Below are 57,671 nucleotides of genomic sequence, written 5' to 3' on the forward strand. Positions count from 1 at the left end.
CTGCATCCATGTTGCCATCTTGGGAGATCAGATCACGCTAACGGCAAAAGGTTCATTCGATTTAGGAAACAAGGCCGGTTACGATCCTAAAAAGCTATTTCCCAAATGTGACAATGGGTCATTAGACTGGTTACGAAAAGTGATCTACAAAAAAGAGAACTCTATTATTAGAAACGCTTATCTTTTATACGCTAAGACAGGGATGGGCCATTCACATGTAGCAACTATGGAACTACTTTTCAATATGTTAACTACAAAATCCAAAGATTGGAGTTACGAAAAGGAGTGGCGTTTCTTAGCTCCAGAAAAAGGGAATAGTCTTTTTAACCTAGAAATCGAAGCTGTATCAAGCATTACTTTCGGTCTAAGAACGCCTGTAGAAGCTAAAAATGCAATAGTTCATATATTGAAATATCACAAAAAGAAAACAAATTTCTTTCAGGCAGTACGTTGCAAAAACACTATTGGCTTAACTCGTGAGTATCTAGACTCAAGCTCTATTTATTGGGGGCTGCCGTACGAATAATAGTGATAACAAGCTGTTAAATAAGGACAAAACACAGTTTGATTTTGCTCCTTCGTCGCTTATTGTAGCCAATAACATTTAGCCTGTAACAGGGTGTTAAATCTCTTGAGGAGGTCAAGGTGTTCCCTATTAAAGAATATTTACAATATGTGAACTTGGCAGAGTTACATAAAAAAATCACTGATTTTAGAGATCTTGATATTAAAAATCTTAAATATACAGAAATACAAGAATCAATATTAAAAGTAATATCATTTACTACTCCAATTGGAGATTGTTGTTTGTTGAAACCACATATGGCCTCATACTCCAAAGGTACAAGGTTTTATAGAATTCGACCAATACCAGAGGGAATAGATGATTTCCCCTTAAAGTCCATGTCGACAATTAGTGATTGCTGGGAGCCTCCAGCTCATGTTGTTGGTATCGGCAGATTGAACAAGGTGAATGAGTCGTTACTGTATGTTTCCCCTACACCAGATACAGCTTGTGAAGAGCTTAGGGTATTAAATAACGAGTATTTCTCTTTAATTGTCTATGAAACTTTAGAAGAAATTAAAGTTACATGCATAGGCTTTTCTCCTAATGTAAATGGTTTATCGGAAGAAGAAGCGTTAAAGTTGCTAATGATTCAAGATTTTCTAAAGCATGAGTTCATTCGTGATGTAGGTAAAGGTACTGAGTTTCTTTATAAGATTTCTGAATCTATAACCAAAGATTATTTTGATTTACCTCCAGAATTACAAGATGCTTGGTGTTATCCATCAATAGCGAATAAAGGTGGTTATAATGTTTGCTTTAAACCTCAAGATCGTAATAAATTGAAATTACATGGAGTACAAATTGCTAAGGCATTTAAGTTCGATGAAGGTTATGCATTTAAGGTAAAATTGGTTGGCAAGCTTAGTTCAAATAAAAATGATTTGTCTTTTTATACAATTGGAACCAATCAACAGAAAGAATTATTTCCTGAAATATCGACTCAGATTCCAACGGGTGTTGTAGAAGAAATTTAACAGATTAGGATAGGCCGAGCGCAGCCGCGTCCTTATCCAAGTGTTGAACGAACCCGAGTTCGGCTTAAGAATACTTTTCGTAATTCGAAACGTAGAGTTTAGAGTTAAATCCTAACTATTTCCTGTCCAAAAGTGAGTTATAGCTCCTTTTATTTTTGCCATAACTTCAAAGCTAAATAATCCCAGCTGGCTTACAGAAAACACCAATTCCCCATCGAAGTTGCCGAAGTACGTTGGAATAAATCGCGTGATGCCGACAGGGATGTCGGCGTAGCTTTCGCGGGGCAGGATGCCCCATCGGAAGCGTTAGCTATTTATCCATAAGTATGAGGCCCGTATCTAATGCATGTAACTTCGTCGGGGCGGCTCGGGTGATGCAAGAGGGGGAAGCTGTTGTCCCCCTTTTGCCCGTGTGTGAGCTGGAAGCTCACGACCTTTATCAAACGAAGTTTGATTGATTTGGCTTTAGATTTACCTCAGCGGCAAGCGCCGACAAACTTTTGTCCAATAACGAGTTATGGTTTTAGTGTAATGGCATAGCTAATTAACCCTGTTAATTCTAAGCATAAAAAAACCTGCAAAGTGCAGGTTTTTTCTGGTGGTAAAACCGAGGCTCAATTACTTAAGCGGCTGGTTTTTCTCTGCAAACTGATTAAAAATTGCGTTAAATGACAATGATGCACCATGGGCAATCTTATCTGACAGCGTCTTCTTAAGCTGATAACGCACCTTAATAACGGTGCGCTCTTTTGCCAGATTCATGATCACATCATCACTGGTTGAGATCTCATCAACTAAGCCTAGTTCAATCGCTTGTTGACCATACCAGTGCTCACCTGTAGCAACCTTTGCAATATCTAGGTCTGGACGATATTTCGCAATGAACTCTTTAAAGAGTACATGGGTCTCTTCTAGCTCTTTTTGGAACTTTTCACGGCCTTCATCGGTATTTTCGCCAAAGATGGTTAAGGTGCGCTTAAAGTCGCCAGCAGTATGCTGCTCATAATCAATATCGTGCTTTTTCAATAAACGATTAAAGTTAGGCACCTGAGCAACCACACCAATTGAGCCAACAATAGCAAACGGCGCAGAGTAAATCTTATTCGCTACACAAGCCATCATATAACCACCACTAGCAGCGACTTTATCAACACAAATACTTAATGGGATCTCAGCTTGTCGTAAACGGTCAAGCTGGCTTGAGGCTAAACCATAGCCATGAACCATACCACCGCCGCTTTCGACATTAACAATCACTTCATCGCCTTTATCTGCAATAGCGAGAATGGCACTGATCTCTTCTCGCAATGACGCAACTTCACCCGCGTCGATGCTGCCTTTAAAATCAACAACGAAAACCTTAGGTTCAGTTTCTTCGACGTTATCTTTTTGTTCTTTTTCTTTGGCTTTCTCGTCAGCTTTTAACTGTTTTTCATAAGCTTTAAATGCTTTCTTAGATAGCAACTCTTCTTTCAAGTCATGCTTCAACAGCTTTAGGTTATCACTTAAATTCGTTAGCTTAAGTTCACCCTTATCAGCCTTGTGCTTAATCGTTGAGGCCAGCACTACAATCACGACAGCCAAAATAGCCACTACGATAGTGACAGCCTTAGCCAAAAACAAACCGTACTCGTACAGAAATTCCAAAATATTCTCCAGCTAAACCAATTCTATCTCTTCAATTGCGAGCTATTCTACCAGCCTATTTGGCAATAAAACATGCCAATAAAAAACCCAGCTTTCGCTGGGTCTTTTTTTGCACAAAATCGGCAATATGCGCTAGCTAATCTAGCCTACGGGCAGCTTTGGATCACACTGCTGTCTTGCACTAATATCGTTGCAGAGCCTTTACCTGCTGTTAGCGCAAATGCTGCCACTTCTTGCTGCATTTCAACTGTCGCTTGAGCCGCCATGCCATCTGTTACGCCATCAATCTCATCAGGGCTAACAATTGAGCTATGGTGGCCTTTACTAAAGCGCACCGCACCTGAGCCAGCTTCTGTTCTATCAATACACTTAAGACCAAGATTCGCAATCAAAGGCTCAGTACCTGATAGTGGGAAACCCTCAACCGTATTTGGCAATACCTGATCCGGTTTATTGCTACCATCGCCAACCACTTCGATTAAGTGAACAGGTAGCTGTGTGCCTGCAAGTGATGTTGCGTGGTTAATCGGATCCGCGCTATCAAATGCTGTTTGGACTGCGAACGCAAAGGTTGGAATAAACTCAGCGTAAACCGCTGCGACAATCGCATTGTATTCATCACTGCCCTCTTGTGCATCATTAACATTGGCTTCATCAACAAGAGCCTGGAATGACTCTGTAGCGACTATGGTGTCAAATAGTACAGGACCAAAGGTTGCTGAGCCTGCAAACGCACCAGCTAGGCCACCCGCAGGAGCCACTAAAGATGCTGCATTAACAACATAAGCATTTGGCAACTCAGTGCCACTTGCAGGATCTCTTAGACCAGTAGATGCATAGTTGGAGAACGTTGTACCAACGATGCCACCTAAACTTAAGCCCTGAGCACTGATTTTGCTGATATCAAAAACCTGAGGCTGCTGGGCTTGAGCAAGACCTAGATATAAACCTGTTAGTGCCGCACGCAATGCTAAATGGTCAACCGTTGCTTGGCGGAAATTATCACGCACAGTCAAGGTGCTCGCAATGTTAACAAAAGCCAGGGGATTACCGTTTTTAAAGGCATCGGGTGTACCGACAACAGCGCCATAGCTTGGATCCGTTGCTGATACTTCATAAATGCCATCACCATCGGCGTCAAATGAGCGCGCACCATGCAGTGGCATATCAATTGATATAGTCGCGATACCTGATGCAGCGTAAGTACCTGCATAAGCAAGAGCCATCTCTTTACCGCCGCCTAAACCATGCATAGCAATCGTTGTAGGCCAGCCGTTAGTCGGCGGCGTAAACGGTAAGCCTTGTTGCTGATAAAAACCGGCAAGCTTAGTCGCGTTAGGTAAGGTTATTTGTACAGCAACTTTCTCATATCCCTTAATCGCTGGGATTGGGTTGAACTTAGTAAGATGCTTAGCTGGATCTGCAGGAGTACCATCATCTAACAACCAGGTTTTACCTGCAAGCAACGCAGGATTGGTCAAAGCTGCAACCGCATCAACGCCTTGAGCTTCTGCTTGGGCAAAATAATTGGCTTGGCTTAGCGTTTGAGCTTCTAACGCCAATAGCACTGAAACAGGGCTATCGCCTTGCGCTTTCCAGTGGCCGTTTATTAAAGGGTTTAGATCTGCATCCAAACACGCAACCGAAGAGCAGTCGCCATAAATAGGCACTTGAATTTCAGCCTTATAAACATCCGCTAGATCTGAAACCACATAAGCAAGGCCATCTGCTGGTGTTAAACCTGCGGCTTGGGCAACTGTAATCACATTACCGCCCATAACAACCGGAGCAGGCATTGCAGTTAATTTGGGCGCGTATGGGTTGCCCTCTCTTGGGTCAACCATCAATAATTTGGTGGTCTCATAAACATCAGCCACTGACTGCGTCGTAAATAGTCCCGAGTAAGTCACCTCTTCAGAATTCGGACCACCTGCTGCAGCCATACCTTTTTCGTAACTGTTAACTAGAGTTTGTAAAAACAGCTGGTCAGGGGTTTCTAATGGCTTAGTTTCAATATCAAGTTTTAATAAACCGTAAGTGGCAGACGGCGCAATTGGACGCCCAGCGGAATCTTGAATAAGCGTTGTAGTTGCATAAATATATGACTGACCAGCTTTTAGTGGCTTAAGAGGGATAATCGCCACTTTATTGCCTGAGGCTTGGGAAACGTAATCAACGCCAAATTGTAATTCATCGCCCACTTTACAGGCCGAGACAGAAGGTGCACCGCTACATTCAGGATCCGATGACAGTGCGCCGCCAACGGTTGCTTCAAATACGCGAACAGCACCCGGCTGAGCAACGGATGCGGCATCAATCGTCAACACTGCGCCATCGTTATCTGTTGCTGGCATAACATCGATAGTAATTGGTGATGTCGTCGACCAACCATCGAGTGCACCTAATGCAATTTGGGGATCTGTATAATCACCATTCTCTTCACTTGGCGCATCTGGATCATCACTTTTGGGAATATTGATAGTGCCATCCATTGTGCCATTAAACAGTAAATCGTTTGGCAGTGGGAGTTGGCCATCAGCCGGATCAAAAACCATAACAGACTGAGGGACCAAAGGCTCAGTTTTGTCCACTAATTCATCATAAGTATCTTCGCTACACGCGGTGAGCCCCAATGCAGAGGTTATTGCTACGCCCAAAAAGAGTTTTTTCATCTTTTTTCCCCAAATCTTGTTGTAATAATTTTGTTTTCACTTCGAAATTGGTCACAATAGTAAATAATGTATGACCAAGAGGACTTATTGTTAGTCCTTAACTGAATTCAAGTTAACGTAAAATTATTGACTTAGCTACATTTTTGTCACAATCGAACACCAATTAAGCGGGCAAAAATTAATCGTATGTTTTAAACGGCTGTTTATCATATCAGCGACTCTAGAAGTGACGGGCGTTTGAGCTCTGAGGAAGTATTAACTCATGTTGGAATATCAAGCAGTAAAAGATTTACTAAAAGACAAAACCATCTTAGTGACTGGGGCAGGAGACGGTATTGGCAAGGCCGCGGCGATCGCTTTTGCAAAGCACGGCGCAACGGTGATTTTATTAGGCAAGACAGTTAAAAAACTAGAAGCCGTATATGATCACATTGAACAAGCGGGCTACCCTACACCCGCCATTGTTCCCCTCGATCTGAAAGGTGCTACAGAACAAAACTATAAAGATATGGCTGACACCATCGATGAGCAGTTCGGTAAGCTAGATGGGTTGCTACATAATGCCAGTGTACTGGGTGTTTTAGGTCCGTTTGAACACATAACAATGAGCACCGTAAATGAAGTGATGCAAGTGAACGTCATTGCAGAGATCATGCTGACTAAGGCCTTGCTGCCTGTTATGCGTAAATCAACCAGCGCATCACTCGTATTTACTTCTAGCAGTGTTGGTCGCCAAGGCCGTGCCTACTGGGGCGAATATGCTATCTCTAAATTCGCAACAGAGGGCATGATGCAGTCTTTAGCACATGAGTATGAAGGCACTAATGTGCGTGTTAACAGCATCAATCCTGGTGCAACTCGCACGGGTATGCGTGCAAATGCATTCCCTGCAGAGAACCCACAAACCCTAAAAGCACCAGATGACATCATGGCCACTTACCTGTATTTAATGGGTGATGACGCTAAAGAGATCAACGGCCAGCAACTTAACGCTCAGTAAGCGAAACATCGCCATACTGGCACGATAGAAACAAAACACTATCGGCACCACAAGATAGACACAAAAAGGCCGCTAAATTAGCGGCCTTTTTTATTCAGACAGTCTCCCGTCTTAAGATAAGAGTTAGCTACGCTGACGCGTAGGCTTGGGCTTACCTGAAGCCACTTTATGCTTGTGTACAGCACGCTTAATCTTAGCACTACGTACTTTGTTACGCGCAACACTGTGCTTGTCAGTACCTAGTAATGTACGGGTTTCTTCATCCATACCAGCCGTTTTGCGTAAGTAGTTCACTTCTTCAATTGGCAGTTCAATCCAACCACCACGTGGCAGGGCTTTAGGTAGTTCAATCATACCGTAACGAATACGGATCAAACGACTCACCTGAACTTCTTGTGACTCCCAAAGGCGTCGAACTTCGCGGTTACGGCCTTCAGCTAAGCTAACGTGCCACCACTTGTTCATGCCTTCGCCACCAGCAGCTTTAACTTTATCAAAGTTAGCTGGGCCATCTTCTAGCGTCACGCCCATACGTAAACGCTGAATACAGCCATCGGTCACTTCACCAAACGTACGCACAGCGTATTCACGCTCGACTTCATTTGATGGGTGCATCAGGCGGTTTGCCAATTCACCGTCAGAGGTAAACAACAATAGACCTGAAGTGTTAATATCCAATCGTCCTACTGCAACCCAGCGTGAATCGCGAGTTTTTGGTAAACGATCAAATACCGTTGGGCGACCTTCTGGGTCTTTACGACTACAGATCTCACCTTCAGGCTTATGGTAGGCGATGACTCGACAAACCACATCTGCTTCAGCACGAATAGAAACTGTACGGCCATCGATACGGATTTTAGCGTCAGTTTCAACGCGATCACCTAGGCTTGCAATTTCACCGTCAACACTAACTCGACCTGCAGCAATCCATGCCTCCATCTCACGACGGGAGCCATGGCCTGCACGGGCCAAGACTTTCTGCAATTTTTCACTCATTAGTAGACTCTTCTGTATTTTCGGCCACGATTTTTTCCGATGAAAAAAGTGCGGCCAATGATTCGGCATCTGACAAAGGTGGAAGTTCCACAATACTGTCTAAGCCGAAATAAGCTAGAAACTCGACCGTCGTTGCATAAAGCGCGGGTCTTCCCGGCACCTCTTTATGTCCTACAACTTTAATCCAATTTCTATCGTTTAAACTTTTTATAATGTGGCTGCTAACAGCAACCCCACGGACAAACTCAATGTCACCTCGGGTGACGGGTTGACGGTAAGCAATGACCGCCAACGTTTCTAATGTCGCACGCGAATATTTCGGCGCTTTTTCTTGCCATAGCGGTTGTAAAAATGGACTCAACTCAGCCAATGTCTGAAATCGATATCCTCCCGCTACTTTTACTAATTGTACACCTCGATTCTCATAATCGAGCTGTAACTCATCGATACATGCCTTAATTTTTACCCGTGACACATTAAATTGAGACAATACAGTCTCTTTCAATGCTTTAATTGTCATCGGCTTAGCCAACACAAATAGGCTGGCCTCAATTAACTGCTTAAGCTGGTCTGGATTTATCTGAGACAATCAGTACGCCCTAACATGTATCGTTGAAAATGGCTCAGCTTGCACAAGCTCAACCAGCAACTCTTTAACTAATTCCATTAACGCTAGGAAACTCACGACCACACCGCTGCGCCCCTCTTCAAAATCAAACAGCGCTTCGAACGGTAAATAGGTTTCAGCATTAAGTTTCGCTAAAATCTGTGCCATACGTTCGCGAGTCGATAACACTTCTCGCACGACATGGTGGCTTTCTGTCGCTTCAATACGCTTTAATACTGATGAAAATGCTCTGGCAATCTCAGTCAGTGAGACCTCTGGAGGCAGTAACTCAGGCTTGATGTTGGCGGCAGGAACCGCTTTTGCCTGAAATAAATCGCGCTCCATTCTAGGCAATTCATCCAGCTTTTCCTGCGCATCTTTGATCACTTCATAGGCTTTCAATTGACGGATCAACTGGGCCCGAGGATCTTCTTCATCTTCATGCTCAACTTCAGGCCTTGGTAGCAATAAGCGAGACTTAATCTCAGCTAAGGTTGCTGCCATGACAAGATAATCTGCCGCCAGCTCCACACGAGCTCCCTGCAGCAAATTAACGTACTCAAGGTACTGTTGCGTAATAGAGAAAACCGGTAAATCTACAACATCAAGTTTTTGTTTGCGGATTAAATAAAGCAGAAGATCTAATGGCCCTTCAAAAGACTCGAGAAAAACCTCTAACGCCTCTGGTGGAATAAAGAGGTCTTTTGGCATCACCTTGAACGGCTGGCCTCGAACAACGGCTAAAGGCAATTTTTGCTGAACGCCCTCCATCCGTAAACCCTCTATATTTTCGCAGACGCGCGATTATACCTGTATACCTAAGCTAGCTCAAGCTGCTCGTTTCAGACAATAGCGAGAAGTGACTTGGGGATCAATATATGTTGATTAAAGCTATAGGCCGTTATCAGTACAGCTATTAATGCTTTCTATTAATAACGGCAACAACGGCCGTCAAACTAAAGGAATGGCGTTACGTCGCCAGCACCTTCACGAACCACCTCTATTTCACCCTCTGACAAGTCGATGACCGTCGTCGGCTTTTCACCTAAGTAGCCACCGTGAATAATCAAGTCGACCTGATGTTCTAGGATGTCGCGAATATGCTCAGGATCAGACTCTGTAAACTCTTGTCCTGGCAAAATTAAGCTGGTTGACATTAATGGCTCACCTAACGCTTCAAGCAGCGCGAGTGCGATCACATTATTAGGAACGCGAATACCAATTGTCTTCTTCTTTGGGTTTTGAAGACGCTTAGGCACTTCTTTTGACGCCATAAAGATAAACGTATAAGGTCCTGGTGTATTTTGTTTAAGTAATCGATAGGCTTGATTATCAACGCGAGCATAAGTTGCCAGCTCTGATTGATCGCGGCACATTAGCGAAAAATTATGATCATTTTCAATCTGCCTGATACGCGCAATTTTGCTCATCGCGTTTTTATCGCCAATTAAGCAACCTAATGCATAGCCAGAATCGGTTGGGTACACAATCACACCACCGCTTTTTATCACATTCACTGCTTGGCTAATTAAGCGGGTTTGAGGGTTTTCCTCATGCATATAAAAAAACTGACTCATTGTACTACCTTCCATTTCTCTGATTGCCAAACCCAGTTCACGCCTTGGGGTTGGTACATATTTTTTCCGATTTCAATCCAACTACCTGGAAAATGAAAATCACTGCCTAACGAGCATGCCAGCCCATTTTGAATGCTGAGCGAAATGAGATTGTTGCGATCATCTATAGTCTGCTGTCCAAGCACCACTTCAATCGCATCACCACCGGCTTCTTTATATTCACGTACTAAACGCTTAAGCCATTTAGCCGACAACTTATAACCGCTCGGGTGTGCCAATACCGATACCCCACCCGCTTGATGAATTATCTCAATCGCGCTGGCCATATCACCCCAATTATTAGGTACATAGCCCGTTTTACCGCGCGCTAAATATTTTTTAAATACATTGGCAGTGTTAGTCGCATAACCTTTTTCAGCGAGCCAACGAGCATAATGGCCACGACTAATCGCCGCATCACCCGCATAAGCTTTTGCGCCTTCATAAGCGCCTTCAATACCCGCCTTGGCTAAACGCTCACCAATCTCTTGGGCCCGTGTTGATCGTAACTCACGTTGGTTAAATAAAAATGCGGCCAACTCGACATTATCGATATCTACATTGAGTGCAACGATATGAATATCAAAATTATTCCAACGGGTTGAGATCTCAACACCGTTAATCAGCTCTAATGGGGTTTCATGAGACTGATTAAAGTCATGGGCTTCTTTCAAGCCCTCTGTCGTATCGTGATCGGTAATGGCAAACATATGCACGCCTTTACTTATCGCGCGTGCTATTAATTCTGATGGGGTTAATTGACCATCGGATGCGGTCGTGTGGCTGTGCAAGTCAACCAATTTAATGTCTGTGGTATTTTCATCTTTCATGGGCATATGATACTTGAGTTTATCCAGTAAAGGTGACTTTAATCCGGTTTTTAGTCATTTACTCCAACTCAAGCGCCTAAACCGACTTAAAAACCCACACTTTTATATTAAACATTAACAGAGAAACATCGGTTATCCGCTTCATTTAGCCGCAACCATTTACACGCATATTAAATAGGCCTTTTACTCCTTATAAAATCAAAAAAACGATTCGACTAATTAAGTAAACCCATTTATACATTTTTTTGAACACACTCAACAAATACCAGCTATTTCAACCACTTTACATGTTCACATCGACAGTTCCAGCGCTATAAATCACTTATTATTGTTACGCCATTAATGGTTCTTACCAGGTTCAACGTCCTCATCAGTTAAGCGAGGTTGAGCCATCAAATCATTACCCTTGTTATAGAGTAAATATAAAAATGAAAAAGACATACCTAGCATTAGTGCTACTGAGTACTATGCCCTTGCTAGCTCATGCCGAAAAAGAGATGGAATTTGCACCTTCATATCTGAGTGTTGAAGGTGATAAAAAGCCGGAGTTAAAACAATGGCGCGACGCTAAAAGCTGCAAAGGCTGCCACCCTCGGCAGTGGAAAGGCTGGCAAGGCTCTATGCACTCCATTGCCTTTATCGACCCTGTGTTTCAAGCTGAATGGGCGATGGGGGAAAAAGAAACCAATGGGGCAGCCAAAAATCTATGCGGTGGTTGCCACACAGTGCTAGGTACCGTAACCCAAACCGTTGAGTTTAAATCTGAATCCGGTAAGTTTGGCGGTTTCACGACCCAAGCAATTGCTAATCAAGGCGTATCTTGTGAAGTCTGTCATAGCGTCGTTGATACCAACATGTCCCACACAGCCATGGGTGAGCACGGTAATGCGTCATTAGCTATCGCCAATGACAAAGTTAAACGCGGTCCATTTGACGACGCTAAGCCTCGTGGCCACAAAGCCGAGTATTCTGAGCTGCATACTAAATCAGAGTTTTGTGCCAATTGTCATAATGTGTTCAACCCTGTTCACGATAACTTTGCGCTAGAACATACTTATGATGAATGGAAAAAGTCAGCCTACGCTGCTGCCGACATCCAATGTCAGGATTGCCATATGGTGCCAGTGGAAACCGCCATGCGCGTGGCTGATGAAATGCTGCCTGCAAACAAGCTTGTGGATCACCGTTTAGGTGGTAAAGCCGCATCTGGTGGGCCGATTAGAAGCTTAGTGCACGACCATGGTTTTGTTGGTGGTAACGCTGTGCTGGCTCCATTACTGGGTGTTGAAAATGGCCAGGCTCACGCAAATGAAGCAATTAAGCGTTTAAAAACAGCCGCAGCTTTAGATGCTAAAGTCACAGGAACCGTGACTTCCCCAGTACTTGAAGTGACGGTGCACAATCGCCGTGCAGGCCATGACTTACCGACTAGTCTCACCTTTATTCGCCAGATCTGGCTAGAAGTGATTGTGCGTGATGTAAACGGTAAGGAGATCATGCGTTCTGGTTCATTAACGGCAGACAATGCATTACCGGAAGGTACAGTGGTTTTTCAAGACACCTCTGTAGATGTTCACGGTAAGCCTGAACATAAACCTTGGAGGGTCGCCAACTTCTCAGTACAAAATACGATTCCAGCCAAAGGCTCGAAAACAGTTAACTACCCGTTTACTCTGCCTACTGGCGTGGCGGAATATAGTGTTGAAACCAAGCTACATTATCGCTCGTTCGATCAAAGTGTTGCAGATCTACTACTAGAAGATAAAGTGATTGTGCCTTCGGTTGAAATGGTTAGCTTAAGTCAAACCTATCAAGGCTTAATGCGTAAATAATCGCTTAATTTGTTAATATGCCGTCACCCTAACCTTGAGTTAGGGTGACGTTTATTGCGGCATAGGGTAAGTTTAGCCACAATTCAATTTCACTTGACGCTGACACTGCGCTGCAGAGTCCTCAGCCGATTCAACCCCAAGACAATAATCGAATCTTAACACCCGCTTTTCAGCTATCGCCGTTTGCTGCGGTTCTATCTGTTGCCAACGCCAACGTTTAATCAGTTTTTTAGAATACTTACCCAAGTGCTTATTCGGAATTGAGCTTACTACTTCAACATTTTCAGTCGTTCCATTTTCAGTAATATCAAATGACAAAACGGTGCAACCTTGAACTCTAGCTCGAGCAAATTCTATTGGATAGTTCGGTGCATTAACTTCTTCTCGATGCCAGGTTTTCGGCGTATCCATGGAAATCTCAGTCTGCAAAACTTCCCCATAAATGCGATTCTCGTTGCCCATTTTGGCGTAACTCATTTGCGGAAATAACAGTAATAGCACCGTGCATCCAATTAATTTCATATACATTCCTTTGTGTAACTTTGAGCTTAAGGTGACAATCTAGGCTACATTACTCAAGAGCAAAAAGCATTCTTCCTAAAATAAAGTTCCGATACAGCTTTAACCTTAATCTAATAGATTGCCAATAGAATTATTCAAAATTTTCAGCGGTAACTTCAACTCGAAATAACCTTAGCATTATTGTAAATAGCTGTTGACAAGATTGTTCTTAATATTAACCACTTCACAGAGCTTATAACCCGGTTGCTCAAGCTTACTTAAGCTATCGGCTATCACTTTTTCCTCGCAAGCTTGCATGCTACACTCAGCCTCACTTTTATTAATTTTTAAACTGACACGCCCCTATGAAACAGTTGCTCGACTTCTTACCTCTTATTATCTTTTTTGCTGTTTATAAATTTTTCGACATCTACGTTGCCAGTGGCGCGTTAATCGCGGCAACTGCGCTACAACTTATCATCAGTTACATGCTATATAAGAAGCTTGAAAAAATGCATCTTATTACTTTTGTCATGGTAACGGTATTTGGCTCGCTAACACTTATTTTGCACGATGATTCATTTATCAAATGGAAAGTCACTATAGTCTATGCCTTGTTTGCCATCGCACTGGGTGTAAGCCAGGTAATGAATAAGCCAATTTTAAAGAGTATGCTCGGAAAAGAATTGGTTGTAGAAGATAAAATATGGGCGCATGTAACCTGGTATTGGGTTAGCTTTTTTGTCATTTGTGGCCTGGTTAACATCTATGTTGCTTTTAGTCTGTCACAAGAAACCTGGGTTAACTTCAAGGTATTCGGTTTGACTGCGCTAACACTTATCAATACTGTGTTAACCGTCCTCTATCTGTTTAAAAACATGTCTGAAGAAGATCGTAAGGAACTCAAATAATGTGGTACATGATTTCATCGCAAGATATTGAAAATAGTCTAGAAAAACGTTTATCTGTCCGTGCAGACCATTTAGCTCGCCTGCAGCTTCTTGCTGACGAAGGTCGTCTGTTGATTGCCGGTCCACACCCAGCCATTGACAGTGAGAATCCGGGTGAAGCAGGCTTCACAGGTTCGCTGGTTGTCGCTGACTTTGCTTCACTTGAAGATGCACAGTGCTGGGCCGATGCTGACCCATATATTGCTGCAGGTGTGTATGAAAGCGTTATCGTTAAGCCATACAAACTTGTATTGCCGTAAATAAAAAGGACTGACAAGTGAAGATTGTTTCATTTAATATCAATGGATTGCGAGCTAGATTACACCAACTTCAAGCACTCATCGACACTCATCAGCCCGACATTATCGGCCTGCAAGAGACAAAAGTGCACGATGAAGCGTTTCCTTTGGCCGATGTAGAGGCTATGGGCTATCACGTCCATTACCATGGCGGCAAAGCCCATTATGGTGTAGCTATGCTATCAAAAGCAGAGCCAACAAAGGTTCAAAAAGGTTTCCCTACTGATGAAGAAGACGCCCAGCGTCGTATGATAATGGGTACCTTTGTGCAGGAAAATGGTCGTCCACTCACAGTGCTCAACGGCTACTTTCCTCAAGGCGATAACATCAGCCATGAGACTAAGTACCCAGCTAAGCGTAAGTTCTACAAAGATTTAATGCTGTACCTTAATGAGTATCACAATGCAGATGAAGACATTGCTATTATTGGCGATATCAACATCTCTCCTGTCGATCTCGATATTGGTATTGGTGAGCCTAATGCTAAACGCTGGTTAAAAACGGGGAAATGTAGTTTCCAGCCAGAGGAACGTGAGTGGCTAAAAACACTGATGGATTGGGGTCTAGTCGATACTTTCCGTGAACTTCACCCGACTCGCAGCGAGCGCTACTCTTGGTTCGATTATCGCAGTAAAGGCTTTGTCGATAATCGCGGCCTACGTATCGATGTGGTCTTGGCAACGAAATCTTTGGCTCAACGCCTAACTGAATCAGATGTGGATTATGATCTACGCGGTATCGAAAAACCGTCAGATCACGCGCCAATCTGGAGCACCTTTAGTTAAAAACCAAATTGGTTCCTCACAAAAAAGCCAGCAATCTGCTGGCTTTTTTATGATTAAAATAAAGGAGTTAGCTTAAATTTTTACCAAAGTATATTGACCTAAAATCTGTTCAAGTCCTTTTGATGAACTCGCTAAGCTGCTGGCCGAACTCACCGAGCTTTGCGCGGTTTCTTTAATTATTTCCGCTTGACCGCGAATATCATTCAGTTGTGTTGAGATCTCACGAGAGGCTGCACTTTGCTCTTCTGACGATGCAGCAATTTGTGAACTCATATCAAACACAATACTGATTGAACTGGCCATACTGTCAACGTCATGGCCTACTGATTCGATAGCTACACGACCTTTGTCAGCTTGTGAGACGATCTCATTTGTAATGTCTGACAGCTTACCCGTGCCCATTTGCAAGCCCTCAATCATAGACTGGATCTCAACCGTTGCTTGCTGTGTGCGGCTCGCTAACGTGCGAACTTCATCTGCAACAACGGCAAAACCTCTACCTTGCTCACCTGCACGAGCAGCTTCAATGGCTGCATTTAACGCCAGTAAGTTAGTTTGCTCAGAAATGCCGTTAATCGTAGTCACCATTGCACCAATTTCTGTTGCTGCATGGTTTAAGTCCTCTACTGACGCCGATGCTTCAGAAATTTTGCTCGTCAGCACGCCTATACGGGTTACCGCTTCAGCGATTTGAGTTTGACTATTAGCCGCTTGCGCCGCATTTTGCTGAGTTTGCTCAGAGGTATTAGATGCACTATGAGACACCTCCTCCACCGCAGCCGTCATCTGCGACATGGCTACAGCTACAGTATCTAAAAACTGATGCTGAAAATGCGTCAACTCTTCACTGCGACTCGCTTGCTGGGTAAACTCGTCAGCTGCATTATTCAGGGTTTGAACATTGCTTGAAATCGCCTGCACCATTTCACTCATGTTATCGGCACTTCTATCAATTTCACTGGCGATAAGGCTGAAATCATCTTTACCGAAAAAGTGAAGTCTATGGGTTAAGTCACCATCAGCAAGTCGCTTAATCGCCATGTACATATCCCATAGCCCGCCACCTAATGATGTCGACACCCAATAACTCAAAAGATACAAGGGCAGTAGCCCAACAAAGGCCAGCAGTAGCATTAGATTAGCTTGTGAAAGTGCCTGCTTCTCCCAGCTCCCTACATGCACTTGTTGACTTAGCGCGCTGCTACCCACTTGTGCACTGACTAAAAGCATATCACCACGGCGTGAAGTCGATAGCGCATTGCTAACTTCAATTCCCGCTTTTTGTGCAAATTTGCTCAGCGAACTGCCTGTAAGTTGTTCTGCATTAGCGATATTGGCATAAGCATCAATGCTTGATTGTGCGCGTGCCAATGAGGTGGATTCGATAAACTGCTTACTGTGATGATAGTTTGTTAATGCGACGGTGGCACTGAGCAGTGTCACCATAGTACAAAGTAGCCAAAATTTGCCATTTAGGCTTAATTTGATCAACAGAGCGTCAATTTTGCGGAAATTAATCTGTTTCATTCTATCTTCCCTTGGCCAAAGCCACCCTCAAGTACGGTCCGGCTCTTCACCGAACCATAGAGGTTACTATTATTATATTTATTGATGTACCGTAAAGCAGACTGTTTGTTAAGACTCATTGGCCTCAGCTGTGACACTACCCTGCATTTTCTTGGTTAAACTGATCAATTGGCCAGTAAGTAAACTCATGCAGTAACCGAGTACCGCGCCCAATAGTAATGGCGGAATGATGGCAGCAATATCGGCACCCATGGCAAAAGTGATACAACAGCCAATAAATGCGCCGGGGATAAATGCCAGTTTTTGATGGCTAGCCTGCAAGCACATTGCTGCCGTTGCGATCCCCGTTAAGGTGTAACCCAGTAATGGCGAGACAAAGAAGCTGCTCCCTGAAATAATTAACCAGCCCCAGAAAACCCCAGAAAGATTGGTAGCCATCGCCATCAACATGCCTTTTACGCCGGCATGAGTCTGGGCAAAGAAGGTGCTACAGCTTAGAAAACCTATCCAGGTAACAAGATGTAGTACATCTGCCACACCGGCCCAAATAGCTGCAAGTAATCCTGCTGAAATAGCAATCTGCCAACGATTTTCCATAGCTTACCTCTTTACCGTTAACCCACTTACAGCAAGTGAGTTACTATCAGGTGATCTAAATTACCTTTTTTATATGTAAAAAAACACGATCTAGCGCCAATTATCCGGTTTGCTTGCCGATAAAGTGCACAAAAAGCCCAGTTTTGTAGTAAAAAAACTAATTTAACGCTACAACAAGGTAAACAAACAGACCAATATAAAATATTCAAAATATGGCTTATGCCTTAGGCCTTGGTTGTAGTCTGGATGAAATAGCCAATAAAAAAGCGCCTAAAGGCGCTTTTCAACTCGGTGATATTAGACCGATTGCAAAGTAGAACTGACTCACGCAAACAACAAATTGATGCTACCGTTAGTCAAATAATTGATCGGCAACAAATGGGTTTTGTACTCGTTCATCCCCAAACGTGGATAATGGACCATGGCCAGGAATAAACTGCACATCATTACCCAAAGGCCAAAGCTTTGTCGTTATCGACTCAATTAAATCTTGATGGTTTGATAATGGAAAATCGGTTCTGCCGATAGAACCTCTAAACAAAACGTCACCGACCCAAGCTGTTTTACTGTCTTTAGCAAAAAACACCACATGTCCTGGAGTATGACCCGGGCAATGGATCACATTGAGTACTTGCTGACCCACGCTAACCTGGTCACCTTCTTCAAGATATTGTGTCGGTGCAAAGGCGTCACAATGTACAAACCCAAAGTGCTGACTTTGTTTCGGCAAACTGTCAAGCCAGTAGTCGTCAGCCTTATGAGGGCCAATAATAGGCACATTCAGTTGATCCGCTAATAATTTTGCCGCACCAACATGATCAATATGACCATGAGTCAGTAATACTTTTTCCACCACCACTTTGTTTTTAGCAGCTTCCTCTAGAATACGTTCAATATTACCACCGGGATCGACCACAGCCGCTTTCATTGTTTGCTCGCACCAGATTAAACTACAATTTTGCTGAAATGGGGTGACGGGTATTAACTGATACTTCATCGATAATCACCTAAGGCTCTATGTTTCGCTGTGAATGAATAAAGATTACGCCATGTTGGGCTTTTCGACTATCTATTATTAGGATATTTTGCTCTAACGCTCACAAAATCTGCATTAAATTTTTACCCCATCCTAACTCCGTTTGTCGCTTTATCTTTCCTGCGGGATAAACACTGCATTGGTCATAATTTTTGGTATACAATCGTCAACACTCATTCGCTGTCAGTTCAGTGCAAAACTGACATAGCAATCCTAAGTTATAACCTAACAAGAACTCTTTATAAAAGGTCGACTCGATGACTTCTGAATGTTCAGCCCAACTCACTTTTGCAGGCATGATTGCCCGTAAACATCAATTTCGTTTACCACTTAACTATCAAGAACCTGATGGCGAGCAAATTTCAATATTTGCCCGTGAGCTCTCAAGTCCAGACAATCAGGGTAAAGCCTTACCTTTTATTGTTTTCTTTCAAGGCGGACCTGGGTTTGGCGCCGTTCGCCCCGCGGCGAATGGTGGCTGGATCAAGCGGGCTCTTAAAGAGTACCGCGTGTTGCTTCTCGACCAACGAGGTACAGGCCTTTCAACGCCAGTAAGCTATGCCAGTTTGGCGCATATGTCTGCCAGCGAACAAGCCGAATACCTGAGCCACTTTAGAGCCGATAATATCATTCGCGATGCTGAGTCTATCCGTAAACGGCTCACCGATAATGAGAAGTGGAGCATTCTAGGACAAAGCTTTGGTGGTTTTTGTGTACTTAAGTACTTAAATGATGCGCCTGAAGGCTTAACTGAAGCCTATATCACGGGTGGCATTCCGTCACTGACTCGCAGTCCAGATGAGGTTTATCAAGCGACCTACAAACGGGTACTTGCAAAAAACCAAGACTTTTTTAAGCGCTTTAGCGATGCACAAGACTTGATTAAAAACCTAGCCTGTCATATCCAAGCAAACCCAGTAACCTTAGCCACTGGCGAGCGCCTTACTGTCGAGATGTTGCAGCTGCTCGGGATCAATATTGGCATGGAGCAAGGCCCTGAGAGCATCTATTACCTGCTAGAGCAGGCGTTGATAGAAACGGCATCGGGTACACAAGTTAATCCGCTGTTCCTCGCGCATTTTTGTCAGTTGCTTGATTACAACACCAATCCAATATTTGCACTGCTACATGAGTCTATCTATTGCCAACAAACTGCGTCTAACTGGGCCGCTCACCGAGTGAGAGCGGAGTACCCTGAGTTCAACTACAGCAGCGAAAAGCCTTTCTTATTTACCGGCGAGATGATCTACCCATGGATGTTTGAGCAGTTTAATAACCTAAAACCCCTGCAACAAGCATCGAAGCTTCTGGCACAAAAACAGGATTGGCCAACCATTTACCAAGCCGACACACTTGCAAATAATCAAGTCCCCGTTACCGCTGCTATTTATAGTGAAGATATGTTTGTAGAGATGCAGTACAGCCTAGAAACCGCTGTGAAAATCGGTAACCTTAAGTATTGGCTGACTTCAGAATATGAACACAATGGGATTCGAATGGATGGTGAGCACATCCTCGATAGATTAATCACAATTAATCGTGGGGAAACGCTACGTTAATTAATAAACACTTAAGCTTGATGGAACATTATGTAATCTGTTCCTCACCTGTATCACTTTCGCAAGCCTTATTAAGGCTTGCTTTTTTTTGCCTCATTTTGTCGAAGACCACTCACTCTATATCTGTATTGGAAAATCTGCCATTAACGGCACATACTTTTGCTATGACCCTAAATTGTTGCCCCTTAACTTGTGAGCATATGTGCTTAAGGTAAATAGATGAACAGTGATAAACTCGATACGCTACCTGGCGAGATCTTAGTCGGCATTGCTAATGAGCACCTACGTTTAAACTGCAAAGACCGCCAGGCGCTGTTTTATGATCTTGATATTGCAAGTGAACTACTAGAGCAAAAATTGGCTGCAAGTGGCTTTGTGTACGACAAAAATTGCAATCAGTATAAGCCGCGTTAACTTAATATCGATTTACTTACTTCTCTATTTACCTATTTCTTTATTTACCTGCTTGGCTGCTTGGCTGCTTGGCTGCTTGGCTGCTTGGCATTAATTGCAATCCAACGTGTAGTGGGCCCCACTTGCATGCCGTAGTCGCATTGCCGCCTGCTCTGGGGTGATATCACGCTGAGTTTCAGCCAATAACTCATAGCCAACCATAAACTTTTTAACGCTAGCGCTTCTAAGTAATGGCGGATAAAAGTGAGCATGCAGGAGCCATTCTGTATGGTCACAGCCATCAAATGGTGCGCCCTGCCACCCCATAGAGTAAGGAAATGAACACTGAAATAGATTGTCGTAGCAGGTTGTTAACAGCTTTAAGATCTCCGCTAACGAGGCTTGCGTAGTGTCGTTTAGCTCTGTCATACGCTGAACATTAAACCGAGGTAATACCAAGGTTTCAAAGGGCCAACCCGCCCAATACGGCACCACCACCAGCCAGTCATCATTACTCACCACAATCCGCTCTTGCCGCGTTAACTCTTTCTCGACGTAATCAGCTAATAAGTTACTGCCGTACTGCTTCTCATACTCCAATAAATTTCGCTGTTTTGTCTCTATTAAACTGGGGAGCTGTTGCTGCGCCCACACTTGTCCATGAGGATGCGGGTTAGAGCAACCCATCGCAGCACCTTTATTTTCAAAAACCTGTACCCAAGCATAGTCTTGCCCAAGGTCAGCAGTTTGCTCACGCCATGTATTAATGACCCGCTCAATTTCCGGTACAGATAACAAAGCTAGTGTTTTAGAATGATCGGGGGAAAAACAGATCACTCTGCTTTCGCCTCGCTCGGTGCTAAATTTAAATAGCGGATCATCAACACTCGCTTGCGGCGTATCGGGCACTAAAGCTGAGAAGTCATTTTTAAACACGAAAGTGGATTGATAGTCAGGATTGGTTTCGCCGTTAACTCGAATATTACCTGCACATAAAAAACAGTGAGGATCATGACTTGGGGACGCTGAGAGAGCTGGCGCTTCAACCTGTCCTTGCCAAGGACGCTTTGCACGATGAGGAGCGAGTAACACCCACTGAGATGTTAATGGGTTATATCGGCGATGAGAGTGCTCGCTAGGATCAAAATGTACATGGGTTATTTGCGTCATGACCAAGAATAATAGTAAAGTTTAAATACCCTATGCTCAGCTAGTTAGGCTTAATAGTCATTCCTAAAAAGGCGCATTTAGCTCCTAAAAAACAGCTCTGATGATTATCTCAGCGCAAATAACGTATCGGCTCAATCGAGGCAGAAACGCTACGCAATAACAGCACCTGCATGCGACTAACCAGATAACTAAATTGATAACTACCTAAATAACTACCTAGATAACTAAACTAATCCTAGCTAGCACGCTTGTTAGAGTGTCGCACTGAAATCTTTCATTACAGCGCTTGCGATTATAGCCGAGCCTCAATCAATAAATTCAAACTAGTGCTAGAGCTAGAGCTACAAACTACAAACTACAAACTCTTATACAGCTAAAGACTCAGTTAAAAATTTAAAATGATTACACTTCATAATTTTAATAATATTACGTTATCATTAGTTTGTACTTAGCCAACTAACATAGCGGTCGCCTATCTACTATTCACTCGGTTAATGATTAGCATTCTATGAGCTACATTCAAGCAACTATATTCAATTGACAATTAGTGTTCGGCGCACCAAGCCAAGCTCAACGCAAAATATACATCAAGGTCGGAGATCTTTATGCTCAATCCCATTTGGTTAAAAACATTTAAAACACTGATAGATATTGGCCATTTTACTCAAACGGCTGAGAAATTGTACATGACTCAGCCTGGTGTCAGTCAGCAGATCAAAAAGCTTGAGCAAGCTTGTGGCCATTCCCTTATCAAACGTATTAATAAACAGTTTGAAATTACCGAACAAGGGCGTCAGGTCTACGAATATGCGCGAAAAGTGGCGGCTCAAGAAGATGAGTTGCTAGAAAGCCTAGATTTTGATGATCCCTATTCAGGACAATGCCGTCTATCGTGCTCAGGTGCTTTAACGCTGTTATATTATCCCAAGTTGCTAACCCTACAACAGCAACACCCTGCACTATCGACCTATATCGAAGCGGCGCCAAACTATAAAATACTTAAAGATATAACCGAAGGAGCTGTCGACATAGGCGTGGTCACTCAAATCCCTAGCGTAAGTGAGTTCCATTATGAAGCGATAGGCCATGAGCCCCTTTGTCTTATCATGCCAAAACAGTATCAAAATACAGTCGTTGATACTCAATGCCTATTGCAATGTGGTGTTGTAGCGCACCCTGACGCTGCGCACTACCTATCACGTTATTTTGACCAATGCGCAAATCCTGAGTTTTCAGAGCTCAATATTGAGACTTTACCTACCACAAGCTATGTCAATCAGCTAAGCCAAATCCTTGTGCCAATCTCTCAAGGACTGGGGTTTACCGTACTCCCAAAAAGCGCATTTGATAGCTTTGCAGATAAAGAACTGCTGTATGTCCATCGCCCGAATTCTGCCGTGACTGAGCCCCTTTACTTGGTTTATAAACGCAACCGTGAACTACCAGCACGTTACCACGCCGTACAAGCGCTATTACAATCAAGCCACAAGCACTCATAGCACTGGCAATTAAAGTCTGAATTTATGCTTTATGTGCTAAAGATGCTGTCAAGCCGTTAAGTTTTATTTTCGTCCCTCCTTTATATAAAGTGTTAAACAGGTCTAATTGTGTAATATTTTTACACTATTAGACGCTTCACGCTATTTACTCTTGGTCTTATATGCGAAAATAGCTAAAACGAGTAGTTAACTTTCAGTTAACGACTCATCAGAGCGCTAGTGTCCCTACCAGCCTGAACTTCACCTAACGTGTAAAATTAGACCTTAATATGAACTCCTATTCGCTCAAGAAAAAGATCCTTATCTCTGTTGTGTTAGCCTTTTCCATCGTAATTGGACTGCTATCATGGCAAAGTTTTTCCAGCCAAAAGCAGCTACTACTGCAAAGCAGCGCTGACCAGGTCAGGCAGCTTGGCGAGCAGCAAGCGGCTCGAATTGATGAATGGCTAGCCGATCGTCAAACCATTATTAATGCTACCGCGACAAAAATTGACGGTGATAGTTTAAATGTACTGCAGCAGGCTCAACTTTCAGCCCCTTTCGAGCTGGCGTATTTCGGTTCACAAACGGGATTAATGCTAGATTCCGATCCGAATATCGACCGTACAGGCTATGATCCTCGTAGCCGTGATTGGTATAAGCAAGCCATGGCTAAACAGCGCCCCATCTTAACGAAACCTTATATCGATGTAGCCTACAATATTCTAGTGGTGACAATGGCGCAGCCTGCTAAAGGCGGCGTAGTCGGTGGCGACTTATCGATTGCTAGCCTAGTAGATAGCGTTAACAACATGAAATTGCCTGCAAAAGGCTACTCCATCATGATGCATAAAGATGGCACTGTTATCGCTTATAAAGACCATGCAAAAGCCATGGGACCCATACAAAATATTGACCGCGAGCTTAATGCTCAAATCGCGTCTAAAAGTCGTCAAGCGGGTAGCTTGTTACCGCTTTACTTTGAAAGTGAGGGACGTGACAAGTTACTTTGGGGCTCTGAAGTCCCCAATACTGATTGGGAGCTTATTTTTGTTCTCGATAAAGAAACCTTGGAAGCACCGCTAAGCAAATTACTACTGACCCAACTTGGGTTGTCAGCACTTGCGCTGCTTTTTAGTGTACTTGCCATCTCGTGGTTCTTAAGCATTCTGCTCGCGCCATTGAGCCGCGTTTCCCAAGCACTAGCCCATATTGCTGACGGTAATGGCGACTTAACCCAGCGTATTGAAGTGGATACTCAGGATGAAGTCGGTGTGTTAGCCACAAGTTTTAACCGTTTTGTAAGCAGCCAACACCAACTGATAAGCCATATTCGACAACTCGCCAATGAGTTAGATAGCGATGCCCAACACAGCTTAGTGACCAATCAAACCACGGTAGACGAGTTACAACGCCAGCAACAAGAAGTGGCTATGGTTGCTACTGCCGTGACAGAAATGGCCAGTGCTACCCATGAGATCGCCGCCAACGCAGAAAATACCGCAACTGCGGCGCAGCAATCTGCCACCAGCAGTGAAGAAGGCAAAGACTTAGTCGACAAAACTCGCGGCACGATTAATTCGTTAGCAAACGAAGTCGGTGAAGCGACCAATGTGATTGGCGAATTAAATCTTCATGCACAAGCTATCTCAGGCATCTTAACAACCATTCAAGGCATTGCTGAGCAAACTAACTTATTGGCATTAAACGCAGCTATCGAAGCCGCTCGCGCGGGTGAGCAAGGCCGAGGATTTGCCGTGGTTGCCGATGAAGTGAGAGTCTTGTCACGTCGAACTCAAGACTCAACACAAGAGATCTACACCACTATCGAAACCTTGCAAAACACCACCAAAAAAGCGGTGTTATTAATGGAAAGTAGCCAAGGGCTTGCCAGTGACAGTGTTACTGATGTTAATGCCGCGGCCCATGCACTAGAGGAGATCACTCAAGCGGTTAATGTGATTTCAGATATGGCAGGCCAAATCGCAACTGCAGCCGAGGAGCAAACTCAGGTGACTAATGAAATCACCCAAAACACGGTAGCGATTAAAGATGTGACAGATGACATTACTGAGTCAGCATTAGCACATCTGGATCAAGCGCAAGCACTAAAAGATAGAGCCGACAACCTCAACTCAAAGGTCGCAACCTTTATCTTGTAAACGCTAAACTGCGATAAATAGAGCGATAAAAGGGAAGCCTAATCTGTGAATGACACAGCTAGCGCTTCCCTTTTTGTTTCTAATACATAAACTGATTAACGCGGCGTTAAGTGCGCCACCCATCCACCACTGGGGGCAAGGGTAATATTTATTGCACTCTTTGCTGTCACCGTTTCAGTCTTAGTTTGATAATCACTGGCATATTTATCGGCGTTATTGCCATCGGCGAAACTGCTCATCTGATATTGCTGTGACTCGCTCAATCCGAGCAAACTCAAGTCCAAGGTAAATTCGCGTGGCCTTGAGTTACCCATTACACCGATAAACCACTGTTTACCTGAACGCCTTGCGATAATAATGTGATCACTTATTTTGGCAGACAATACCTTAGTTTCATCCCATACCGTTGGCACACGGGTGATAAACTCAGTGCTTTCGTGTTCACGCAAATAATGAGACGGTGTATCTGCGAGCATCTGCAATGGGCTTTCAAACACCACATACATCGCCATCTGGTGCACTCTTGTGGTTTTACTCATTGGACGATTAAAATTAATCCTGAAATTATCGGGTTGAGCATTCACCATCGCACCAGGAGTGTAATCCATTGGGCCCGCAAGCTGGCGGATAAACGGCAGAGTTAAGTTATGCTCGGCGGTGATGTAATCGGCCCATTTATTATGCTCAAGACCACGCACACCTTCTCGAGTGATCACATTGGGGTAAGCGCGGCGTAGACCCGCTGGCTTATACGAGCCATGAAAATCGACCAAGAGTTTATGCTTAGCGGCCTGCTTAGCAATCTTCCAGTAATAGTTGACCATGGCTTGATCGTCTCGCTGCATAAAGTCGACTTTTATGCCCGCTGCGCCCCACCGCTCGAATAGTGCTAATGCCTGCTCAAGTTCATTGTCTAACGTCTTCCAGATCACCCAGAGGATCACATCGACGTTTTTACTCTTACCGTAGGCAATAATCTCTTTAACATCGATATCATCGACAACAATTAACACGCTGTCTAAATGATGCCATCCCTCATCCAATACTATGTACTCGATGCCATATTTGGCTGCAAAATCGATATAGTACTTATAGGTCTGAGTGTTAATCCCAGCTTTAAAATCGACGCCAAACACATTATTAGCGTTCCACCAATCCCACGCCACTTGCCCGGGTTTCACCCATGTAGGGTCAATCGCTAACTCGTCTGCTAATAAGTACGACAACTCGTTAGTGAGCAAGTCAGCATCAGCTTGGCTAATGGCAAAAATTCGCCAAGGAAAAACGCCCGCTTTAGGTGCAAGCTCTATCGACTTTCTCTTAGCAAGATAGTCTGCGCGCTTGAGGATATTCTCATTTCTATCAGAGTCTTGTTTAAGTTCACTATCAAGCACGACATTGGCAAAGCGAGCGTTAAAGCCTAATGCGTTGCTGCCTTCAAGCCATAGCCCCGGGTAATCCCTCAAGCCCGTTTCGGTAATAACGAGTTTAATACCTTTGACATTGATACCGGCATCAGCGTCAACAAGCAGCGGCAAGCTAGCAAACTGCTCAGGCGTAATTTCAGATAACTTTTTAGGTAAGTACAAACGTTCATTATGGCTAATAAAGCTGGATTCTTCGGGAAACAGTACCAAATGATCAGCAGCAAAATTAATCCCTACCGTTTCAGCCATCACCACTAGCTCTCCCCGCTGTTCAGTGCTAAAGCGGTAGGCTAAACCTTGATCAAAGAGCCTAAAAGTGAGTGTAAGCTGGTTATCAAAAGTGAATGCCAATTGATTGTATTGCTCATGTACCCATTTAGACTTTTGCTGTACATGGGGCTGTAATTGACGATCGACACTCGTTCGCGCCATATCAACAAGTTTTGCCTTAGATAAATTAGCCTGCATGCCTTGAATCACTATGTCGGCGACGGCATCTTGCAAAACGGGCTTACCGGATACGGTTAATGAGTAATGAACTCCTGATTCAGCGTCTTGAGAAACACGTAATTGCAGTTGCCCATTGGGTGAGGCTAAGGTGTATGCCACCGTGTTTTCAGCGGAATGAGCTAGATTAGCGGCATTAACCGGAATCGATAGCACAAGGGGCAAGCTGGCAATAAACAAAAAAAATGCTGCAAATTTATAGGGATGGATAATCATAGCGGTCTCGTAGGCAAACTTGAGTCAATAGAGTCGAAGGGGAGTGCAAAGCCTTATGGTGATGAGGTTAAGTCATTACGACTTAACCTCATCTGTTTACCGTCTTTATAGGCTAACGCTGATAGGTGATTGTCCGTCCCAGTTAATCTGCTGCAACTCACCTTGCTGCTGCTCAATGGTGATGCTAAAGCCTTTATCTGCGTCTTGAACACGACTCACACAGACATCGAAATTACTCTCAAACGCGCGAATATGCTTCAAGCACATATTATTCCAGCCTGAAGGTAAATAAGGCGCGACGTCAAAACGTTTAAAGCCTGTTGGCTCAATACCAAAAATCCCCTCAGTGACGACTCGAGCATAGAGCGCACTCTCAGCAGATAGATGGCGCTGATCACCTTCAGGCCAAGCTTCTACGGCGTAAGGTACATGCTCGCCGAGCAAACGCTTACGTGAATAATACTTAAAGTAGCGCATTGCCGTATCGGTCTCTTGAGCCGCAAAAATGCCTCTAAACGCATAGAGTGTTGCTCTATCCCAGAAAGTCTTATTGCCCGCCTCACTGTAGATCCCATCTTCACTCCACAGCTGCTCCGATAATACCGCCGCTAAGGTTTGATCTTTGCGGTCAAAAATTCCAAATGAAAATGGCAGTGCAATCCAAGCTCTTAACTTGTCGTTACCTTGATAGTATTGGTAAGTATCGAAGCCTTGAACATTTGCACCGAAGTAAGTTTCGATATCTTGTGCCAGCTTCTTGGCTCGTAACTGGTAGTCTGTGGCAATCGCTGTACGCCCAAGCTCCTCATTTAAATAACTCGATGAGATCAGCGCGCCGTAAGTCAGCATATTGGTACTTAGGTTAACATCACCTGCTGGGAATCGCCCTTCTAGCTCGTCGCTATCCGATGCAATCACCCCCTCGCTTGTTTGCTTGCCGTAACTAAAGTCGATACACCAATCGATTAAAGGCAGTAGCGCCCTAGCTTGCTCTTCATCGCCATAAGCCAGTGCAAATCGGCTTGCACCGTAGGCGATCATGGCGCAGTCTCCTCTATCGCCAGCGCCGTTCCAGATATCATCCCCCTCGGCAATAATAGAAGATGGAATGGCTTTGCCGTCATCATTCATAAAGCGAGCAAAATGCTCGAAACTATTAATTGCCGATTCATTACCGACTGCATTGCCTAAAAATGGAAAGAACGGGTTGATATATTCAGCCTGATCGTTAGCCCAGATAGCGGCGTAATAGCGACCGCCTCCTGGCGCATGCATCAAACCGCCCTTAGTTCTAAAAATGGATTCTGCGCTACGAATTTTGGCGAACTCAAACATCTTGTTGATGTTTTCATCGGGGGTGACTAATTGAAGGTTGTTATGCAAGCTCGTCACATAGTCTTGACGCAGTTCAAGTTCTCTTGCAGCGTCAAACTCGCGATTTTGCCCAGCTTTAGTGGCTTTGAATTCTAGGTAAACCGTTAATGTCTCACCCGCTGCTAATTCAAATACTCCGGATTTGTCGCTAGCCGCTTCTATACGATAACGACCATATACCCCATTTTCAGCTGGAGTATCAACGCGGTAATCGAGCTCGCCAATGCTCAGTTTTACGCTTTCATTGCTAGTATTACCAAAGGTCAACGCTTCAACCATTACTGGCAGAGTCGTACTTGGTGACAAGATACGAGTCAACTCAACACCTTCAGCAATAAGGCTTGTCAACGACAGGCGCCCATCGATATGAGCCTGTTTAAGCTTCTCTTGCGTAATACTCTGCTCATTAACGGTAATAGACGGCGAAACAGATAACGGAAAATCATGAATAAGACTCGCATGAGTATCATTTGGAATGGTGCGCAGCATAGGCCACACCAGCTTTCGCGTTAAGCTCAAGTTCCCGTTAACATCGCTGCCATAATAGATAATGGCAGATGTTTGTTCGCCACTCATCTCGATATGATCTTCATGGCTATCTTGTACATCCCAAACCAAACCATTGTCAGTTAACTGCCAGCGGTCCGTTAAGGTCGCGGCTAAGCCATTTAACACTTTGTTGTCTTGTACTTGCGCAGCTGCGGGCAATACGTCAGGTTGTCGTTCAACATTCGCATTACTTGCAGTTTGAGAGTCATTGGAACAGGCAGATAATATGGCAATAGCACAGGCTGAGGTGATAAATAGCTTTTTCATAAAACTCTCGTATGTTTTGCGTTATTCAAGTCAGTTTATTATTCGTTACTGCCATCAAAATTTTGAATCAAAATCTGTAGACCATTAAAAATAATAAAGAAGTTATTGAAACTGATTGAAACACGAACACTCTCAAGTTCGCTTACGAGAAAGTCGTAAAGCCTTCCTAAAAAATCACCTCAGCCACTCACCTTACGACGGAACTCTAACGGTGACATGGCAAATTCGCGCTGAAAAATATCGTAAAAACGGCTAACCGAGCCAAAACCTGCCTCTAGTGCAATATTAAGCACTGGGCTTTGGGTATCAATAAGTAGTGCTTGAGCGTGCTGTAGCCTAAGCTGATTAATGTATTGCTTAATCGACACTTTCATCACCCGATTAAATAACTTCATCGCATAGTTTTTATGCAAACCCGTTGAGCTTGAAACATTTTCAATTGTAATTTTTTGATCGTAGTTATCGGCAATATAACGCAACATGGTTTGAATATGGTTTAGGCCACCAAATACAGGTCTATCCTCACGTTTACTCACTTTATTGGCTAAATCAAAGGTGCTGTACTGCTCGATTGACATGCGACGAATGCGGCCACGGATCTCATTAATCACTTGGCTAGTCAACAGCGGCTCATTTCGCTTAATGTCGGTTTCCCAGATCTGTGTTAACTGCTTGTCACAAGCATATAAACTGTCAGACACAATGACCTCGCCATGCAGCAGCTGGCTAACAAAGGTGCTAGGCAGCATCCAAGTGAGAAAAGATTGTAAAGGGATATAGATGTTAACCAACTCGCCTTCTCCGCGAGAAGCGGTCATTTGGTGGGGAAATGACGCCCAAAAGATAATCATACGTCCCTCTGGGACAGTGATTTCTTGGCCGTTAATTAAATAGTCAGCAGAACAATCAAACAGGTAATTAATTTCGATGTGGCCATGCCAATGGCTGTGCTCCATCACAGCAGGCTGCTTACGGTGAAAGCCAAACTGCGTATCTTGCGCCTGCACCGTTAAGGGGCTCGCCTCATTAAAAGCAATTTTTTCAACCCAATCAAACATCTGCCTAACCTCATGACCACTGTTAAAAGCCAAGCTAACCCATAGGTCTTAGTTACACAATTGAAAGTTACTAAACAAGATATCAAGCTGATGATTTAGGAATACAGTTCAAACAAATAGTTTAGGAATATGGCTTGGGAATAAGTAAGTTATAACTGGCTTTAACCTTATTCCAATTTGCTTAGCTTTGCGCCACTCCATACTTAAGTACAATGGTTCAACAAGTCGACGCCCTCAATAAAGCCTCTATCACTTACTAGCAGGGGCTCTCTTACTCGTACTTGTTTTTTTAGTCGGCGTTTTTCTAACGGCAGATGATTTAGATGTAGCAGGCTTTTTTGCGCTATAACGACGTTTTTTAAAGCCGCTATCCGGCGACTTAACCCCTTGTAAAGAAGTCGGTAACTGTGAACCCGCTTGCTCAATGAGCCCTTGTAAGGAGCTCACTAAGGGATCCATAAAATTCTGATACTTGGCTTCTTTACGGCTAATGGCATCGAGGTTGTTTTCCCACAGCGCGGTCATATCAGGCGTTGTCGCGCTTTGCGGTAAGCTGTTAATTAAGCCTTTGCCCACCTCGGTAGCCAAAATGGATTTACCTTGGCGGGTTAGATAATTGCGCTTAAAAAGTAGCTCTATTATGCCAGCACGCGTCGCTTCAGTGCCTAAGCCGTCGGTGTCTTTTAAGATTTTCCGGATTTCATTATCGGTGACATAGCGGCTGATCCCCGTCATTGCCCCCAGTAAAGTCGCATCGGTAAAATGCTTTGGGGCTTGGGTGTTTTTTTCTAATAACTCGCCACGCTCGCACAGCAGAACTTGGCCCTGTTTAAGCGCTGGGATATTGGCAAGATGTTCGCCATCTTCGGTCTGCGATTTATCACTCGAGCTTCCGCTATCTTGTTTCTGATTGGCAGATTGCTTAAGTAACTGCTTCCAGCCTAGCGCAGCTTCCTGTTTGGCCTTGGTTTTAAATAAGCCACCGGCAATGATGATCTCAACTTGAGTCTCTTTATACAAATAAGCCGGATAAAACTGCATCAAGTACTGACGCGCAACTTGCAAATACAACTGTTTCTCAGCCTGGTTAAGGCTAGATAGATTGGCCGTTTTTTCGGTTGGCACAATCGCATGGTGGGCATCAACTTTTTTGTCGTTCCACGCCTTTGATTTGAGCTTGGCATTTGGCTCATCACAGCCAGACAATAGCTCACTCGCACCACTTAATACTGCGCGAATAACACTCGGCGCTAATCCATGTTGCTCAACAGGCAGATAGCGGCTGTCAGAGCGTGGATAGGTGATAAGCTTATGTTTTTCATATAACGACTGGCAGGTATCGAGCACTGACTTTGCGCTCATACCAAAGCGTTTAGCCGCATCAATCTGTAGCGCCGATAAACTATAAGGCAAGGGAGCATTTTGCTTCTTGTCTTGAGCTATCACCTTTTCTACCAAGGCACTTTGGCCGTTGATACGCCCGACAACGTTTTGCGCCAAACCTTTTGCCAGTACCCGTCCCTCTTCATCCATATAGGGCTGACACGCTTCACTCGGTTGCCATTTTGCACTGAATCGATCTTGGTTATCGGTCGCTAAATGCGCTAACACTTCATAAAAGGGCTTAGACACAAACTCAGCAATTTCAACATCACGGCGTACCACAAGCCCAAGTACCGGCGTTTGTACCCGTCCCACTGACAGCACACCTTGGTAACCCACTTTTCGGCCTTGGATTGTATAGGCTCGGGTCATATTCATGCCATAGAGCCAATCGGCGCGAGAACGCGCTAGCGCTGAAGTTGATAGGGGAATAAACTCACGGTTTGAACGCAATTGCCCCAGCGCTCTTGTTACCGCTTGAGGATTTAAATCGCTGATCAACAAACGCTGAGCTTGTTGTAACTTTGCACCTTTAACACCTAAGTGCGCGATAATTTCATCAACCAGCAACTGCCCTTCTCTATCAGGGTCGCCGGCGTTAACTAACTGAGTCGCCTCTTTAACAAGCCCACGTAGCACAGCAATTTGTCCGCGCATCTTAGCTTTAGGCCTCATCTTCCAGTTATCTGGTACGATTGGAAGGTGCTCAAATTTCCATGACTTGTATTCAGGCGAATACGCATCTGGCTCTGCTTGTTCAAGCAAATGACCCACGCACCAGGAGACACAATCCCCATTGGCTGCGCGAATAAATCCGTCACCTTTCTTTAAAGGCTTAGGCAATACATCGGCAATGGCTCTACCAAGGCTGGGTTTTTCGGCAATATATAAGATCATCTACGGGACTAGGATTACTGTATAAATTAACAGTAACTGTACCTTGAAGCTGTAAGCGGTGCAAACGAAACTCTTAAAGCAGAGTGTATTAATCGTTCAAAACCATTCATTTGCTCAAAGAGTGTTACACTTTTTGAGAACGGCTCTCATTAAGCGTTTTAATTTCAATTGTCATTTTAAGGGTTAACGTTGTGCTTATCCCCATCAGGAGCAGTCACACTCTCAGACATGGACATGAGCATGAGCATAGACATCATCGTTATCAATTAAGGCTGAAAACAAAAAAGCCGAGCGGTTGCTCGGCTTTTTTATATAGCATCTAGCTTAAGGATGACAAACGTTATGCATCTCTAAATTAGTGCCAATATCTTTACTACGATTTGCCTTAGCATCATCGTTACGCAACTGCGTGATGTAATCTAAGTATTCTTGATTTACATCGTTAGTCACATACTTACCGTCAAATACTGACGTTTCAAAACGCTTAATTGAAGGGTTTTGTTGACGTACAGCTTCAATCAAATCTGGTAATGATTGGAAGATCATCCCGTCAGCACCAATCAGCGCATTGATCTCTTCAACATCACGACCGTGAGCAATCAATTCATTTGTGGTTGGCATATCGATGCCGTACACGTTAGGGAAACGAATTTCAGGTGCTGCTGAGGCGAAGTAGACCTTTTTCGCGCCGGCGTCACGTGCCATCTCGATGATCTGTTCTGAAGTGGTACCACGAACAATTGAGTCATCAACTAATAATACGTTCTTGCCTTTAAACTCGGCATTTATCGCGTTAAGTTTACGGCGCACAGACTTCTTACGCTCTTGTTGCCCAGGCATGATAAAGGTACGGCCGATATAGCGGTTCTTAACAAAACCTTGGCGGTAAGGCAGATCCATATGACGCGCGATTTCAAGTGCGATATCGCATGACGTCTCAGGAATGGGGATCACGACATCGATATCATGATCTTCCCACTCTTTGTTAATCTTCTCACCCAGCATGGTTCCCATATTGACACGGCTGCTATAAACAGAAATGTTATCAATCGTAGAGTCTGGACGAGCAAAATAAACGAATTCGAAAATACAAGGAGAGTAGCTTGGCGAGTGGGCACACTGGCGGGTATAAAGCTCACCATCAAGAGTGATGTATACCGCTTCACCCGGTGCGACATCACGCATGACCTCAAAGCCTACTGCGTCTAATGCCACGCTTTCAGAGGCAACCATGTATTCAGTACCCGTTGGTGTTTCATGCTTACCTAGTACTAACGGACGAATACCAAATGGATCTCTAAATGCCACTAAACCTTGGCCAATAATCATGGCAACAACCGCATAAGCCCCACGAGTCAGCTCATGCACCTTAGTCACAGCGTTAAACACTTCCTCAGCGTTAAGATCGTCTGTAGTGGTTTGCTGCAGTTCATCGGCGAGTAAGTTAAGTAACACTTCTGAGTCTGAAGTGGTATTAACATGACGGCGCTGCTTCAATAAACGCTCATGCAGCTCAACCGTATTGGTCAAGTTACCATTGTGCGCTAATGAAATACCAAATGGAGAGTTAACATAAAACGGCTGAGCTTCAGAAGCACTCGAGCTTCCTGCCGTTGGGTAACGAACGTGACCGATGCCAGCATTACCTTGCAGGCGCTGCATATGCTTTGGTTCAAAAACGTCTTTCACCAAACCATTCGCTTTACGTAATCTAAACGCACTTCCATCGACGGTCACAATGCCAGCAGCATCCTGTCCACGATGCTGGAGCACAGTCAGTGCATCATAAATGGTTTGATTAACCGATGACTGGCCAACTATTCCGACAATACCACACATGGGTAAGCTTCCTCATTGTAAGATGTTCTATTATTTAATATTTTTGCTTTATGTGAGTATAAATACTCACATAAAGCCAAGTAATGCTTTAGTGCATTTTATATTTTGGGTACAAAGCTTGAGGTGTTTTCCACGTAGTCAAAGAACCACTGGATCACAACTCCAAATTCGGGCACGAGTGTAGAATCTTGCCACCAATCTGTGTTGGGTGCTCCGGTAAAAGCATCCATAAAAAACAGTAACGCGCTCACGATTAATGCGCCTCTTAGCGCACCAAAACATAAGCCGAGCACTCTATCTGTGCCTGACAATCCGGTTTTAGAAACCAATTGGCCAATTAGGTAGTTAACGAGAGCACCAAGGATGAGCGTTGATACGAACAGAATGGCTATCGCCACGCCATTTCGAACCATTTCATCTTGCATCTGAGTCAGATGCGTAGCGAGTTTGAGGTAAAACTGGCTGGCAATAAAAAAAGCAGCAAACCAAACGACAAGAGACATGGCCTCTTTTACAAAACCACGGACCAAACTAATCAGAGTTGATAGTCCGATAACAATAATGATGGCGTAATCAATCCAAACCATTTAAGAGGTAATCCAGCATAGGGTTTAAGACGGCGCGATTCTATCAGAGACAGAGTTATTTCTCACGCTTTCACGGCGAAATAACTTTTTCTCAAACAAAGACAATCACGATTTATTATTTCTCGACGGGGTTATAAGCAACCACTCGGCCTTTTAACTGCGTCAGCTTTTCGATATCACGCTGCATATGGTTAAGCTTATCTTTTGACACATTAGGCCCAACGAACACTTTGGTTAATTGGCCATCTATGGGTTTAGTCGGCAACGTGTAGGCGGTAAACCCTTTATCGCGAAGACGGTTAACCAGCCCTTTCACGTTAGCTGCATTGTTAAAACTGCCCAACTGAATCGTCCAAGCAGCCTTAGGCTTTGCTGTACTGTTAGACTCTAGCTTAGGCGTTGTTTTAACCTGTGCTTTTGCCTTAGCTACAACCGCTTTGACCGGTTCGTCCTCCTCAGCAATGTGCCAAGAAGCGTCGCCGGATGATCCCGTATCTTGCGCTGCTTGCTGAGTGTTCTGACCCAAATCGACCGTTTCGATATTCTGCTCCGGCAAGTGACTCTCTTGGATCTCGGGTCTAAGGGGAATTTCAGCAAACTGCTCTTCTTCGCGCTGTTTTTTACCGTCCAAAATATCGGGTAAAAATATCACCCCTAATGCCACAATCACAATGACACCCACAAGACGGTTTTGAAATTGACTAGACAAGACTTTCTCCCTTAAACAAATCTTTAAAACCTGCAACAGTGTAAAATGAGCCAAATACAATTACCACATCTTCACTCTGCAATTGCGCTCGAAGCGCATTCCAGGCCAGACTCATGTTGGTAAACGTTGAAGCTTGTACTTGTATCTGTGCAGGCAGGCAGGCTTTCAAGTTTGCAGCAGTAGCTCCCCGCGGCACAGACAGATCACACAGGAACCACTGATCAACATCTGCTGATAGTTCCTGTAACACCGAGCGCACATCCTTGTCTTTTAACATGCCACATAGCGCAATTAACCGTCCCTTGGGCATGGCAGCTAAACGTGAGCTTAAATAACGTGCCGCATGGGGGTTATGTGCGACATCAACAATCACTCGTGGTGAATCGTTGAGCTGCTCTAATCGCCCGGCCAGTTGGGTCTCTCCCACCGCTTTAGCAATAATATCAGCAGAAATCGGTGGACAAAGATGCTCAAGTACCGCAATAACCGTAGCCGCATTGGGCTGAGGTAAAAATGGCAGTGGTAACTTGGTTAAATCGAAATGCTGACCTTGATAATGCCAATCGTGGTCGCTGCATTGGTAACTGAAATCCTCATTAACCCGATACACTATGGCACCGATATGATTAGCCACTTCGATAAGAGAAGCCGGACAGTCAGGTTCACCCACGATTGCTGGGCGGTTTGCTCTGAATATACCCGCTTTTTCTGCACCCACGAGCTCTCTCGTATCACCGAGGTACTCTTGATGATCTAAATCGATTGAGGTCACTACCGCAATATCGGCATCGATGATGTTCGTGGCGTCGAGTCGACCGCCCAAACCAACTTCAAGCAATATCACGTCTAACTTGGCGGCCTTAAAAAGATAAAGGCCTGCAAGTGTTGCATATTCAAAGAAGGTTAATGAGATCTCAGCGCGGGCGGTTTCTATCGCTTCAAATGCATTAACCAGCGCAGCATCTGTCGCATCAAGGCCATTGATCCGCACGCGTTCATTATAATTAAGCAGATGAGGAGAGCTGTATACGCCCACGGTTTTTCCTGACAACTGCAATGCAGCTTCAATCATGGCGCAGGTGGTGCCCTTGCCATTCGTGCCTGCCACAGTGACGACCTTGGTCTCACCTAAATCGGTTAAGCCCATGCGTTTGGCAACCTGCGACACACGCCCAAGGCCCATATCAATCTCGGTTGGATGAATCGCTAATAAAAAGTCTAACCAGTTACTCAACGCAGCACCTGACTTGGGTGCCACCGGCTTTAATGTGTCTTGTTCAATCACAAACTTTTATCCATTTAAAACGTATAAGGCCCAGACCTTCACCGTTAAGATTGTCCTTAACCCCATAAATAATGCTTAGTCCAACATAAATAATGGGCCAAGTGCCAACTTAGGTAATTGATAGCTTTCAGGGTAAGTGACATCGACTAAATACAGACCATTAGGTTTAGCTGTTGCCGCCGCTTTATTTCTGTCTTTAAGTGCTAACAGTTGCTCAATCCACTCCATGGGTTGATTACCTAAGCCCACCTCTAATAGCGAGCCGACAATGTTACGCACCATGTGATGCAGGAATGCATTCGCCTTGATATCAACACAGATATACATGCCTTGACGGCTAACGTTGACCTCATGCACACAGCGAAACGGCGTGTTAGACTGACATTGCACGGCTCTAAAGCTGGTAAAATCTTGTTCGCCAAGTAGATACTGCGCCGCTTGGTGCATTTTGGCTTCATCGATATTACCAGGATAATGGCTCACACCACTGCGCAAAATACCTGGGCGAAGTTGGTGATTATAAATCATGTAACGGTAACGTCTTGCCGTTGCAGTAAAACGTGCATGAAATTCATCATCAACGACTTTTACCCAACGCACGGCAATATTGTCAGGTAGGTTTACATTCACGCCAAGTGTCCAAGCGGTATCTTTACGCACGGCATTGGTTTCAAAGTGCACCACTTGCCCGGTGGCATGAACCCCTGCGTCAGTACGGCCCGCACATTGCACCGCTATAGGCTCATTAGCAACGATTGAAAGCGCTTTTTCTAGCCGCTCTTGAACAGTATCCACTTCGGCCTGACGTTGCCATCCGAAATATTGACTACCATCGTACTCTATACCTAGCGCAACCCGCATCCCACACCTCTATAACTCGGTTAAACTGCTATTCGACCGCCCACTGTGTTTTAGCGAACTGATCGGATAAACGAAATCTTTTAATAGGCGGCGATTCTAACATACTCGAAGCAAACGATAAGTATAAAAAAGGCGCCAAAGGCGCCGTTTTTTATTGCGGTGGTTTACACCAACTCGTTAAGTAACCCCATGGCTTCAGCCTGTTGTCGGTCATTGCCATCAAGCTCAACTTCTTTTAGCAGTGCTCGTGCACTATCATTGTCATCGATTTCGATGTAAGCCCGGGCTAGATCTAACTTGGCATTAACCGAGTTTTCTTCATCATCGACATCAACCATAGGTGAGTTACCCATTAGAGAGTCTAACTCGCCCATGTCGACATCCAATTCTTTATAAAGATCGGTATCACCGCTATCTTCATCGGCCTCGCTTAGAAGCATATCAATATCGATAAAACCATTATCTTTTTGGAAAGTGGTTAAGTCGTGCATCGCGACGGCACTTTTTGCTGAAGACTTTTCGCCTAAATCTTTATCACCTAGCTTATTAACATCTAGTTCATTATCATCTAGCTCTTTAACGCCAAGTTCCTCAGCATCGAGCGCTGCCAATGCTTCATCAACGGTCATCTTAGAGTCGTCAAGTGAGAATGCGTCATCATCTTCAGTGAGATCAAGATTTTGATCTTGTGAATCGCCTTCGGCGGCCAAACGACTCAATAGCTCATCATCAGATAGTTGGGCGGACGCTGAAAGCGCTAGGGCTTCGTCAGCGGCATCGCTTTGATTAGCAATACTTTCCCAATCTAACGTGTTTGCCTCTGTCTTTTTGTCACCTTTAAGATCATCGAAGAAGCCGCTTTCTTTTTCGCTCTTTACTACTGCGGTTTCTAGTTCAGATACAAGATCGGATTTAATATCAGTTATAACGTCAGGCTCAACGTCAACTTCAGGCAAAGTAAACTCAAGCATATCGTCTGCTTTGCTTTCAGATACTTTCCTTTCAGATGCTTTAGTAACCGCGGTATCAGCATCTGCATCAAGGTTATCGCTATCTGACTTAAGTGCAGCCAAGCCCATCCCAACAGTGCTTTGCGCGCTTGAATTTAGTCCATCAATATCAAAACCCGTTAAGTCAAAATCTAGACTATTTGAGTCCTTTGCCGTTTTCGTCAGCTCTTCAGACTGCTCAAGTTCAACGTCAGGCGCTAATGCTAGCTCTTCATCTAAATCAAGCTTAACATTTGCCGTTTGATCTAGCTCTGACGGCGCTTCGAGATCTGCAAGCAAGGCATCAAGTTCACTGTCAAGCTCACTTTCAGGTTTCTCTTGGTCTGCATCGTCTGTGGCGGTTAAATCTAATTCTGCAGCAATTTCAAATCCAAGCTCTAGTTCTGCCGCCATCTCATCAGAAAGAGCATCGATATCAGGGATCTCATTGCTATCCTCTTGAGATCCATCATCGCCTTCAAGCTCTGCTAACAATGAATCTAGATCATCCTCTACCTCAGTATCAGTATTGAAAACGGGCTCAGTCTGCAGATTTGAACTATCAAAACCTGCAAGCAAAGCGTCAATGTCATCTTCTGCAGTATCTGTTGAACTAGGTTCTGTAGGTGTTTCGTCAATACCTGCCAATAATGCATCAATATCATCTTCAGCCGCAGTATTGGTCACAGTATTAGCATTAACTTCGGCATCAAAAGCAAAGTCTTCTTTTGTATCAAGTGCGTTGTCATCAACACTTTCACCAAAGCTTGCCAGTAATGCATCTAAATCATCTTCCGCGCTGTCAGCTGCAGTGCCTGTTTCACTTGCAGATTGAGATGAAGATTGGATTTCATCATTTGCGTTATCACTATTAAAACCTGCTAGCAGAGCATCTAAATCATCTTCTGCAGCCGTATCTGCGTTACTGCCTGACTCTAATTGAACCACCTCGCTATCATCATTATCAAAACCTGCTAGCAGAGCATCGAGATCATCATCGCTGCTGTTTGTGGCTGGCTGTTCAAAACTGTCTTCTGCAGGTACATCAAAGCCCGCAAGCAGTGAATCGAGATCGTCTTCATCAGATGATTTGGAATCGCTAATATCTGAAGAAGTGGTATTTAAATCATTAGTAGTTGCAGTGCTGTTGAATGCATCAAACTCATCAGTGTCTGTTAGATCTTGCTCCCCCATCGCCTCAGCCCATAAATCATCTAATGATTGGCCTTCGTCTTGGGAGTCTTCAACGATAATATCTTGCTCTTCGGCAAGTGCCGCCTGCACGGTAGTCGCGGCCACAGCCCCTGTTAATGGGTCGATATTAGACGCATCATCTGTATCGAGATGAACAGCTAAACCTTCGGCATCATCAGACTTACCTTCTAAAATCGCCCCTTCTGGTGCTGCACTTATAGGCTTTTCAGCAGCATTTGCATCTTGGTTCTGTTGCTCTTCAGCGTTAGCGTCATTTCTGCGTCTAATAAACAACCAAAATAGCACCACAACAAGCAATGCCGGTAAAACGCCACCTAACACCAATAACAGAGGATTATCCATTATGGTTCGCCATAGATCTGACGCTGGCTCTTGCTTTGGCACACTAAATGCTGCGAGTTGTTGCTGTTTAAGTTGTACTTCTTGATTTAGCGCTTCATTTTCAGATTTGGAGTCTTGCAGCGCTTGTTTTAATAAAGCGTTTTCTTCTTTAAGCTGATTTATTTCATCTTGAAATGCTGCCGTATCAGACGAGCCAACAACAATCTCATCGCTCGCTCGTGCTAACTCATCGGTTAGTTCTAGATTTTTAGCTTGAATCGCTTCCATCTGCCTAGTTAAGGCTTCAACCTCGGCCGATAAATCTGCAATTAATGGATTAGGCTTCACAGAAACCGGTGTTTTAGCGACCACGCTCGGTTGAGGGCTTTCTATCTTTGCAGCCACCGTTTTTGGCGCAATGCTAGGTTTAGCCCCTGATGGTGACCACTTTCGATCGTTACGTTCGGCGCGAGCCTTAGCATCTGCTTGAGAGGTTTGCTGTATCACAACTTTATTTGGCACCAGCAAAATCATGCCGCGCTCTAAACTGTTATAGTTTTTGCTAGAAAAAGCATGAGGGTTGGCGTCATATAACGCTGACATAACCTGGTAAACAGTAACGCTATTGTCTGGCTTAACCGCCTGAGCGATACTCCAAAAAGTATCTTGCGAGGTTGTTGGACCATATTGACGAATGCTTTGCTTTACTTGGCCATCTGGCCCTGTAATTTTTAATGGCTCAGCAGCAACTGAATTAATCGAAGGGGCAGCAATAGCCACTATCCCCGTGGCTATTAAGCCGACAAGATGCGAAGTGCGAAAGTTCATCAATCCTTCCCTTTAAAGCACGCTGGTGTCACCACCCTGGTGACGAGCTTTAGGCAATTGTATTTATTAAGATTACTATAAACTAGAATCCGCTGCCCTGCTACTGTTCACATCTTTAAAACATAAAAAGCCCGCATTGTGCGGGCTTTTTATTCAGCAAAGCATCGTTAATCTAAAAATTAATAATAATCTCTAATCAATACTTCAGCGATTTGAACACTGTTAAGTGCCGCACCTTTACGGATGTTATCTGATACAACCCAAAGGTTTATACCGTTTTCATGAGAGATATCTTTTCTCACTCGGCCAACATAAACAGGATCGGTTCCAGCACCTTCGGTGATGGCTGTTGGATACTCATCATCGGTATCAAATAGTTCAACACCTTCTGCACCACGTAATACCGATTTAACATCTTCGGCGTCAGCAGGTTGTAGTGTTTCTAAATGAATCGCTTCAGAGTGACCGTAAAATACCGGAACGCGAACAGCCGTTGGGTTTACAACGATGTTGTCATCACCAAATATCTTTTGCGTTTCCCACACCATTTTCATCTCTTCTTTGGTGTAGCCGTTGTCCATAAACTTATCAATTTGTGGCAATACGTTAAACGCAATTTGCTTCGAGTAAGTCTTTGACTCAACCGGTAAACCTTGTAGCAGCTTCGCGCACTGACCTGCCAACTCTTCAATAGCTTGCTTGCCTGAACCCGACACAGACTGATAGGTCGCCACGTTAATACGTGAAATACCGAATGCATCATAGATAGGTTTTAGTGCAACCAACATCTGAATCGTTGAACAGTTCGGGTTGGCGATGATGTTACGATTTCTAAAGTCTGCAATCGCTTCAGGGTTTACTTCTGGGATCACCAATGGCACGTCGATGTCATATCTGAAGTGAGAGGTGTTATCAATAACAACACAGCCGTTTTCAGCAGCGATAGGCGCCCACTTAGCTGAAACGTCACCACCTGCAGAAAAGAAACCAATCTGAGCCTGTGACCAGTCAAAGGTGTCAACGTCTAAAATTTCGACCTGTTTACCGTGGAAGCTGACCGTATTACCGGCGCTGCGACTGCTGGCTAATGGAAATAAATTAGCAACCGGAAAGTTACGCTCTTCTAGGATCTCAATCATTGTTTGACCCACTGCGCCCGATGCACCTAATACGACAACATTAAATTCCTGCGACATAATTACAGCTCGACTCCTGAAAACCCTAAATTGGATAACCAATTTACATTAGTTTGCCCCGTATTGCCTACCTTTAATGCACTAAATTCACGGCGATGGGTGTGATTTTTTCTCATATGATCGAACCCTTGCTGATTTAAAAACTGTTTTCTAAATAATTGGTCATCATCGCGCAAATCGTATACAAATCTCGCAAGCTGTAACAAGGCTCTTTCATCATCAATTTGCTGCACAATAACCTGCTCACTCCAAAGCGGCGGTAATAATGATTCCATCTGCTTATCAGCGCTAATTTGCAGCACCTGGGCTAACTTTTGATACAGCATAAAAGTGCCGCGCGCTTTACCCTCTAAGGAATAACCCGCAATATGCGGCGTACAAAATTCAACATAGGGCACCAGCTCAGGCATAGGGTTAGGCTCCCCTTCCCATACATCGAGCACCACTTTTACGTCATCACGTTGTTGCTTGAACTTGATTAAAGCACGATTATCGATCACTTCACCGCGGCAACAGTCAATCAGCCAGGTATTTTCACGCAAGCTATTTAAGCGTGCCGCGTCGAACAAGTACCAGGTCTTGTGCTCGCCATTTTGAGTAATCGGAACATGCAAGCTAATCACATCACACTTTTCAATGAGTGTATCTAAGGTCACAAAATCACGGGGATCACCGCTTTGCTCTAGCAATGGGTCATTAAGTAACACTTCGATCCCATAAGCATTAAGACATTTCGCTACCGCTGTTCCAGTATTACCGGCGCCGACAATACCCACCACTTTACCTTTTAGTGGGCTATTAAAGCGCTGCGCCAACTCAAGCATGGCGATAAAGGCGAACTCCCCTACTGCTGTTGCATTACAGCCCGGTGCATTAGAAAAAGGAATGTTGCGACTGGCAAGGTAATCCAAATCGATATGATCTGTGCCTATTGTGGCGCTACCAACAAATTTAAGTTGGTTATTCTGAGCTAACAATGCTTGGTTAACCTTAGTCACTGAACGGACAAGTAACACATCGGCATCGTTAACTTGCTCAGGCGTTAGCTCCCTGCCGTTTACGGTTTCAATCGTGCCCAAATCACCAAATAACTGCTGAACATAAGGCATATTTTCATCGGCAAGGATCTTCATCAGAGTTCTCAACATTGTATTGAATAATTATGAGCAACATTCTAGCAAGATGAACTATCCATTAGAAACAAAGGATTGAAAATAGAAGCTCTTTCTCGCTTGCAATCTGCTTTAAAGCAGCTTTCAAAGTAAAGCCTTTCACCTGTCTGTTTATACATAACCACAAAAAACACACCGCACTTGTAATTAGTCATTAAGTTTAAGCTTACCGTGGCAGCTTTAAGTTGTTCATCCAAGTGCCCAATGCTAAGTTGTTAATCATTTGTGACATTTGATTAACCCTCTTTTGCATCCTATTTAGCGAGGTGTTGATTAGAATTAGCACCAAGGCCCAGTTTTAAGCAAAGTCTATCAATAACGGTCCTTAATAAGAGCAACCAACACAGACTTTAAACAAAAGGATATCTGCATTTGAAGTTTAATATTGTTCGTAGGGATAAATTATCAGATGAAGAGCAACAAGCTCTTTGGGATGGCATTGAAAGTTTCACGCAGCCTATCGTTGGTGATACAGGTCGTCATGAATTATGTTTTTTAATACATGGTGAAGAAGGTGAACTTGTCGGCGGAGTTCAAGGAAATTATGACAATTTTGGTTGGCTTTGGATTGATTCATTATGGGTATCAAAAAGTGTCAGAGGCCAAGGATTTGGCATACAGCTATTAAATGAAATAGAAAGTGCTGCTGTCGATAATGGCTGTAACAACTCTCATTTAACCAGCTTTAGTTACCAAGCGGCTGACTTTTACATAAAACAAGGTTATGAAATATTCGGCAAGCTTGAAAATTACTCTAAAGGACATAGTCGCTGTTGGCTAAAGAAAGAGTTAGCACCTCACTGCGAATAGCAAAGGATCAGATATAGGAGAGCATCAATGTGGGAATTAGTCTCATTCATGTTAGCTTTCGGTGTTTTCATGCTAATCATGCATTATTGGATGGACCCAAAGAAATTAATTGAAGACATTCGGTCTCTCAAGCAGTCAAGCGATAGAATTGATTTACTTGAACAAAGAGTTATTGAACTGGAAAAGGCTGTTAATGCTAGAAAAGATGATGCATCCACCTTATCCAAGGACAAGGCTAACGATGTACTTTAGGCGCATAAACACTAAAAAGCCAGCAGCTGTTACTACTGGCTGTTAGCTCTTCATTTAGCTAGACTTTTTACTTAGACTCATTACTTAGTTCTAGCAGTTTAGCAGCAACAAATAAGTCTTGAATAGCGATGCCTGAACTATCAAAAATAGTAATCTCATCATGATTAGAGCGCCCTACGGATTGGCATGTTATGACGTGACCTATCTCTGTCACTGGTACATTTTCTGCGTGCTGAAATTCACCAATCACCTGCGACTGCGCTCGGTAGTCACAAAATAACCTTGCGTCTTGATAAAGCTCCACTGGTAACTCCTGCTTGCCGACTTTATCAGCCCCCATGGCTGAAATATGAGTGCCCGTTTTAACCCAGCGAGCCTTAAATAACGGCGCAGTGGCTGTGGTTGCGGTTACGATAATATCTGCATGTTCACAGGCATATTGAGCGCTTGCCACTTCGCAATCAGCTTGTAAGCCACTGTCTATCAGTCGTTTAACGAACTGTTCACAACCATGTTTATCACGGCCAACCACTAACACCTTTGTGATATCACGTACTTCTGCGATGGCTAATACTTCGTATTCAGCTTGATGCCCAGTACCAAAGACAGTCAACACGCTAGCATCTTCTCTTGCTAGGTAATTCACAGCAACGGCATCGGCCGCCGCGGTGCGGTAGGCATTAACTTGTGTTGCTGCAACCACAGCAACAAGTTCACCGGTTTCAGCGCTTAACAGAAATACATTGGTGCCATGGCACGGCATACTCTTAACTTGATTACCTGGCCAGTAACTACCAGTTTTCCAGCCCACCAGCGATTTTGTAGAAGCTGATTTTAATGAAAACATTGAGTCCGTTTGTGGGCCTGATGCGTTAACCACTGGAAACAGTGTTGCTTCATCTGTAGTCGCTGCGATAAACGCTTCTTTTACAGCAGAATAAGCCAGTTGATGGGTGACCAATTTTGCGGTTTGCGCTTCATTTAAATATTGCATGTTACCAGCCTTGAATTCGGTTCCAGATTTCGTATGTATCGCTTCGCGTATCAAACACATAGTAGTGCTGATGCATAGATGCTGTGGCGCAGGCATGATTAGGTAAGATATGTAATCGGCATCCGACGGGGAAATCTTCAAGCTTAATGAGGTCATTACCCACTGTGCCAATAATGCCGTGTTCTTGATTAACAGAGATAACCTGCAGACCTTCAAGCAATGTACCATTGACTTCACAGACCAAGCCATATCCACAATCTTTGGGTTGACCCGCTGTACCACGATCAGCTGACAGTGCCATCCAGCCTGCATCAATGAACAACCAGCCCTTTTCTTTGTTATGGCCAATAACCGTTGTTACCACGCTAGCTGCAATATCGTTTAATTTACAAACCCCGATCCCAGCCATGACTAAATCGAAGAAACCATAAACGCCAGCTCTCACTTCGGTGATCCCGGTTAGGTCTTGATAGCTGTGAGCGGTAGGCGTTGAACCAATACTAACGATATCGCATGGAATTGCTGCGGCGCGAAGGTTATTGGCCGCTTTTAGCGTCATGTTAACTTCGTTGCTGGCAGCTTCTGCTAGAGACTTTTCATCGAAGCAAAGATAGGACTCCCCCGCATGAGCTAACACACCGTGAAAGCTTGCAGCTCCTTGATGGAGCAGGTTGGCGATTTCAATTAACGTAGGATCATCTGGGTGAATGCCACCTCTATGTCCATCACAGTCAACTTCGATTAATGCTGGAATGACACACGAGTGCTGCTCACAATAGCGATTAACAAACTTCGCTTGTTCTATTGTGTCGAGTAGCACTCTTACCTCGGTCCCTCTAGCAATAAGGTGAGCGATCCTTGGTAATTTGGCCTCAGATATACCGACGGCATAAACAATATTGGTATAGCCCTCAGCTGCCAGTGCCTCAGCTTCCTTTACCGTTGATACAGTAATGGCTGAACTGTTTTGCGGCAATAAGTCATTAACCGCTTCAAGTGCTCTAACGGTTTTAAAGTGCGGCCGTAATTCAGCCCCCAAACCTTCAGTCTTATCGCGTAATCGCGCTAAGTTTTTAAGCACGACCTGTTTATCAACCAGCATGAATGGCGTATCGAGAGTCTGATACTTGATCAATAATTGTGGATTTAGAATTTCATTACGTAACATGCTAATTTTCCTAATCTATCAAATAATTCATTTGTGGATATGATGCACGTGAGCGCCATCAAACCAGCAAGTAGAACAAGAGTATCCAAGAAGTACGTTTTGTTTTACATTAATACTTATTAAGATATAGATTAGGTTCAAACCAAATGATCACCACTGAAGATCTCAGGTTCATTACAGCAATTGCTAGTCACAGAACGCTAGCAGATGCCGCGCGAGCCTTAAATATCACCCCACCTTCGGTGACCCTACGACTGCAACATATTGAAAAAAAACTGTCGATTAAACTTATTCAGCGGCCGTCTCGAATCGTGAGCCTTACCGAAGAAGGGCAACTCCTACTGGATAAAGGCCTGAAAATTCTACGCGGACTCGATGAGTTACAAGAGCAGCTCGATGAACTAAAGGAACATGTGTGCGGCAAGCTCAAGGTGTTAGCCCCACTAGGGTTTGGTAATGACTATATCGCCCCATTGCTTGGGGAGTATAAAGTTAAACACCCTCAATTAGATATCGAGCTTGAGTTGTCCGATAACCCGAATTGGTCGAGTCACCATAAATGGGACGTCATCATCTATATAGGTGCGCTCAATGATTCTTCATTAAAAATGATTACACTAGCAACTAATCAGAGGTTTATCTGCGCCGCTCCAACATACCTCCAACAAATGGGCACACCGAAGGTCCCTCAAGAACTACTCAATCATAGGAGCATCGCTCTAAGGGAGAATAACGAAGATGTCACCTTGTGGCCCTTCACCAAACTTGCCGACGGCAAACATGATAATGCCAAAGTTGAAATGATTAGGATCACCCCAACACTTGCAAGCAACGAGGGGCGTGTCATTAAAGATTGGGCTATTGCAGGACTTGGCATCATTATGCGTTCTGAATGGGATGTGCAGCCGCAGATAAACAGCGGTGAACTGGTGCGCATATTGCCGGAATATTCATTACCCAACGCGAATATTGTTGCACTATTAAGTAGCCCAGAAAAGGAGCGTTCTGCACGCATATCAGGATTTATTCAACTATTAAAACAGAGGCTTAACCCGCCCCCCTGGAAGTAATCATCCCCGATGCTGGACTGAGTTCAAAGTTTGAATAACGTTTGTATAGAGTAGTGAAAGGCTGATTGACGATTAAAGTGAGCTTACGCTCGCACTGATTGAGTCATTGTCAGTGCAGATTGTGAGCATTAGTTGCATAGCAGAAAACAAAAAAGGAAGTCTAGATACTATCTAGGCTTCCTTTTTCAATCTTTGAATAATGTGTCAGTATTGTTTACTTGTACTTACGCATTACCAAGGTTGCGTTTGTACCACCAAAACCAAAGCTATTGCTCATCACGGTATTGAGCTCTTTCTTAGTCATTTCGGTCACAATTGGCATGCCTGCAGCTTTTTCATCAACATTATCGATGTTGATGCTTGGCGCGATGAAACTGCTTTCCATCATGATCAAGCTGTAAATCGCTTCGTGCGCACCTGCAGCGCCTAGTGCATGACCAGTCAGAGACTTAGTCGATGCGATGGCTGGCAAGTTATCACCAAAGGTTTCACGTAGTGCTTCAAGCTCACGCATATCACCCACTGGTGTTGATGTGCCATGAGTGTTGATGTAATCGATTGGCGTATCTACATCGGCAAGCGCCATCTGCATACAACGAACCGCACCTTCACCTGATGGCGCAACCATGTCATAGCCGTCTGATGACGCGCCATAACCGATGATTTCAGCGTAGATTTTAGCGCCACGAGCCAATGCGTGCTCTAGCTCTTCAACAACGACGATACCGCCGCCACCAGAGATAACAAAACCATCACGGTCTGCATCATAGGTACGAGATGCTTTCGTTGGCTCATCGTTATATTTAGTTGATAGTGCGCCCATAGCATCAAAACCCATGGTTAGCGTCCAATCGACTTCTTCAGCACCACCAGCAAACACCATATCTTGCTTACCCATTTGGATAAGTTCAGCCGCGTGGCCGATACAGTGTGCACTCGTTGCACAAGCAGAACTGATTGAGTAGTTCATGCCTTTAATCTTAAATGGCGTTGCCAAACATGCGCTGGCAGTGCTCGACATGATACGCGGCACAATATACGGGCCAACGCGCTTAACGCCTTTTTCACGTAACGTGTCTGCTGCTTGAACCTGGTTTGCTGAAGATGCGCCGCCCGTGCCTACGATAATACCGACACGTGGGTCTGAATACTGCTCTTCAACTAAACCAGCATCTTTAATCGCTTCTTGCATTGCGATGTGTGCATAGGCTGCTGCATTACCCATAAAGCGAAGTGCTTTACGGTCAATATGTTCTGATGGGTCAATCTTAATGTCGCCCCAAACATGACTACGCAGCTTCATTTCTTCAAACTGATCTGAGTGGGTAATACCACTACGACCCGCTTTTAATGATTCAGTGACTTCTTGCTTGTTGTTACCGATACTTGAGACAACGCCAAGTCCGGTGATCACGACTCTTTTCATTATTAACTTTCCATTTTGTACATCTAGTACCAATTTTGCTGCACCAATGGTATCGCTTTTCATCCATTTAAGTGGTCAGCTTTCCATAAAGAACACAAAAATAATGCTCATTATGAGACCTTACGTATAATCTTTGCCAAAATATGCCCATAAGAATGTACAATTTCAGCAAGTAAAACCGATTATAAAGCATATTTATGAGTGCTTAATTTAACATTAAAGACGTAACCATGACAGTAAGTAAAATTCTTCAGCAAATTATTGATAGTAAAAATACTCAGCAAATAGTGATTGCGCAGTTAGGTTTAGGCTCTCTAGTAAACCTTAAGCAGCTCATCATTGAGCAGTCTCAACTTATAACCAAGCGCAGAGTCACGCTGAAAATTTTTAGTCATATTGACTCAAACTTACACGCTTTTATCTCTAAACTCGGATTAGCAGAACAGCTTAGCTCAAACCCAACCCTGCGCGTAAGTTTAGTGGCTATAGAAGGCTGCCAGCGAATGATTGTCAATGATGGCAAGCTGTATATTGATTTTCACTTTGGAAGTTACACTCAACAATTACAACAGTTGCCGAGTGCCAGTACGGGGGTGATTGATGGCTGGTACATGGCAGGCAATGTAGCGCTAGAGCAATTGGATGTGGCACTTTTCTGGCAGATGGCAAAATTAACCCATAATGACAGCCTATTTTGCCTCGATAACTCATTTGCGCCAGCAGCTCAGCAGCAGATCCAAACCCTTGCAGAGCAAGTCGGTTTATATAGCGAGTTGCCACTAAGCTATGATGACATTACTTTTCAAGAACGCGCTGCGATGCGCTCACAGAGCCGACAATTACAAGCCCCCTATCCAGTCTGTTCAGCCGCTTTAATGACTCAAGAAAACGATAATGGTATCGCCATTATTGGCGGCGGCGTAGCCAGTGCAAGCTTGGCATTATCGCTTGCTGAGCGAGGCCAGCAAATTTCTCTGTTTTGTGAGGACTCGGCACTCGCTCAAGCCGCCTCTGGTAACAAGCAAGGTGCGCTATATCCCTTACTGACGCCAGATAACAACACCTTAAGCCAATATTTTCAGCAAGCTTACCTGTTTAGCTTACAGAGGCTGAAAACACTCGCCGCCCAAGAACACAAAATCGATTTTGACCTGTGCGGCGTGGTGCATACCGGTCATGATGAGCGAAGCCGTAAGCGTGTGGCTAAAATTATTGACAGTCATAATTGGGACGAGCAGATAGCAAAGAGCATTACCGCTGAGCAAGCATCTGCAATCGCAGGCGTAAAGATTGATGATGGCGGGATCTTCTACCCACAAGGTGGCTGGGTGTCGCCGCAAGATTTTACTCAAGCCGCCTTTAACCAAGCGCAAAAGATTGCCAATGCGTCACTGCAGCTTAACACCCAGATCACCGACATTCATTTTAAAGACGAGGCTTGGTACCTTAGAAGCGACAAACACCTCTTTGGCCCATTTAGCGCGCTAGTCATTGCAAATGGCAAATCGCTGACACGGTTTCCTCAAACCCAACATTTACAAGCAACTGGCTTTAGGGGACAGGTGAGCCACGCGCCCTCTCGCACTAAGCTGTCAAAGCTCAGCGCAGTACTTTGCGCCCACGGCTATATGACACCAAGTAACAATTCTTTGCATTGCTTAGGCGCCAGTTACGTTAAAAATGCGCAGCATTTAAGTTATTGTCCGACTGAACAGGTTGAAAACTTACAAAAAATCCAGCATAGCTATATCGGCCAAGATTGGGTTGATGATATAGATATATCAGCCCATAGCGCCCGTGTTGGTGTCCGTATGGTGACTCGAGATCATGCCCCTATGATGGGACCTGTTCCAGATTTAGATGCTATCTTAGCGCTATATCAACAGCATCAACTTTCGCCAGAAAGCCGCAAGTTTTGGCAAAATCATCCAGCGCCAATTCATAAAAACCTATATGTTCTCGGTGGCCTAGGCTCACGCGGGTTAAGTTCAGGCCCCTTAGCTGCCGAGGCACTAGCGGCACAAATTTGTAATGAGCCGATGCCGCTTAGTTTGGATTTTGTGTCACTGTTAAATCCAAATCGCATGTGGATGAGAAAACTACTTAAGGGTAAAGCATTAGACATCGGCGGTGATAGTTAACACTAAGCCACTAAGATCAGTAGTTTAACCCATAGTCCATAGTGATTTCACAATGCTTGATTTCGTCAGATGTGATCATCAAAGTATCAACCTAAAGCTGGTAACTAAAGCAGATAACTAGAGCTGGTAACTAAAAGCTGACGGCATAAATGCCGGCCTACAAATAAAGCATCTAAGCGGCTACCTAAAGGTAATGGCTTAGATGCTTCCACTATGCCGAAAAGTCGGATTATTCAGCACCCGCTTCTAATAAGGCATTCTTAAAATCATTCACCCAACGGCGGTAAACGGTTTTGACATCCCCCCAGTTAAACACTTTCGTATTTTGACTCCACTGATTAAACCCGTCGCCTCTATCAGCAGCCTTAGCAAGCACCTCACCGGTTTCACCATCTTTAATCACTGCCAATAACATCATAGAGCCTGAGTTTTCAGTATAGGTTCTTCCCATTGAATTAAAGCTTCGGCGACTTGACTCTATGGGTGCACTCAAACGAATATCGGTTACAGCGGCTTGGATCACTAAGGTGTTTGGACCTTTAATATTTACCAGCTCAAATGGTTGCTCATTATTAAAGACTTCTTTAACCGTGATCTGAAATTGCTCTGACATTTTATCGAGCGCCTCTAGCGGCAGCTCATAGGTCGCATTTAAGCCCTCGGCTCTTTTATCAATTCTTGGTGGCTTGTAATCAGCAGGATGATCATTGGTGACTTGAACGGGTTCAAAATAAAGTTTGGTATATTTACCCCAATTAACATCTGGTCGAACATAAGAGAGAGCCAACCTTGAATGATCGACTCTTACAAGTCCCTCTTTAGTCCTTTCTGCATCAGGGCCCTGTTGAAGCGTTGCGGGCTCTTAGCTACAGGCTACTCCCCCGAGCAAACACACAAAAAGAGTCGCGTTTAAAATTAGGTTTCGCTTGGTTAGTATTTTCTTTGTAGCCATTTTACATTCATCCCTTAATGTTATCCCCATTTGATTAAGCAGCTATTGTGCCTATCAGTATAAAAGCGATTTGCTCGCTCATAGAACATGGTTAAAAACCTTAAAGGAGTCAATAAATCAAGCAAGACATTTACCTATTTCGTCCCAATGAAAAAGGCATTGCATGTAATACCAATCAGTATAAAGATTTGGTCGCTCAGCGAGAGTATAGCGACACTGAGACAAGGTCATTAAATGCTCCTCGATAACTGCTCCTGCGTTACTCTACCGCCTATATCCATATAGTCGTGCATTAATGACATTCACCACATCTGACCTCCAGGGATGGAGGAAATGTCTTATGTATGTCGGGAACATACAAGACCATGTGGTTTGCAACGAGTGAAGCGCATAGTCATTCTACGTTTAAGCTCCCTCTTGTTCCATAAGAGTCACAGTATCAGAGCCGCTAAAACTCACCATTCTGGTGCGTTTTTGGCTGCCTACTTCTGCGTTGAACAACTTCACAAGGGAGCAACCATTCTTTCAGTTATTCGCCTTGAATTAGCTTGCCAAAAAACGTTCTGAGTAGATCAACGTCTTATACTAATTGGTATAAGTTGCCAGAGGCTAAAAACAATAAAGCCACTATAAAAGTGGCTTCAAAGTATAAAAGAGCAACAAAAGTTAACGTTTTACCCTAACTCGATTGTTAGTATCGCGGCTACTTCTGATCAGCTCATCACTGGCAATTGATGAAGACTTTGACAAGCGGTCATAAAGCAGAACGTTTACTGATGCCGCTAAATTCATGCAACCTACCGTCGGTACGTAAACCACAGCATCAGCGTTGTTGATGACTTGCTGACTAATGGTGCCATCTTCAGGGCCAAAAATGTAAATCGCTTTCTCTGGATGCTCAAACTCAGGTAATGGAATAGCACCTTCGACCAGATCGACACACACCACTTTTAAATCGGGTTCAATTGCATCCAGTAAGGATTCAACTTTGCTCAGTGGAATTGAGCTGCTTGCACGCTTAGTGTCGGTATTGTATTGAGCACTACCATTACTGGCTGCTAGCTCATAGCGCTTACCAGTATAAAAAACCGCATCGGCACTGTAACACCCAACCGCGCGCATAATGCCACCGACATTGGTCGGGCTTTTGGGGTTCACAAGGCCAATTGCAACGAAACTAATCTTACTCATAAAAGCGTAAACTCTATCACTCTAAATATTCACCGTGTAAAACCCAAGGCTAAAGGGTTATGCTGCCAACTTTGCACTCAGCTGAGTCCAAGCATCGCTCACTAATGCATAATCATTGTCATCTAGCTCTTCTCTTGCCAGAGTCAGACAGTCAGACATTTTCACTTCAAGTGCGTCCATTCCCTGCTCACTCTCAGCTTCTAGCTGAGACAACACAACAGCAAAGTGACCTTGTAAATAGCCACTTGCAAATAACGCATCATCATCACCTTCGGCAACAATGCTTTCAATCCAGTCTTGTAATGTTTGCTCGTACTTCTCGATCATCGAGGGCTCCACATTTTTTATTGTAGACTAGCTGTCGACGCTTTCGGCATCTAGTCAAAACGTTCATTTAAAATTTACAGCAGTTGCTGCACATCAGTTGCCAAATATCATTTAATCGATGCGATAACGGCCAAACTGATGGGTATTGTTTATTCAGCTAAATCAGGGTTTGCGACCTGATACATCACGTAATCGTGATAACCAGTAATCACTTTATAATACCCCGTAAGCGCTTTATCTAATTCAGGGTCGCCACTATCCACAATTAATGGCCTGCCTTCAAGTGCTTTTAGCTTAGTTTTTGTCGCTAGGATAATAATATTGTCTTTTCCTACACGCCGGATAAGCTCTGGGCTGAGTTGCTGATTCCCCCGCCCCAAGATATGCCCTTGGCCACCAATGAGTGTAATAAAGAGTTTAATCGCTTTATTTTCAGTGAGCAGTAGAAGCTCTGAGGCAGACTGATCGCTAGCAACTACGTCCTGCTGTTGAATAACATCGACCCCTAGCAGAGTGTTATCAAGCCCTAACTCGCTCATTACTGCGGCAACTGTGCTACCCGAGCCCATGATGCAAAGATTATCTTCCATCTGCTCAATCGCTTCGGCTGCAATGTCGGCAAGCACCAGCTCATCGGTCTCTTTGCCGCCCATTTTAACCGCTTGCACATACCTAGGTTCTGCCGGCACTAGCATTTCGCCATATCGGCGCGCACGCACCACGCCCGTTCTAAACGCGGCTTCATCGATATCCATAACATCGGCGCTCATCAAGCTGACTAAGTCTCCCTCTAGTAACATTTTCACGACAATGCCTGACGCATGTGGAGTTATGCCGTATACGCCTGAATGGATTTTAACACCTGCGGGTACACCTAGAACGGGAATGTTGTCGTCGGCAATGGCGTACACATCTCGCGCCGTACCATCACCACCGGCAAAGAGCAGTAAGTCTAAGTTTTCAGCTAACAACTCACTGACTACTCTTTGTGTATCTTGAGCCTGTGTCTCGCTCGGCGCTTGGTAAACCACCCGTGTAGTAAAACCCATCTCTTTTGCAAGCTTCTCTCCCATATCGCCTGAAGCGGTTATGACCTCAATACGTGCTTTATAGGGTTCGATAACAGCTAGGGCTTGCTGCATTCTCAGGTGAGCCTTAGGTACCGCGCCTTTAGCTATCGCCTCTGAAGCCACACCATCACTCCCTTTTAGGGCTACACTGCCGCCAAGGCCTGCAAGTGGATTAATAATTAACCCGAGACGAAACTTCCTCACTATTGATACTCCATTTTTAATGCTGACTCTAAACGGCCAATACGAACAGCTTGTGTTGGCTGTAAACACGACGGTAATTTTTACTGTAAACCTAGGCAGAAACCGGTCAAAACTAGCTTACTAGGCTATTTTCCCCTGCGTTTTAGGAATGAACAACACCGCCAACATAGACAAAAATGCACAGCCCGCCGCAAAGACCCAAGCCGACACGGCCCCAGAGCCATCTCCCCAGATAATGCCACATAGCCAAGTACCTAATGCACCGCCCACGCCAAAACTTAAGCTGGCATATAGCGCTTGGCCTTGGCTTCGACGGCTAATATCAAAATGTTTATGCACAAACTGAATAGATGCGGCATGAGTTAAGCCAAAGGTGAAAGCATGCAATAGCTGACTGATACTAAGATATAGGATATTTTCAACGCCGTACGCCAGCAACAGCCAACGCACTGCCGTCAGACCAATACTGACCACCAGCAGCGTTTTAACCCCAAAGCGGCCTAATAACCTTGGGGCGTACATGAACATGACGATCTCAGCCATCACCCCAAGGGCGACGAAGATCCCTGCAGCAGATTCTGAATATCCCGCCTGTTTCAGATAAAGCACAAAAAAGCCATAAAATGGCCCTGCACTCATCTGTAGCAACATGGCTGAAACTAAGAACCAGATTAAGGCTTTATCAAACACCAGAGGCCTACGGATTTGATTTTTTTCTACAACGGCTCGATTAGACGGTAATGGCAGAGCACTAATTAGCATGCCGATAAATAATGTCATACCAATATAGGGTAAAATCTGTGGTCCCCAGTGTCCAATAGCAAAACCACCACTGACCACCAGCACGATATAGCCAACACTGCCCCAACTTCTAATCGCACCGTATCGATTCGCGTCATCACCTAACGTTTCAAGAGTGATAACCTCAAGCTGCGCTAATATCGCGTTCCAAAAAAAAGTATACACGGCTAAGCTAATGGCTAAATAAGCTAAACCGCCATCATAGAAAAAGGTGAGATAACTTAATGCTGCAGCGCCGGCACCGATTTTAATTAGCTCGGAGCGCATCCCGGTTTTATCGGCAACAATGGCCCATAAGTTCGGCGCGATGATCCGCGTGCCCATTAAAATTGCGAGTAAGAAGCCTATTTCTTGAGCGTCAAAACCTCGACTATCAAAAAAAACGCCAAGATAAGGCACCATGATGCCAAGAATAGAAAAGAAAAAGAAATAACATGCACAGAGCCAGCGTAATTGCTGCTCTGTGCTCTTAGGTTGAAACATTAACGCATTCCGATAATAGGTGTACTGCTATTCACATCCATATTTTGCGCGCGGTGACGTAAGAGGTGATCCATCAATACGATTGCTAACATGGCTTCTGCAATCGGTACCGCTCGAATACCGACACAAGGGTCGTGACGACCTTTAGTCACTACTTCAGCAGTTTCACCTTGAGCTGTCATACTTTCACCAGGCACGCTGATACTTGAAGTGGGTTTCATCGCAATATGGGCAACGATTGGCTGGCCTGATGAAATGCCGCCTAAAATACCGCCAGCATGGTTTGATGCAAAGCCTTCAGGTGACATTAAGTCTCGGTGCTCTGAGCCTTTTTGATTAACCACTTCAAAGCCATCGCCAATTTCAACGCCTTTTACCGCGTTGATCCCCATTAGGGCATGAGCGATATCGGCATCAAGTCGGTCAAAAACTGGCTCGCCAAGTCCTACAGGTACGCCCATGGCAACCACTGACACTTTAGCGCCAATCGAATCACCACTCTTTTTAAGATCGCGCATATACTCATCTAATGAATCTAACTTTGATGCATCAGGGAAGAAAAAAGCATTTTGCTCTATCTGTGCAAAATCGACAGTCTCAGCGGAGATTGGACCTAGCTGTGACAGATATGCATGAATTTCAACGCCGTGAACTTGCTTCAAATACTTTTTAGCTACGGCACCTGCTGCAACGCGCATTGCGGTTTCACGGGCAGATGAACGCCCACCACCACGATAATCGCGTTGACCATACTTTTGTTGATAGGTGTAATCTGCATGTCCTGGACGGAACAAATCTTTAATATTTGAGTAATCTTTGCTGCGCTGGTCGGTGTTTTCAATCAACAAGCCAATTGAGGTGCCTGTTGTTTGCCCCTCAAATACGCCTGAAAGAATGCGTACT

48 protein-coding genes (1 of these 48 running past the window's edge) are annotated in these 57,671 nt (G+C 44.3%); 15 read left to right on the forward strand and 33 right to left on the reverse strand.

What is annotated here, in order from left to right:
- Window positions 1–526: DUF2971 domain-containing protein (locus ACVBIO_RS12220; RefSeq protein ID WP_447172723.1), on the forward strand; the 526-nt coding region annotated here is incomplete at its 5' end.
- A 119-nt stretch (window positions 527–645) separates the two neighbouring features.
- Window positions 646–1,542 (forward strand): hypothetical protein, encoded by an 897-nt coding sequence (locus ACVBIO_RS12225; RefSeq protein ID WP_447172724.1) that lies wholly within the window; start codon window positions 646–648, stop codon window positions 1,540–1,542.
- A 618-nt stretch (window positions 1,543–2,160) separates the two neighbouring features.
- Here ACVBIO_RS12225 and sohB read toward each other — a convergent pair.
- Together sohB and ACVBIO_RS12235 are read right to left on the reverse strand one after the other, a co-directional pair.
- A complete protein-coding gene (gene sohB / locus ACVBIO_RS12230) occupies window positions 2,161–3,189 on the reverse strand; it encodes a protease SohB (RefSeq protein WP_447162070.1) in 1,029 nt (342 codons plus the stop codon).
- A 146-nt stretch (window positions 3,190–3,335) separates the two neighbouring features.
- On the reverse strand, window positions 3,336–5,861 hold the full coding sequence (locus ACVBIO_RS12235) for a VolA/Pla-1 family phospholipase (protein WP_447164145.1): 2,526 nt from the start codon (window positions 5,859–5,861) through the stop codon (window positions 3,336–3,338).
- Between the two features lie 262 nt (window positions 5,862–6,123).
- On the opposite strand from ACVBIO_RS12235, the gene ACVBIO_RS12240 reads away from it, so the two are divergent.
- Window positions 6,124–6,861 (forward strand): YciK family oxidoreductase, encoded by a 738-nt coding sequence (locus ACVBIO_RS12240; protein ID WP_447162068.1) that lies wholly within the window; start codon window positions 6,124–6,126, stop codon window positions 6,859–6,861.
- A 123-nt stretch (window positions 6,862–6,984) separates the two neighbouring features.
- Here ACVBIO_RS12240 and rluB read toward each other — a convergent pair whose 3' ends face one another.
- The 5 genes from rluB to rnm form a co-directional block, all read right to left on the reverse strand.
- Complete coding sequence (gene rluB, locus ACVBIO_RS12245; RefSeq protein ID WP_447162067.1) at window positions 6,985–7,857, reverse strand: 23S rRNA pseudouridine(2605) synthase RluB; 873 nt, start codon at window positions 7,855–7,857, stop codon at window positions 6,985–6,987.
- Entirely contained in the window at window positions 7,850–8,446 is a 597-nt protein-coding gene (gene scpB, locus ACVBIO_RS12250) for an SMC-Scp complex subunit ScpB (protein WP_447162066.1), read from the reverse strand. Before scpB ends, rluB begins: the two co-directional genes overlap by 8 nt.
- Window positions 8,447–9,235 (reverse strand): segregation and condensation protein A, encoded by a 789-nt coding sequence (locus tag ACVBIO_RS12255; RefSeq protein WP_447162065.1) that lies wholly within the window; start codon window positions 9,233–9,235, stop codon window positions 8,447–8,449.
- A 185-nt stretch (window positions 9,236–9,420) separates the two neighbouring features.
- Window positions 9,421–10,041, reverse strand: coding sequence for an L-threonylcarbamoyladenylate synthase (locus ACVBIO_RS12260; protein WP_447162064.1), 621 nt, complete (start codon window positions 10,039–10,041; stop codon window positions 9,421–9,423).
- On the reverse strand, window positions 10,038–10,916 hold the full coding sequence (gene rnm / locus ACVBIO_RS12265; RefSeq protein WP_447164144.1) for an RNase RNM: 879 nt from the start codon (window positions 10,914–10,916) through the stop codon (window positions 10,038–10,040). Before rnm ends, ACVBIO_RS12260 begins: the two co-directional genes overlap by 4 nt.
- Before the next feature lie 422 nt (window positions 10,917–11,338).
- Between rnm and ACVBIO_RS12270 the strand changes: the two genes are divergently transcribed.
- Window positions 11,339–12,742, forward strand: a complete 1,404-nt coding sequence (locus ACVBIO_RS12270; protein WP_447164143.1) for a multiheme c-type cytochrome — start codon at window positions 11,339–11,341, stop codon at window positions 12,740–12,742.
- 72 nt (window positions 12,743–12,814) lie between these two features.
- Here ACVBIO_RS12270 and ACVBIO_RS12275 read toward each other — a convergent pair whose 3' ends face one another.
- A complete protein-coding gene (locus tag ACVBIO_RS12275) occupies window positions 12,815–13,264 on the reverse strand; it encodes an energy transducer TonB (protein ID WP_447164142.1) in 450 nt (149 codons plus the stop codon).
- A gap of 344 nt (window positions 13,265–13,608) precedes the next feature.
- On the opposite strand from ACVBIO_RS12275, the gene ACVBIO_RS12280 reads away from it, so the two are divergent.
- Genes ACVBIO_RS12280 through xthA form a run of 3 tightly spaced genes read left to right on the forward strand, consistent with a single transcriptional unit; the run spans window position 13,609 to window position 15,277 of the window.
- The gene (locus tag ACVBIO_RS12280) at window positions 13,609–14,154 is read left to right on the forward strand and encodes a septation protein A (RefSeq protein ID WP_447162060.1); all 546 of its coding nucleotides are present in this window, start codon (window positions 13,609–13,611) and stop codon (window positions 14,152–14,154) included.
- Window positions 14,154–14,453 (forward strand): YciI family protein, encoded by a 300-nt coding sequence (locus tag ACVBIO_RS12285; RefSeq protein ID WP_447162059.1) that lies wholly within the window; start codon window positions 14,154–14,156, stop codon window positions 14,451–14,453. The genes ACVBIO_RS12280 and ACVBIO_RS12285 overlap by 1 nt, the downstream gene beginning before the upstream one ends.
- Window positions 14,454–14,470: 17 nt before the next feature.
- Window positions 14,471–15,277 (forward strand): exodeoxyribonuclease III, encoded by an 807-nt coding sequence (gene xthA, locus ACVBIO_RS12290; RefSeq protein ID WP_447162058.1) that lies wholly within the window; start codon window positions 14,471–14,473, stop codon window positions 15,275–15,277.
- A gap of 72 nt (window positions 15,278–15,349) precedes the next feature.
- Here the strand turns inward: xthA and ACVBIO_RS12295 are convergent, their stop codons facing one another.
- From ACVBIO_RS12295 to ACVBIO_RS12305, 3 genes are all read right to left on the reverse strand, one after another.
- Window positions 15,350–16,804 carry a methyl-accepting chemotaxis protein gene (locus ACVBIO_RS12295; protein WP_447172725.1) on the reverse strand — a complete coding sequence of 485 codons (1,455 nt, stop codon included), beginning with the start codon at window positions 16,802–16,804 and terminating at the stop codon, window positions 15,350–15,352.
- Window positions 16,805–16,912: 108 nt separating this feature from the next.
- On the reverse strand, window positions 16,913–17,401 hold the full coding sequence (locus tag ACVBIO_RS12300; RefSeq protein ID WP_447162056.1) for a DUF1097 domain-containing protein: 489 nt from the start codon (window positions 17,399–17,401) through the stop codon (window positions 16,913–16,915).
- Between the two features lie 352 nt (window positions 17,402–17,753).
- Window positions 17,754–18,398 carry an MBL fold metallo-hydrolase gene (locus ACVBIO_RS12305; RefSeq protein ID WP_447162055.1) on the reverse strand — a complete coding sequence of 215 codons (645 nt, stop codon included), beginning with the start codon at window positions 18,396–18,398 and terminating at the stop codon, window positions 17,754–17,756.
- A gap of 296 nt (window positions 18,399–18,694) precedes the next feature.
- Between ACVBIO_RS12305 and ACVBIO_RS12310 the strand changes: the two genes are divergently transcribed.
- Together ACVBIO_RS12310 and ACVBIO_RS12315 are read left to right on the forward strand one after the other, a co-directional pair.
- On the forward strand, window positions 18,695–19,996 hold the full coding sequence (locus ACVBIO_RS12310; RefSeq protein WP_447172726.1) for an alpha/beta fold hydrolase: 1,302 nt from the start codon (window positions 18,695–18,697) through the stop codon (window positions 19,994–19,996).
- A gap of 219 nt (window positions 19,997–20,215) precedes the next feature.
- Window positions 20,216–20,410, forward strand: coding sequence for a DUF4250 domain-containing protein (locus ACVBIO_RS12315; protein ID WP_447162053.1), 195 nt, complete (start codon window positions 20,216–20,218; stop codon window positions 20,408–20,410).
- 90 nt (window positions 20,411–20,500) lie between these two features.
- On the opposite strand, the gene ACVBIO_RS12320 is transcribed toward ACVBIO_RS12315, so the two are convergent.
- Window positions 20,501–21,559 carry a UDP-glucose--hexose-1-phosphate uridylyltransferase gene (locus tag ACVBIO_RS12320; RefSeq protein ID WP_447172727.1) on the reverse strand — a complete coding sequence of 353 codons (1,059 nt, stop codon included), beginning with the start codon at window positions 21,557–21,559 and terminating at the stop codon, window positions 20,501–20,503.
- Between the two features lie 605 nt (window positions 21,560–22,164).
- Between ACVBIO_RS12320 and ACVBIO_RS12325 the strand changes: the two genes are divergently transcribed.
- Together ACVBIO_RS12325 and ACVBIO_RS12330 are read left to right on the forward strand one after the other, a co-directional pair.
- On the forward strand, window positions 22,165–23,058 hold the full coding sequence (locus ACVBIO_RS12325) for a LysR family transcriptional regulator (protein WP_447172728.1): 894 nt from the start codon (window positions 22,165–22,167) through the stop codon (window positions 23,056–23,058).
- A gap of 269 nt (window positions 23,059–23,327) precedes the next feature.
- Complete coding sequence (locus tag ACVBIO_RS12330; protein ID WP_447172729.1) at window positions 23,328–25,199, forward strand: methyl-accepting chemotaxis protein; 1,872 nt, start codon at window positions 23,328–23,330, stop codon at window positions 25,197–25,199.
- A gap of 95 nt (window positions 25,200–25,294) precedes the next feature.
- On the opposite strand, the gene ACVBIO_RS12335 is transcribed toward ACVBIO_RS12330, so the two are convergent.
- From ACVBIO_RS12335 to ACVBIO_RS12390, 12 genes are all read right to left on the reverse strand, one after another.
- Entirely contained in the window at window positions 25,295–27,349 is a 2,055-nt protein-coding gene (locus tag ACVBIO_RS12335; RefSeq protein ID WP_447172730.1) for a glycoside hydrolase family 97 protein, read from the reverse strand.
- 105 nt (window positions 27,350–27,454) lie between these two features.
- A complete protein-coding gene (locus tag ACVBIO_RS12340; RefSeq protein ID WP_447172731.1) occupies window positions 27,455–29,539 on the reverse strand; it encodes a hypothetical protein in 2,085 nt (694 codons plus the stop codon).
- 179 nt (window positions 29,540–29,718) lie between these two features.
- A complete protein-coding gene (locus tag ACVBIO_RS12345) occupies window positions 29,719–30,597 on the reverse strand; it encodes a helix-turn-helix domain-containing protein (protein ID WP_447162047.1) in 879 nt (292 codons plus the stop codon).
- A gap of 249 nt (window positions 30,598–30,846) precedes the next feature.
- Window positions 30,847–32,877 (reverse strand): DNA topoisomerase III, encoded by a 2,031-nt coding sequence (locus tag ACVBIO_RS12350; protein WP_447172732.1) that lies wholly within the window; start codon window positions 32,875–32,877, stop codon window positions 30,847–30,849.
- Between the two features lie 324 nt (window positions 32,878–33,201).
- Window positions 33,202–34,716 carry an amidophosphoribosyltransferase gene (gene purF, locus ACVBIO_RS12355; protein WP_447162045.1) on the reverse strand — a complete coding sequence of 505 codons (1,515 nt, stop codon included), beginning with the start codon at window positions 34,714–34,716 and terminating at the stop codon, window positions 33,202–33,204.
- 98 nt (window positions 34,717–34,814) lie between these two features.
- A complete protein-coding gene (locus ACVBIO_RS12360; protein WP_447162044.1) occupies window positions 34,815–35,303 on the reverse strand; it encodes a CvpA family protein in 489 nt (162 codons plus the stop codon).
- Window positions 35,304–35,418: 115 nt separating this feature from the next.
- A complete protein-coding gene (locus ACVBIO_RS12365) occupies window positions 35,419–36,012 on the reverse strand; it encodes an SPOR domain-containing protein (RefSeq protein WP_447172733.1) in 594 nt (197 codons plus the stop codon).
- Window positions 36,005–37,297 (reverse strand): bifunctional tetrahydrofolate synthase/dihydrofolate synthase, encoded by a 1,293-nt coding sequence (folC, locus tag ACVBIO_RS12370; protein ID WP_447172734.1) that lies wholly within the window; start codon window positions 37,295–37,297, stop codon window positions 36,005–36,007. The genes ACVBIO_RS12365 and folC overlap by 8 nt, the downstream gene beginning before the upstream one ends.
- A 75-nt stretch (window positions 37,298–37,372) precedes the next feature.
- Entirely contained in the window at window positions 37,373–38,158 is a 786-nt protein-coding gene (truA, locus tag ACVBIO_RS12375; protein WP_447162041.1) for a tRNA pseudouridine(38-40) synthase TruA, read from the reverse strand.
- Window positions 38,159–38,322: 164 nt separating this feature from the next.
- The gene (locus tag ACVBIO_RS12380; RefSeq protein ID WP_447172735.1) at window positions 38,323–41,511 is read right to left on the reverse strand and encodes a FimV/HubP family polar landmark protein; all 3,189 of its coding nucleotides are present in this window, start codon (window positions 41,509–41,511) and stop codon (window positions 38,323–38,325) included.
- Window positions 41,512–41,690: 179 nt separating this feature from the next.
- The gene (locus ACVBIO_RS12385) at window positions 41,691–42,707 is read right to left on the reverse strand and encodes an aspartate-semialdehyde dehydrogenase (protein ID WP_447172736.1); all 1,017 of its coding nucleotides are present in this window, start codon (window positions 42,705–42,707) and stop codon (window positions 41,691–41,693) included.
- Between the two features lie 2 nt (window positions 42,708–42,709).
- Complete coding sequence (locus tag ACVBIO_RS12390) at window positions 42,710–43,840, reverse strand: 4-phosphoerythronate dehydrogenase (RefSeq protein WP_447172737.1); 1,131 nt, start codon at window positions 43,838–43,840, stop codon at window positions 42,710–42,712.
- Between the two features lie 411 nt (window positions 43,841–44,251).
- Between ACVBIO_RS12390 and ACVBIO_RS12395 the strand changes: the two genes are divergently transcribed.
- On the forward strand, window positions 44,252–44,689 hold the full coding sequence (locus ACVBIO_RS12395; protein WP_447172738.1) for a GNAT family N-acetyltransferase: 438 nt from the start codon (window positions 44,252–44,254) through the stop codon (window positions 44,687–44,689).
- A 27-nt stretch (window positions 44,690–44,716) separates the two neighbouring features.
- Window positions 44,717–44,941 carry a hypothetical protein gene (locus tag ACVBIO_RS12400; RefSeq protein WP_447172739.1) on the forward strand — a complete coding sequence of 75 codons (225 nt, stop codon included), beginning with the start codon at window positions 44,717–44,719 and terminating at the stop codon, window positions 44,939–44,941.
- Between the two features lie 67 nt (window positions 44,942–45,008).
- On the opposite strand, the gene ACVBIO_RS12405 is transcribed toward ACVBIO_RS12400, so the two are convergent.
- Together ACVBIO_RS12405 and ACVBIO_RS12410 are read right to left on the reverse strand one after the other, a co-directional pair.
- Complete coding sequence (locus ACVBIO_RS12405) at window positions 45,009–45,935, reverse strand: ornithine cyclodeaminase family protein (protein WP_447172740.1); 927 nt, start codon at window positions 45,933–45,935, stop codon at window positions 45,009–45,011.
- 1 nt (window position 45,936) lies between these two features.
- On the reverse strand, window positions 45,937–47,103 hold the full coding sequence (locus ACVBIO_RS12410) for a DSD1 family PLP-dependent enzyme (RefSeq protein WP_447162036.1): 1,167 nt from the start codon (window positions 47,101–47,103) through the stop codon (window positions 45,937–45,939).
- Window positions 47,104–47,249: 146 nt separating this feature from the next.
- On the opposite strand from ACVBIO_RS12410, the gene ACVBIO_RS12415 reads away from it, so the two are divergent.
- Entirely contained in the window at window positions 47,250–48,173 is a 924-nt protein-coding gene (locus ACVBIO_RS12415; protein WP_447162035.1) for a LysR substrate-binding domain-containing protein, read from the forward strand.
- A gap of 214 nt (window positions 48,174–48,387) precedes the next feature.
- Here the strand turns inward: ACVBIO_RS12415 and fabB are convergent, their stop codons facing one another.
- Window positions 48,388–49,599: a beta-ketoacyl-ACP synthase I gene (gene fabB / locus ACVBIO_RS12420; RefSeq protein WP_447162034.1), complete on the reverse strand. Its 1,212-nt coding sequence runs from the start codon at window positions 49,597–49,599 to the stop codon at window positions 48,388–48,390.
- 230 nt (window positions 49,600–49,829) lie between these two features.
- Here fabB and mnmC point away from each other — a divergent pair, with 230 nt between their 5' ends.
- Entirely contained in the window at window positions 49,830–51,740 is a 1,911-nt protein-coding gene (mnmC, locus tag ACVBIO_RS12425; protein ID WP_447172741.1) for an FAD-dependent 5-carboxymethylaminomethyl-2-thiouridine(34) oxidoreductase MnmC, read from the forward strand.
- A 229-nt stretch (window positions 51,741–51,969) separates the two neighbouring features.
- On the opposite strand, the gene ACVBIO_RS12430 is transcribed toward mnmC, so the two are convergent.
- From ACVBIO_RS12430 to aroC, 6 genes are all read right to left on the reverse strand, one after another.
- Window positions 51,970–52,527: a DUF3313 family protein gene (locus ACVBIO_RS12430; protein WP_447172742.1), complete on the reverse strand. Its 558-nt coding sequence runs from the start codon at window positions 52,525–52,527 to the stop codon at window positions 51,970–51,972.
- A gap of 831 nt (window positions 52,528–53,358) precedes the next feature.
- On the reverse strand, window positions 53,359–53,883 hold the full coding sequence (locus ACVBIO_RS12435) for an RNA methyltransferase (protein ID WP_447172743.1): 525 nt from the start codon (window positions 53,881–53,883) through the stop codon (window positions 53,359–53,361).
- A gap of 57 nt (window positions 53,884–53,940) precedes the next feature.
- Window positions 53,941–54,210, reverse strand: coding sequence for a YfcL family protein (locus tag ACVBIO_RS12440; protein WP_447172744.1), 270 nt, complete (start codon window positions 54,208–54,210; stop codon window positions 53,941–53,943).
- Window positions 54,211–54,359: 149 nt separating this feature from the next.
- A complete protein-coding gene (locus ACVBIO_RS12445) occupies window positions 54,360–55,484 on the reverse strand; it encodes an ATP-NAD kinase family protein (protein ID WP_447162029.1) in 1,125 nt (374 codons plus the stop codon).
- A 120-nt stretch (window positions 55,485–55,604) separates the two neighbouring features.
- The gene (locus ACVBIO_RS12450; protein ID WP_447164123.1) at window positions 55,605–56,768 is read right to left on the reverse strand and encodes an MFS transporter; all 1,164 of its coding nucleotides are present in this window, start codon (window positions 56,766–56,768) and stop codon (window positions 55,605–55,607) included.
- A protein-coding gene (gene aroC / locus ACVBIO_RS12455) for a chorismate synthase (protein WP_447164122.1) crosses the window boundary here: on the reverse strand, window positions 56,768–57,671 show its 3' portion. 191 nt of this gene lie beyond the right edge of the window; only the last 904 of its 1,095 coding nucleotides appear in the window; its start codon lies off the right edge, out of view — the gene reads right to left on this strand; it ends in the stop codon at window positions 56,768–56,770. The genes ACVBIO_RS12450 and aroC overlap by 1 nt, the downstream gene beginning before the upstream one ends.

The organism is Shewanella sp. 0m-8, assembly GCF_052977265.1.

What these genes read in the sequence shown, in the direction of transcription:
- ACVBIO_RS12235 (WP_447164145.1), bottom strand. Translation starts at nt 5,861, where the DNA reads ATGAAAAAACTCTTTTTGGGCGTAGCAATAACCTCTGCATTGGGGCTC.
- ACVBIO_RS12240 (WP_447162068.1), top strand. Translation starts at nt 6,124, where the DNA reads ATGTTGGAATATCAAGCAGTAAAAGATTTACTAAAAGACAAAACCATC.
- rluB (WP_447162067.1), bottom strand. Translation starts at nt 7,857, where the DNA reads ATGAGTGAAAAATTGCAGAAAGTCTTGGCCCGTGCAGGCCATGGCTCC.
- ACVBIO_RS12255 (WP_447162065.1), bottom strand. Translation starts at nt 9,235, where the DNA reads ATGGAGGGCGTTCAGCAAAAATTGCCTTTAGCCGTTGTTCGAGGCCAG.
- ACVBIO_RS12260 (WP_447162064.1), bottom strand. Translation starts at nt 10,041, where the DNA reads ATGAGTCAGTTTTTTTATATGCATGAGGAAAACCCTCAAACCCGCTTA.
- rnm (WP_447164144.1), bottom strand. Translation starts at nt 10,916, where the DNA reads ATGCCCATGAAAGATGAAAATACCACAGACATTAAATTGGTTGACTTG.
- ACVBIO_RS12270 (WP_447164143.1), top strand. Translation starts at nt 11,339, where the DNA reads ATGAAAAAGACATACCTAGCATTAGTGCTACTGAGTACTATGCCCTTG.
- ACVBIO_RS12275 (WP_447164142.1), bottom strand. Translation starts at nt 13,264, where the DNA reads ATGAAATTAATTGGATGCACGGTGCTATTACTGTTATTTCCGCAAATG.
- ACVBIO_RS12280 (WP_447162060.1), top strand. Translation starts at nt 13,609, where the DNA reads ATGAAACAGTTGCTCGACTTCTTACCTCTTATTATCTTTTTTGCTGTT.
- ACVBIO_RS12285 (WP_447162059.1), top strand. Translation starts at nt 14,154, where the DNA reads ATGTGGTACATGATTTCATCGCAAGATATTGAAAATAGTCTAGAAAAA.
- ACVBIO_RS12295 (WP_447172725.1), bottom strand. Translation starts at nt 16,804, where the DNA reads ATGAAACAGATTAATTTCCGCAAAATTGACGCTCTGTTGATCAAATTA.
- ACVBIO_RS12300 (WP_447162056.1), bottom strand. Translation starts at nt 17,401, where the DNA reads ATGGAAAATCGTTGGCAGATTGCTATTTCAGCAGGATTACTTGCAGCT.
- ACVBIO_RS12305 (WP_447162055.1), bottom strand. Translation starts at nt 18,398, where the DNA reads ATGAAGTATCAGTTAATACCCGTCACCCCATTTCAGCAAAATTGTAGT.
- ACVBIO_RS12310 (WP_447172726.1), top strand. Translation starts at nt 18,695, where the DNA reads ATGACTTCTGAATGTTCAGCCCAACTCACTTTTGCAGGCATGATTGCC.
- ACVBIO_RS12315 (WP_447162053.1), top strand. Translation starts at nt 20,216, where the DNA reads ATGAACAGTGATAAACTCGATACGCTACCTGGCGAGATCTTAGTCGGC.
- ACVBIO_RS12320 (WP_447172727.1), bottom strand. Translation starts at nt 21,559, where the DNA reads ATGACGCAAATAACCCATGTACATTTTGATCCTAGCGAGCACTCTCAT.
- ACVBIO_RS12325 (WP_447172728.1), top strand. Translation starts at nt 22,165, where the DNA reads ATGCTCAATCCCATTTGGTTAAAAACATTTAAAACACTGATAGATATT.
- ACVBIO_RS12330 (WP_447172729.1), top strand. Translation starts at nt 23,328, where the DNA reads ATGAACTCCTATTCGCTCAAGAAAAAGATCCTTATCTCTGTTGTGTTA.
- ACVBIO_RS12335 (WP_447172730.1), bottom strand. Translation starts at nt 27,349, where the DNA reads ATGATTATCCATCCCTATAAATTTGCAGCATTTTTTTTGTTTATTGCC.
- ACVBIO_RS12340 (WP_447172731.1), bottom strand. Translation starts at nt 29,539, where the DNA reads ATGAAAAAGCTATTTATCACCTCAGCCTGTGCTATTGCCATATTATCT.
- ACVBIO_RS12345 (WP_447162047.1), bottom strand. Translation starts at nt 30,597, where the DNA reads ATGTTTGATTGGGTTGAAAAAATTGCTTTTAATGAGGCGAGCCCCTTA.
- ACVBIO_RS12350 (WP_447172732.1), bottom strand. Translation starts at nt 32,877, where the DNA reads ATGATCTTATATATTGCCGAAAAACCCAGCCTTGGTAGAGCCATTGCC.
- purF (WP_447162045.1), bottom strand. Translation starts at nt 34,716, where the DNA reads ATGTGTGGTATTGTCGGAATAGTTGGCCAGTCATCGGTTAATCAAACC.
- ACVBIO_RS12360 (WP_447162044.1), bottom strand. Translation starts at nt 35,303, where the DNA reads ATGGTTTGGATTGATTACGCCATCATTATTGTTATCGGACTATCAACT.
- truA (WP_447162041.1), bottom strand. Translation starts at nt 38,158, where the DNA reads ATGCGGGTTGCGCTAGGTATAGAGTACGATGGTAGTCAATATTTCGGA.
- ACVBIO_RS12380 (WP_447172735.1), bottom strand. Translation starts at nt 41,511, where the DNA reads ATGAACTTTCGCACTTCGCATCTTGTCGGCTTAATAGCCACGGGGATA.
- ACVBIO_RS12385 (WP_447172736.1), bottom strand. Translation starts at nt 42,707, where the DNA reads ATGTCGCAGGAATTTAATGTTGTCGTATTAGGTGCATCGGGCGCAGTG.
- ACVBIO_RS12390 (WP_447172737.1), bottom strand. Translation starts at nt 43,840, where the DNA reads ATGAAGATCCTTGCCGATGAAAATATGCCTTATGTTCAGCAGTTATTT.
- ACVBIO_RS12400 (WP_447172739.1), top strand. Translation starts at nt 44,717, where the DNA reads ATGTGGGAATTAGTCTCATTCATGTTAGCTTTCGGTGTTTTCATGCTA.
- ACVBIO_RS12405 (WP_447172740.1), bottom strand. Translation starts at nt 45,935, where the DNA reads ATGCAATATTTAAATGAAGCGCAAACCGCAAAATTGGTCACCCATCAA.
- ACVBIO_RS12410 (WP_447162036.1), bottom strand. Translation starts at nt 47,103, where the DNA reads ATGTTACGTAATGAAATTCTAAATCCACAATTATTGATCAAGTATCAG.
- ACVBIO_RS12415 (WP_447162035.1), top strand. Translation starts at nt 47,250, where the DNA reads ATGATCACCACTGAAGATCTCAGGTTCATTACAGCAATTGCTAGTCAC.
- fabB (WP_447162034.1), bottom strand. Translation starts at nt 49,599, where the DNA reads ATGAAAAGAGTCGTGATCACCGGACTTGGCGTTGTCTCAAGTATCGGT.
- mnmC (WP_447172741.1), top strand. Translation starts at nt 49,830, where the DNA reads ATGACAGTAAGTAAAATTCTTCAGCAAATTATTGATAGTAAAAATACT.
- ACVBIO_RS12435 (WP_447172743.1), bottom strand. Translation starts at nt 53,883, where the DNA reads ATGAGTAAGATTAGTTTCGTTGCAATTGGCCTTGTGAACCCCAAAAGC.
- ACVBIO_RS12440 (WP_447172744.1), bottom strand. Translation starts at nt 54,210, where the DNA reads ATGATCGAGAAGTACGAGCAAACATTACAAGACTGGATTGAAAGCATT.
- ACVBIO_RS12450 (WP_447164123.1), bottom strand. Translation starts at nt 56,768, where the DNA reads ATGTTTCAACCTAAGAGCACAGAGCAGCAATTACGCTGGCTCTGTGCA.